The organism is Paraburkholderia sediminicola, assembly GCF_902859805.1.
Classification (GTDB): domain Bacteria; phylum Pseudomonadota; class Gammaproteobacteria; order Burkholderiales; family Burkholderiaceae; genus Paraburkholderia; species Paraburkholderia sediminicola.
Genome location: NZ_CADIKC010000015.1, coordinates 1 through 57,671, shown reverse-complemented (window position 1 = coordinate 57,671; position 57,671 = coordinate 1). Strand labels below are relative to the sequence as shown.

The 57,671-nt window shown below is 60.2% G+C and carries 47 protein-coding genes (1 of these 47 running past the window's edge); 32 read left to right on the top strand and 15 right to left on the bottom strand.

Annotation, left to right across the window (positions count from 1 at the left end; all coding sequences use genetic code 11):
- Positions 1-47, top strand: partial view of a hypothetical protein gene (locus tag R8871_RS34070; protein WP_175054336.1) — the final stretch only. The gene continues 487 nt to the left of window position 1, outside the view; only the last 47 of its 534 coding nucleotides appear in the window; its start codon lies off the left edge, out of view; the stop codon is at positions 45-47.
- Positions 48-99: 52 nt separating this feature from the next.
- Positions 100-1,665, top strand: coding sequence for a hypothetical protein (locus R8871_RS34065; protein ID WP_175054335.1), 1,566 nt, complete (start codon positions 100-102; stop codon positions 1,663-1,665).
- 177 nt (positions 1,666-1,842) lie between these two features.
- On the opposite strand, the gene R8871_RS34060 is transcribed toward R8871_RS34065, so the two are convergent.
- Positions 1,843-2,298 (bottom strand): hypothetical protein, encoded by a 456-nt coding sequence (locus R8871_RS34060; protein WP_175054334.1) that lies wholly within the window; start codon positions 2,296-2,298, stop codon positions 1,843-1,845.
- Positions 2,299-2,564: 266 nt separating this feature from the next.
- Complete coding sequence (locus tag R8871_RS34055; RefSeq protein WP_175054333.1) at positions 2,565-2,876, bottom strand: helix-turn-helix domain-containing protein; 312 nt, start codon at positions 2,874-2,876, stop codon at positions 2,565-2,567.
- A 239-nt stretch (positions 2,877-3,115) separates the two neighbouring features.
- On the opposite strand from R8871_RS34055, the gene R8871_RS34050 reads away from it, so the two are divergent.
- From R8871_RS34050 to R8871_RS34020, 7 genes are read left to right on the top strand one after another with little or no spacing between them, the layout of a single operon-like run.
- A complete protein-coding gene (locus R8871_RS34050) occupies positions 3,116-3,511 on the top strand; it encodes a hypothetical protein (protein WP_175054332.1) in 396 nt (131 codons plus the stop codon).
- Positions 3,495-4,073 carry a hypothetical protein gene (locus tag R8871_RS34045; RefSeq protein WP_175054331.1) on the top strand — a complete coding sequence of 193 codons (579 nt, stop codon included), beginning with the start codon at positions 3,495-3,497 and terminating at the stop codon, positions 4,071-4,073. The genes R8871_RS34050 and R8871_RS34045 overlap by 17 nt, the downstream gene beginning before the upstream one ends.
- A 54-nt stretch (positions 4,074-4,127) precedes the next feature.
- Positions 4,128-4,697 carry a glycoside hydrolase family 19 protein gene (locus R8871_RS34040; protein ID WP_175054330.1) on the top strand — a complete coding sequence of 190 codons (570 nt, stop codon included), beginning with the start codon at positions 4,128-4,130 and terminating at the stop codon, positions 4,695-4,697.
- 37 nt (positions 4,698-4,734) lie between these two features.
- Positions 4,735-5,106, top strand: a complete 372-nt coding sequence (locus R8871_RS34035; protein WP_175054329.1) for a hypothetical protein — start codon at positions 4,735-4,737, stop codon at positions 5,104-5,106.
- Positions 5,103-5,435 carry a hypothetical protein gene (locus tag R8871_RS34030; protein WP_175054328.1) on the top strand — a complete coding sequence of 111 codons (333 nt, stop codon included), beginning with the start codon at positions 5,103-5,105 and terminating at the stop codon, positions 5,433-5,435. The genes R8871_RS34035 and R8871_RS34030 overlap by 4 nt, the downstream gene beginning before the upstream one ends.
- A gap of 8 nt (positions 5,436-5,443) precedes the next feature.
- Complete coding sequence (locus tag R8871_RS34025) at positions 5,444-5,899, top strand: hypothetical protein (RefSeq protein ID WP_175054327.1); 456 nt, start codon at positions 5,444-5,446, stop codon at positions 5,897-5,899.
- On the top strand, positions 5,896-6,720 hold the full coding sequence (locus tag R8871_RS34020) for a patatin-like phospholipase family protein (protein ID WP_175054326.1): 825 nt from the start codon (positions 5,896-5,898) through the stop codon (positions 6,718-6,720). Before R8871_RS34025 ends, R8871_RS34020 begins: the two co-directional genes overlap by 4 nt.
- Here the strand turns inward: R8871_RS34020 and R8871_RS34015 are convergent.
- The gene (locus tag R8871_RS34015) at positions 6,717-7,187 is read right to left on the bottom strand and encodes a hypothetical protein (protein WP_175054325.1); all 471 of its coding nucleotides are present in this window, start codon (positions 7,185-7,187) and stop codon (positions 6,717-6,719) included. The two genes, R8871_RS34020 and R8871_RS34015, sit on opposite strands and share 4 nt — an antisense overlap.
- A 536-nt stretch (positions 7,188-7,723) precedes the next feature.
- Here R8871_RS34015 and R8871_RS34010 point away from each other — a divergent pair.
- Positions 7,724-8,560 carry a c-type cytochrome gene (locus tag R8871_RS34010; RefSeq protein ID WP_175054324.1) on the top strand — a complete coding sequence of 279 codons (837 nt, stop codon included), beginning with the start codon at positions 7,724-7,726 and terminating at the stop codon, positions 8,558-8,560.
- A gap of 50 nt (positions 8,561-8,610) precedes the next feature.
- Here the strand turns inward: R8871_RS34010 and R8871_RS34005 are convergent, their stop codons facing one another.
- From R8871_RS34005 to R8871_RS33990, 4 genes are all read right to left on the bottom strand, one after another.
- Positions 8,611-10,818 (bottom strand): xanthine dehydrogenase family protein molybdopterin-binding subunit, encoded by a 2,208-nt coding sequence (locus R8871_RS34005; RefSeq protein WP_175054323.1) that lies wholly within the window; start codon positions 10,816-10,818, stop codon positions 8,611-8,613.
- The gene (locus tag R8871_RS34000; protein ID WP_175054322.1) at positions 10,815-11,810 is read right to left on the bottom strand and encodes an FAD binding domain-containing protein; all 996 of its coding nucleotides are present in this window, start codon (positions 11,808-11,810) and stop codon (positions 10,815-10,817) included. The genes R8871_RS34005 and R8871_RS34000 overlap by 4 nt, the downstream gene beginning before the upstream one ends.
- On the bottom strand, positions 11,803-12,486 hold the full coding sequence (locus R8871_RS33995; RefSeq protein WP_175054321.1) for a (2Fe-2S)-binding protein: 684 nt from the start codon (positions 12,484-12,486) through the stop codon (positions 11,803-11,805). The genes R8871_RS34000 and R8871_RS33995 overlap by 8 nt, the downstream gene beginning before the upstream one ends.
- A gap of 74 nt (positions 12,487-12,560) precedes the next feature.
- The gene (locus tag R8871_RS33990; RefSeq protein WP_175054320.1) at positions 12,561-13,307 is read right to left on the bottom strand and encodes an SDR family oxidoreductase; all 747 of its coding nucleotides are present in this window, start codon (positions 13,305-13,307) and stop codon (positions 12,561-12,563) included.
- Positions 13,308-13,502: 195 nt separating this feature from the next.
- Between R8871_RS33990 and R8871_RS33985 the strand changes: the two genes are divergently transcribed.
- The 6 genes from R8871_RS33985 to R8871_RS33960 all read left to right on the top strand — a co-directional run bounded on the left by R8871_RS33985 (position 13,503) and on the right by R8871_RS33960 (position 29,976).
- Positions 13,503-14,411, top strand: a complete 909-nt coding sequence (locus R8871_RS33985) for a LysR family transcriptional regulator (RefSeq protein ID WP_175054319.1) — start codon at positions 13,503-13,505, stop codon at positions 14,409-14,411.
- 508 nt (positions 14,412-14,919) lie between these two features.
- Complete coding sequence (locus R8871_RS33980) at positions 14,920-23,484, top strand: beta strand repeat-containing protein (protein WP_246287955.1); 8,565 nt, start codon at positions 14,920-14,922, stop codon at positions 23,482-23,484.
- 2 nt (positions 23,485-23,486) lie between these two features.
- Positions 23,487-23,855 (top strand): hypothetical protein, encoded by a 369-nt coding sequence (locus R8871_RS33975; RefSeq protein ID WP_175054317.1) that lies wholly within the window; start codon positions 23,487-23,489, stop codon positions 23,853-23,855.
- A 592-nt stretch (positions 23,856-24,447) separates the two neighbouring features.
- The gene (locus R8871_RS33970) at positions 24,448-26,517 is read left to right on the top strand and encodes a filamentous hemagglutinin N-terminal domain-containing protein (protein ID WP_322789532.1); all 2,070 of its coding nucleotides are present in this window, start codon (positions 24,448-24,450) and stop codon (positions 26,515-26,517) included.
- Positions 26,517-28,328 carry a ShlB/FhaC/HecB family hemolysin secretion/activation protein gene (locus tag R8871_RS33965; protein WP_246287953.1) on the top strand — a complete coding sequence of 604 codons (1,812 nt, stop codon included), beginning with the start codon at positions 26,517-26,519 and terminating at the stop codon, positions 28,326-28,328. The genes R8871_RS33970 and R8871_RS33965 overlap by 1 nt, the downstream gene beginning before the upstream one ends.
- A 259-nt stretch (positions 28,329-28,587) precedes the next feature.
- The gene (locus tag R8871_RS33960; protein ID WP_175054316.1) at positions 28,588-29,976 is read left to right on the top strand and encodes a hypothetical protein; all 1,389 of its coding nucleotides are present in this window, start codon (positions 28,588-28,590) and stop codon (positions 29,974-29,976) included.
- Positions 29,977-30,618: 642 nt separating this feature from the next.
- On the opposite strand, the gene R8871_RS38570 is transcribed toward R8871_RS33960, so the two are convergent.
- Complete coding sequence (locus R8871_RS38570; RefSeq protein ID WP_246287951.1) at positions 30,619-31,059, bottom strand: hypothetical protein; 441 nt, start codon at positions 31,057-31,059, stop codon at positions 30,619-30,621.
- Between the two features lie 3 nt (positions 31,060-31,062).
- Here R8871_RS38570 and R8871_RS33955 point away from each other — a divergent pair, with 3 nt between their 5' ends.
- The 4 genes from R8871_RS33955 to R8871_RS33940 all read left to right on the top strand — a co-directional run bounded on the left by R8871_RS33955 (position 31,063) and on the right by R8871_RS33940 (position 35,808).
- The gene (locus R8871_RS33955; RefSeq protein WP_246287949.1) at positions 31,063-32,568 is read left to right on the top strand and encodes an SPFH domain-containing protein; all 1,506 of its coding nucleotides are present in this window, start codon (positions 31,063-31,065) and stop codon (positions 32,566-32,568) included.
- 24 nt (positions 32,569-32,592) lie between these two features.
- Positions 32,593-33,213, top strand: a complete 621-nt coding sequence (locus tag R8871_RS33950) for a hypothetical protein (RefSeq protein WP_246287947.1) — start codon at positions 32,593-32,595, stop codon at positions 33,211-33,213.
- 269 nt (positions 33,214-33,482) lie between these two features.
- Entirely contained in the window at positions 33,483-34,256 is a 774-nt protein-coding gene (locus tag R8871_RS33945) for a hypothetical protein (protein ID WP_175054314.1), read from the top strand.
- 4 nt (positions 34,257-34,260) lie between these two features.
- Positions 34,261-35,808: a tetratricopeptide repeat protein gene (locus R8871_RS33940; RefSeq protein ID WP_246287945.1), complete on the top strand. Its 1,548-nt coding sequence runs from the start codon at positions 34,261-34,263 to the stop codon at positions 35,806-35,808.
- 456 nt (positions 35,809-36,264) lie between these two features.
- Here R8871_RS33940 and R8871_RS33935 read toward each other — a convergent pair whose 3' ends face one another.
- On the bottom strand, positions 36,265-36,930 hold the full coding sequence (locus R8871_RS33935) for a hypothetical protein (protein ID WP_175054313.1): 666 nt from the start codon (positions 36,928-36,930) through the stop codon (positions 36,265-36,267).
- A gap of 137 nt (positions 36,931-37,067) precedes the next feature.
- On the opposite strand from R8871_RS33935, the gene R8871_RS33930 reads away from it, so the two are divergent.
- From R8871_RS33930 to R8871_RS33910, 5 genes are all read left to right on the top strand, one after another.
- Positions 37,068-37,418, top strand: coding sequence for an immunity protein Imm33 domain-containing protein (locus tag R8871_RS33930; protein WP_246287943.1), 351 nt, complete (start codon positions 37,068-37,070; stop codon positions 37,416-37,418).
- 211 nt (positions 37,419-37,629) lie between these two features.
- Positions 37,630-38,892, top strand: a complete 1,263-nt coding sequence (locus R8871_RS33925) for an MFS transporter (protein ID WP_175054312.1) — start codon at positions 37,630-37,632, stop codon at positions 38,890-38,892.
- Positions 38,893-39,003: 111 nt separating this feature from the next.
- Complete coding sequence (locus tag R8871_RS33920) at positions 39,004-39,960, top strand: LysR substrate-binding domain-containing protein (RefSeq protein ID WP_175054311.1); 957 nt, start codon at positions 39,004-39,006, stop codon at positions 39,958-39,960.
- A gap of 204 nt (positions 39,961-40,164) precedes the next feature.
- Positions 40,165-41,472 (top strand): MFS transporter, encoded by a 1,308-nt coding sequence (locus R8871_RS33915; RefSeq protein ID WP_175054310.1) that lies wholly within the window; start codon positions 40,165-40,167, stop codon positions 41,470-41,472.
- A 62-nt stretch (positions 41,473-41,534) separates the two neighbouring features.
- On the top strand, positions 41,535-42,782 hold the full coding sequence (locus R8871_RS33910) for a metal-dependent hydrolase family protein (protein ID WP_175054309.1): 1,248 nt from the start codon (positions 41,535-41,537) through the stop codon (positions 42,780-42,782).
- A gap of 45 nt (positions 42,783-42,827) precedes the next feature.
- Here R8871_RS33910 and R8871_RS33905 read toward each other — a convergent pair whose 3' ends face one another.
- Positions 42,828-43,739, bottom strand: coding sequence for a DMT family transporter (locus R8871_RS33905; RefSeq protein WP_175054308.1), 912 nt, complete (start codon positions 43,737-43,739; stop codon positions 42,828-42,830).
- A gap of 124 nt (positions 43,740-43,863) precedes the next feature.
- Between R8871_RS33905 and R8871_RS33900 the strand changes: the two genes are divergently transcribed.
- Entirely contained in the window at positions 43,864-44,784 is a 921-nt protein-coding gene (locus tag R8871_RS33900; RefSeq protein ID WP_175054307.1) for a LysR family transcriptional regulator, read from the top strand.
- Positions 44,785-44,932: 148 nt separating this feature from the next.
- Positions 44,933-46,042, top strand: coding sequence for an asparaginase (locus R8871_RS33895; RefSeq protein ID WP_175054306.1), 1,110 nt, complete (start codon positions 44,933-44,935; stop codon positions 46,040-46,042).
- A gap of 23 nt (positions 46,043-46,065) precedes the next feature.
- Here R8871_RS33895 and R8871_RS33890 read toward each other — a convergent pair whose 3' ends face one another.
- Together R8871_RS33890 and R8871_RS33885 are read right to left on the bottom strand one after the other, a co-directional pair.
- Positions 46,066-46,845 (bottom strand): hypothetical protein, encoded by a 780-nt coding sequence (locus tag R8871_RS33890; protein WP_175054429.1) that lies wholly within the window; start codon positions 46,843-46,845, stop codon positions 46,066-46,068.
- A gap of 1,009 nt (positions 46,846-47,854) precedes the next feature.
- A complete protein-coding gene (locus tag R8871_RS33885) occupies positions 47,855-48,835 on the bottom strand; it encodes a chemotaxis protein (RefSeq protein ID WP_175054305.1) in 981 nt (326 codons plus the stop codon).
- Positions 48,836-49,238: 403 nt separating this feature from the next.
- Between R8871_RS33885 and R8871_RS33880 the strand changes: the two genes are divergently transcribed.
- The 3 genes from R8871_RS33880 (at position 49,239) to R8871_RS33870 (ending at position 52,845) form a co-directional block, all read left to right on the top strand.
- Positions 49,239-49,787, top strand: coding sequence for a DUF4142 domain-containing protein (locus tag R8871_RS33880; protein WP_175054304.1), 549 nt, complete (start codon positions 49,239-49,241; stop codon positions 49,785-49,787).
- A gap of 262 nt (positions 49,788-50,049) precedes the next feature.
- Positions 50,050-51,780, top strand: coding sequence for a tetratricopeptide repeat protein (locus tag R8871_RS33875; protein ID WP_175054303.1), 1,731 nt, complete (start codon positions 50,050-50,052; stop codon positions 51,778-51,780).
- Between the two features lie 39 nt (positions 51,781-51,819).
- A complete protein-coding gene (locus R8871_RS33870) occupies positions 51,820-52,845 on the top strand; it encodes an aldo/keto reductase (protein ID WP_054043530.1) in 1,026 nt (341 codons plus the stop codon).
- A gap of 51 nt (positions 52,846-52,896) precedes the next feature.
- On the opposite strand, the gene R8871_RS33865 is transcribed toward R8871_RS33870, so the two are convergent.
- The 3 genes from R8871_RS33865 to R8871_RS33855 all read right to left on the bottom strand — a co-directional run bounded on the left by R8871_RS33865 (position 52,897) and on the right by R8871_RS33855 (position 55,266).
- Positions 52,897-53,343: a cyclic nucleotide-binding domain-containing protein gene (locus R8871_RS33865; protein ID WP_246287941.1), complete on the bottom strand. Its 447-nt coding sequence runs from the start codon at positions 53,341-53,343 to the stop codon at positions 52,897-52,899.
- A gap of 203 nt (positions 53,344-53,546) precedes the next feature.
- Positions 53,547-54,443: an SDR family oxidoreductase gene (locus R8871_RS33860; RefSeq protein ID WP_175054301.1), complete on the bottom strand. Its 897-nt coding sequence runs from the start codon at positions 54,441-54,443 to the stop codon at positions 53,547-53,549.
- Between the two features lie 79 nt (positions 54,444-54,522).
- Entirely contained in the window at positions 54,523-55,266 is a 744-nt protein-coding gene (locus R8871_RS33855) for an SDR family oxidoreductase (RefSeq protein WP_175054300.1), read from the bottom strand.
- 154 nt (positions 55,267-55,420) lie between these two features.
- Here R8871_RS33855 and R8871_RS33850 point away from each other — a divergent pair, with 154 nt between their 5' ends.
- Complete coding sequence (locus tag R8871_RS33850; protein WP_175054299.1) at positions 55,421-56,329, top strand: LysR family transcriptional regulator; 909 nt, start codon at positions 55,421-55,423, stop codon at positions 56,327-56,329.
- A gap of 155 nt (positions 56,330-56,484) precedes the next feature.
- Positions 56,485-56,790 (top strand): single-stranded DNA-binding protein, encoded by a 306-nt coding sequence (locus tag R8871_RS33845; protein WP_054043526.1) that lies wholly within the window; start codon positions 56,485-56,487, stop codon positions 56,788-56,790.
- The last annotated feature ends 881 nt before the right edge of the window (positions 56,791-57,671 follow it).

Sequence of the window (57,671 nt, the reverse complement as noted above, 5' to 3'; positions counted from 1 at the left end):
CAGGCCAGTCGTCATCATTGCCTTCGGCGGCCGTTACGATTGCCTGATGATAGATAGCTTTGTGGTATCTTCGCCCCGAATTAATTATGCGGAGATATTGTGAGAACGGCCTCGATCTGGGCGGCATTGGTTGCCGTTGTCATTCTTGTAACGTCGATTTACGGCGGCGCACATTTCTACTCGCCGATCCCATGGATGGATCAGTGGGACGGCTTCGTAGGCTTCTACAACAGCGTCCATGGTGCGCCATTCGAAACGCTCTTTCAGCAGCATAACGAGCACCGGATCGTTTTCTCCAGACTGCTTTTCCTGACTGATATCTGGGCATTTGGCGGCATGAACGCCTTTACAGTTGTGGCGAACTATGTTCTCGCCGCGCTTATCGCGTTTCTTGTGTGGACTCAGGCGCGGCGCAATTCGGCATCTGACAGTCTGCTGGCAGGCGCTCTGTCCGCTGCGATGTTGATGAGCTGGATGCAACGCGAAAATCTTGCGTGGGGTTTCCAATCGCAGGGCTTCGCAGTCTATCTGTTTGCGCTGCTGGCGTTTGCCCAGTATTCCCGCGGCCGTCTACTGTTTGCGCTGGTGCTATGCCTGTGCGCTACCTATTCGATGGGGAACGGTGTCGCGGCATTCTTCGTGCTGGCTATTCAGGCATTGTTGCTGCGGCGGCCAGCGAAAGATGTGGTGATCGCGATAGTTGCGGGCGCAGCCACCGCGACCGCTTATTTCTGGAAGTTTGTTCCGTCGCCGATCCCGAAGCCGCCCGGGCATGGCATTGTGGCTCAGATCAAGTTCGCTCTGGTGTTCCTCGGAAATCCCCTCTATTACATGCATGCCGGCCTGATCGCGAGTGCCATTCTCGGACTGGTCTCATTGGCGTTCGCGGCATACCTTGTTGTGCGCCTATATCGCGCGCGCAGTATTACGCCGTACCAGTCCTTCCTGATCGCCGGTTACGGATTGGTTGTCGCCTCGATCCTCGGCGCCGCTCACGCTCGCTGGCCTTTCGGATTGCCAGAGGCTGCATCGTCACGCTATACAACGCCGGCACTGATCGGCCTATTGCTACTGGCATTGCTTGCGCTCAACGTGGCACCGCGGGCTCGAAAGGCGATCGCGATCATTTCGGCGGCTTTTGTGACGCTGCTGCTGCCATATCAAGCAACGGCATTCGGTGACAACAGCTATCTTTACACCCGCAAGCTGGCGGTGCTGGCGACAAAGATTGGGCAGGACAATGAGGCTCTGGACCTGAGCGTCTACCCAGGCCATCTTAACTACCTCACGACGTCCGGATGGGCCGATGCGTGGGGCATTGGTCCGTACGGTAAGGGATGGCTGCATGACGCTGGGATCGTGAAATATGATCCGGCGTTACGCGACGACGGTCGATGCATCGGAACGCTCGACGAGGCTAAGGACGGCAGCGCACGTGGTTGGCTGGTGGCGAAGATGTACCGCAATGGCCCGACGCTCGTAGTGCTGGTGCACAACGGCCAGACGGTCGGTTATGGTGTTTCGGGAGAAGGGCGTCCAGACGTGAAGCGCAGCATCAGTATTGCGCCAGCGGATGCAGGCTGGCGCGGTTTCACGCCTAGCGACGATGTGCAGGCGTATGCGTGGCTTGGCGGCCGTTTTTGCGCTTTGCCCGCCTCACGATAGCATCGATGCCGAAGAGTGCGGCGACGACGATTGCCGCCACTACCCAGCCTCCCGCATCCAGGACGACGAGTATCGTTTTAATGGTATCCATGCCCAATTCCTTTATGGCAACGCCGATAAGCGTCGGATGGTAGCAGATTGCGGCGCTGGCGCTCCCAAGCGGGGTTGCGAGCGTTCTCAGAATGCGTAGTTCAGTGAAAGCATCCATTCACCTTTGATCCCGGCCGGCACGTTCTTCGCCGCCCATGACCCGATCGGCGCGTACAGGTAGTTGACGCGAACCGAGAAGGGGCCTTTCGCGACGGCTGCGCCGACCAGCGCGCCGACCTGGATCTTCGGCGGGTGTGTGAGCGTTTCCTGCGTGCCGGCTGGCCCGAAGCGGCCATCCGATTCTGCCGTTGCCACAGCGGTCCATGTGCTGCGGTAGAGCGCCGGGCCAGCCTCGAGGCCGATCTGCCAGCCGCTGCCGAGATCCCAATATGGCTCGACGGTTAGTGCAAGCGCCTGAATGCCGCCGGTGCTGTCGAATTTGCGGAAAGTGCCACAGTCACCATTGACGCATGACTGTGTCGCCACGTTATAGCCGCCCTGTTGGCCAACCGTTGTGAAATCGGCCTCGTCCTGCGGATTCATGCTCGACCACTTCACCTTGCCGAAGTTGGCGTAGGTCAGGTGAAAGCGCAGACCCGGCGTCCAGGAGCGTGGTGCTGCCTCGATCGCATTGAATATGATGCCGACGCGGCCACCGTATGAGCCGTTCGGAGTGTCGTGACTGAATCCCTTGGAATAGAAAATTCCATCGCCGACCTTGGTCGCGGATGTCAGACCGACGCCTGCTTCAAATTGAAACCAGCTTTCTTCGGCGTTCGCGCCGGCGGCCGCACAACCGAGAGATATGGCTACGGCTGCTGCTCTCCATCGTGCGCCGGGGAGACGGATGGCGCGTTCAGGTCGATTTCTGCTCCTGCTTCGCGCATCTTGGCGAGAACCGATTCGATGTCCTTTGGTTTTAGCACCAGCCGCGCCATGGCGAAGAAGAGCATGTACGCGCCGAGCTCGCGCTTGTTTTTGGTGCTGTCTGATTTGGACGTATATCGGCGAAATGCCCGGTCCCCAGCGACGCCAAATAATTCCGCCATCTGCGTGCCGGTCAAGCCGAGCTCCGTTTTCAGGCGCTCGATGTCCTCTGGTTGAGGCGGCTTGTAATGCATGTCGGGAGATTCCAAGTGCGCGAAAAGGCGCACGAAAGCAGGCTTTCATGATCGTTCCTATCGGGATGTCGGACCGCGCGGGAAGCGAGGTGCCAGTACGATCAGAATAGGACCAAAGGTCCTAGTAGTCAAGCAACAAAAACGATTCGGCCAACATGCCGCCCTCGAGGCGGCTTTTTTACGCCCGCAGCGCCGGAGGACAGGAGATTTAGCCGATGTCGGATTTTTGGAACGAGGGTGTGAAATCGATCGTGACGGCTCTCGGTGGCATGGGCACGTTCTGGGTCGGCGGCCGCATGTGGCGGCAGATCGACCGGCGCCGTCAGGCGGAAAGCGAGGGCGGCGCCGAGATCGTTAAGGCCGACGCCGCGGGGCAGGTCGAGTCGATCGCCCGGTTCGAGCGACTGGCCACCCTTGCTGAAGAGCGCGCCGGGCGTGCCGAGCAGCGCGAGCTGCTCGCGGTTCAACGCGCCGACCGCGCCGAAGAGCTGATGCGCGCCGCGGATCGCCGCGCGGAAGAGTCAGAGCGACGCGCGAGACAGGCGGAGGCGGAAGTGGGGGAACTGAAACGCCGTATCGAACAACTCGAACTGGCGATCGGTAACCGGAGAGCGACTGATGACGCAAATTCGTGACTGGCGCTGGTGGGTCTTTATCGGCTGCCTGATGGGCGGGTTCGGCGGGATGCTGGCGGCTGGCTATTTCCTCGGGCAATGGGGCATGTCTGTGGAGCGATCGCAATGGAATGAAGAGCGTGCGACGCTGATGAAAGGGTTTCCCGTTGCTCGAGCTGAAGAGCGAGCCGCATGCATGCGCGAATATTCCTCCCAGATTGACGGCCTTAAGGCCATCGCAGAGGCGCGTGATAAGCAGGCCACGCAAACGGCGGCCGACGTCGCGGATATGAAGTCGCTGATGAAGACGACGAGCGATCTCGCTGCCTACACTTTGCGATTCCTCGGCGATCGCGCCCGGGTGAATGATCAGCAAAGCGCCGTCATGTTGAAACAGACACGCGAGGCAGCCGTGGCCGCTACGGCCGCACAGAAGACGACTGCCCAGGTCGAGCAGAAGGTCAACGTGGCCGCCGTGAAGGCGGATGAGGCGGCGAGTACTGCCAAGGCCGTCGACAAGAAGCTCGACACGGCCACGCACCCGCAACTTCCCTCGAAACCCTGGGCTGGCTCTTACCGTTAGTCCGTCCGGTCGCCTTATCTAACTAGCGCGCTGTTCTGCGCGCCGGAGATCCCTATGTCACCCGATACGCTCGCCTCGGCGCTGCAGATTCCGCTCGCCCGTGCCTCCCTGTGGGCCGATCCGCTCTCCGCTGCCATGGCCCTATGCGCGATCGATTCGCCGGCGCGCCAGGCCGCTTTTCTTGCCCAGTGTGGTCACGAATGCATGCGCTTCCAGTTCCTGCGTGAGCTGTGGGGCCCGACGGCCGAACAGAAGCTCTATGAGCCGTTCACGCCGAAGTCGAAGGCATTGGGCAATACGACGGTCGGCGACGGCTTCCGGTACCGCGGCGGCGGCCTGATCCAGATCACCGGTCGATACAACTACCGGACGATGGGGCAGAAGATCGGCGTCGACCTCGAGGGCGAACCGGATCTGATCTCGCATCCGGACACCGCTTCGCTTGCCTCGGCGCAGTTCTGGGCAGACCGCAATTTCAATGCATATGCCGACGCCGGCGCGTTTCTGACGTTGAGCCGGGCCATCAATATCGGCAACCCGAACAGCGATCTGACGCCGAACGGCATGGATGACCGCGAGCAGCTTTGGACGAGCTGCAAAGCCGCGCTCGGCGTCACCGGCTGAACTCTTTCCCTGTCGTACCAATTCCCATGGAGTTTCTATGCGTATCGATTTGCAGTCTCTCATCAAGCCTTTGTCAGTCGCGTTCCTGCTTCTTCTCTGGTTCGCCCTGGATCTGCTGAAGATCAACGACCCGAAGCTTCAATACACGTGCGTTTCGCTGATCGGGCTCGTGGTGGGTTGGCATGGCATCACGAACTGGCCACTCAGCCTGACAGGCGCACCGCCGGCGGCGGCTACCCTTGTCGAAGGATTGACCGCGCAATTTGCACCCTCGCCGTCGACCATCGTGAACGTCCACGCTGCGGCCCAACCTGATGCGCCGGCGACCACTTCCGTGGCCGTGACCGCTTCGGCGCCCCCGGCGCAGGCCCCGATTGCGGCTCAGCCTTCGGCGGGGACGCTGCAGTGATTCGCGCAACTCTCGTCGCGCTGCTGTGCGCGAGCACGTCTGGGTGCGCCTCGCTTTGGTATGCCGGCATGGCGCGTTACGACATCGAGCCAATCACGAACGCTAACGGAGTGGCCACGAGCTGCTGCGTGCTGAAGGTGTGGAACGGCAAGCAGATGGCCACCGTCGATGCGACCTTCACGCGCTCGGCCGCCGGCGATTACAGCATCTCGCTCCGGGAGACCGACGTGCAGGCCTTCCAGGGGCAAGCAACCGCCGCAGCCGCGGCATCCGACGTCGCAGCTGCGGCCGCTTCGGCTGCAGTTACGGCAATCAAAACCTTCAAGTAGGAAATCCCATGAAACGTTTCTCCAAGCTGCTCGCGGCAGGCCTTGTCGCGTCTCTCACGCTGCTCGCGGGTTGCAACGGCGCGATGCCCACGCTTTCCTTCCAGCAGGCGACCGCGCTCGTCTGCGCTGATGCCAATACGGCCGTCCAAATCATGACGGATGACGGTGTGTTCACCGGTGGCGCGCTGAACACACTCAATAACGACTTCAAACCAGCTCTCGATAAGGTCTGCGCGGCGGGCGTCACGGTTACCAAGCCCAATCTTCAGGCGCTCGTCGACGTCGGATTGCCCTTGCTGAAGTCGCTCGTGAATGCATCGAATCTGCAACAGCAGGCGAAGAACTCTGCGAATGCAGCGGTCGATGTGGTGACGCTTGCAGTCAATACGGCGATTGCATTGCAGCCGGCGACGTCGACCACGACGCCGGCGCCGGTCGCGGCGAGCGGGGTAATCGCATCATGAGCAAACCGATCCGCGTTGCATTCAGCGGATCGGGCTTCAAGGTGCCGGCTCACGTCGGTGCCTTGCAGGCGATCGCCGACGCCGGCTATCAGCCCATCGAGCTGGCCGGCACGTCCGGCGGCAGCATCTGCGCGGCGCTGTACGCGTCCGGCATGTCGCTGTCGGATATGAAGACGCTCGCGCTCACGCACGACTGGTCGAACATGATGTCGTTCAGCCCACTCGCGGCGCTGCGCATGAGGGGGTTCTGCGACGGCAAGACACTGCTCGCGTGGATGCTCGAGCACACCGGCGGCAAGACCTTCGTGGATCTGGCGATCGATTTCACGGCCGTGGCGTCGAACGTGGCCAACGAGGGCGCATTCGATTTCTCGCGCGCTGCAACTCCGGATGTGCCGATCGCCCTCGCGGTGCGCTCGTCGACGTCGATCCCGTTCGTATTCGAGCCGGTGGCGATCGCAGACGCGCTGCTATCGGACGGGGGGATGGTGAACAACATTCCGGTCGACCGACTGAAGGTCGACGCCGTGCCGCGGCTCGGCGTGCAGTTGGTAAGCATGGAGTTGCCGCTCAAGCCGAAGGCGGGGTTGCTGCCGCATCAGTTCGCGATGCGGCTGATCGATCTGATGCTTTCGGCGTGCGAGTCGACGCACGTGAGCGCGGCGCAGGCCGCCGGCGCGAGCATGGCATTCGTTGAGACCGGCTATGCGTCGACGCTCGATCGCAATATGCCGCTCGAGATCCGTCAGCAGCTATATAACGACGGTTATGCCGCGACGAAGGCGTCGCTCGATGCCATGGTCCCCCACGGATCTACCTAACGCCGCTTCTGATGCCGGCGCGCGATCAGGTATGCCGCCTGGTCCGCCGGGTCGTCCGGATCAAAGTCGAAGGCGCCCGCTCCGATAATCGATCGTTCCGGTTGCTTCCACGGTTTTCCCTTTCCTCCGATTGGGCCGACGCGAAACATTTCCGAATCGATGACCGCGCACGCTTCGCGCAACGGCGCGTCTTCGCCAGTCAGTCTCCCGAACTCGGAGCGTTCCGCTGCCCGCGTTGCTTTCGCGAGCAACGTCTTCAGGTGCGCCAACGTCTCCCTCGAATGCTGAACCTCGAGTACGAGACGCCAGACATCCCCATTTTCTTTGTACAGCCGATACCACTCGCGCAGCTCGGCGAGCGTCGGAGGGGCGAAGGGCGGCAGTGGCACGACGACCTCAAAAAAAGCTGTATGGATGTACAGTATAGCGCAGGCCGCCAGACGTCCTTTTTCTGTGCCATAGGCCATCACAAAAACCAATGTAATCAATGGTGTAAGTCGCGCACCTTGGCGATTCTATGGCACATTTGCCGTTTCATAACCCGATGATCTGAAACGGATTTTTAATAAGCAGTTTGGTAGGTTAATAACCTATCCGGGGTTCGAATCCCCGTCTCTCCGCCACGAATTGAATGAGAAGCCGTTGAATCTGAAGAGATTCAACGGCTTTTTGTTTTATCGACTCACAAATCGACGATCAGACGATTTTCATTATTCGTTGAGTACACAGCAGACCCCCTTACGACTGAACGCGGGCATCGTCTGGATCGGTCGGCACGAGAAAACGTTGGCCCGGCTGAGGCGCGGAGTTTTTCCGTGTACCTGTTCTTGCCGACGTTTTTTTTCGCTACGTTTATGTCCGACATATACCGCCCACGCGAATACAATTCACTGGTACTTGGGCGGATACTGGGCGTTTTAAAACGAAGCGCGGCTTGCCTTTCCCGGCGACTTTGGCGATGTTGCCTCCAGCGCCGTCGGCAACAACAATGCACGGAGGACAAATGTCGAAGCGCGTGTTGTTTGCGGTTTTGCTCCTGACGCTCGGCGTGATCGGGCGGTGTGCGGCCGCGGAGTCCATGATCGAACTCAGGATCGGCGGCAAGACTCAGTCGTTTAGCCAAGGGGCGTTGCTGGCGCGTCCGGATGTTGCTGAGATTCACGTTCCGGCAGATGTCGCCTACGGTACGTCGACGACCTATCGCGCAGTGCCGCTGGCCGACCTGCTCGGCAGCGCGACGTTGCCCGCGGACAGCGTGCTCGAGGCACGTGCGACCGACGGCTTCGCCGCGCAACTGCCGATGGACCTCGTACGCAATCGTGATCCCGCGCGAGCCGTCGCATGGCTCGCGGTCGAGGACCCGGCCCAGCCGTGGCCGAAGCTGCCGGGCAAGCCGGTCAGCGCCGGGCCGTTCTACCTGGTATGGATTGGCAAGGAAGCGACGTCCGTGCGCAGCGAACAGTGGCCTTACCAGATCGCGCAACTTGCTACGCAACCCTCCCCATCCGCGCGTTGGCCGGTGCTCGGCGTCGATCCGAAGCTGGCCGCAACCGATCCGGTTCGCGCGGGCCAAAGCCTGTTCATCACGCAGTGTCTTGCCTGCCATCGGCTCAACCATGCGGGTAGTGCGGACACCGGCCCTGACCTCAACGTGCCGATGAATCCAGTCGAATACTTCCAGCCCGCAGCATTGCGCCGTTACATTCGCAATCCGGCATCGGTTCGAGACTGGCCCGGCCGGACGATGCCCGCTTTCTCGCAGGACCAGCTGAGCGATCGCGAGATCGATCTGATCATCGCTTATCTTGCGTACATGGCGCAGCGCAAGGTTGGACGGTAGCGCACTACGCAAAGCGCTACGGCCAGACTTGTATGTGTGAGCTGAACTCCTTAAATCAGCTTGTCCAAGGTGATCGGGAGGCTGCGGACCCGCTTGCCGGTCGCGTGATAGACCGCATTCGCCACCGCTGCGGCTAGCCCCGTCACACCAATTTCTCCGATGCCACGGGCGCCAAACTCACTGAGGTGATAGTCAGGGTAGTCCAGCAGAATGACGTCGATTTCCGGCTGATCTGCATGCACGGGCACCACATACTCGGCGTAGTTGTTATTCGCCGGCAGCCCGCTGCGCGGATCGAACTCGGCCGCTTCGAACATCGCCATGCCGATCCCCATCATGATGCCGCCTTCCACCTGATTGCGCGCCGCGAGCGGATTGACTACCTTACCGACGTCGATTGCACTGACAACCCGCGCCACACGCAGGCGTGAAATGCCGGGATCCCAGCGGACTTCCACAAAATGCACGCCGAATGAACGGAAGGAGAACTTCGACATATCGGCGCCGTCGCTATGGAAGAAACCTTCCGCGCGAGCAAGCCGCTGGCTGGCGAGAATGTCGGCGAACGATACGTGCTTATCGCCGGATGCAAGCGCGCCGTTTTGAACAAGAAGCGAATCAGGCGTTGCCCCCTCGAACGGTGCCGCATCCGCCACTGCGTATTGCCGCAAGCGTTTGAGCGCTTCGCGCGTGGCGCCGGCGATCGCCGACATTGCGCTTGCTGTCGCCCACGAACCGCCCGAGACGGGCCCCGCGGGAAATGACGAACTGCCGAGTTCGACTTCAATTTTCTCTATGGGCAATCCTGTCAATTGACTCACTGTCTGCGCGACGATGGTGTAGGTTCCGGTGCCAATATCTTGCAGGCCGCACTGGGCCAACGCCGTGCCGTCGGCTCGCAACGTCACGCGCGCTTGCGTCGCTACGCGGAACGCCTCCCAGTTGCAGGCGCCTATGCCGTAACCGATGATTTCATCACCCTCGCGCATGGAGCCGACGGCAGGGCTGCGCTGGTGCCAGCCAAAGCGTTCCGCGGCGGTTGTCATTGCTTCGGGAAGGTGATTGCTGGACCACGGCAGATTGCTGCTTTCATCGCGCGTCGACAGGTTCAGCTGACGGAACGTGTGTGGGTCCATGCCGATCGCGAACGCCATTTCGTCGATGGCCGACTCCAGCGCAAACAGTCCTGGCGCTGCGCCTGGCGCCCGCATCGACGTAGGCGTGCCCCGGTTCACCGCGGAGAAGTGATGCGTGACCCGTACGTTCGCACACGAGTACAGGCTTTTCGTCATCCCGCCGCACGCTTCGGTGTAGTTGTCGATGGGCGAGGTGCTGTTGTATGAGTCGTGGCTGATCGAAAGCAGTTTGCCTGCGGCATCGGTTGCCAGGCGCACGTGCTGGATCGTTTCGGGCCGGTGGCCGACCGTCGTGAACATCTGCGCGCGCGGCACGACGAGTTGCACAGGCCGACCTGTCATGCGAGCGGCTGCGCAGGCTGCAACCGAATGGGGCCACGGCCACAGTTTGCTACCGAACCCGGAGCCGATGAACGGTGCGCGTACCTCGACCTGGTCCGCAGTCAGATCGAACACGTTCGCGAGCACGTTGCGATGGTTCAGCACCCCTTGGCTGGATTCATAGACGATGAGCCGGCCGCTTTGCCAGAATGCGGTCGTCGCATGCATTTCCATCGGATTGTGCGTTTCAACCGGCGTTGTATAGGTTTGCTCCAGCCGATGCAGGCCCGCATCGAAACCTGCGTCTGCGTCACCCCGCGAGTGTCCGCGCGGGCCATTTCGGGCTCCATGCTCACTGAGCGCTTCGGCGAGATTGCGAACCGGTTCACGCTCGACATAATCCACCTTGACGCTGTACGCCGCCGCACGGGCCCGTTCGAACGTATCCGCAACCACGAGCGCGACAAACTGGCCAGGATAATAGACCTGGTCGTCCTCGAACGGCAGGCGATGTTCGTCCACCATGGCCGACGACAGGATCTCCGCGAAATTCATCGGCGTAGCCGGGCTTCGATGCAGTTTCAGGAAGTTGCCGTGGTGCAGAACATTGACGACGCCCGGCATGCGGCGCGCCTTATCGTCGTCGATTGCCCGGATTTTGCCGCTTGCAATTGTGCTGTAGACGCCGTACGCGTACAGCATGCCGCCAACTGGATGATCCGCGGCGTATTGCGCGCGGCCGCTCACCTTGAGGCGTCCGTCCACGCGCTTATGCGGAGTGCCGATGATCTGTTCACTCATGCGTGCTCCTGAGCGGTGAGGTCACGAAGATTGCGCACAATCGCCTGCTGTCCGAGTGGCACCTTGTATGCGTTGAGCGTGTACGGACGTGCGTCGCGCATCGCAATGGCAGCGGCGCGGGCGAAAATTTCCATCGAGGCGGTCTGCCCGGCGAGCGATGCCTCGGCTTCGCGGGCGCGCCACGGTTTGGTCCCGACGCCGCCCATCGCGAGACGCGCTTCACGGATGCGCGTGCCTTCCATCACGACAATCGCTGCGCTCGAGACCAGCGCAAACTGATACGACGCGCGATCGCGCAGCTTGAGATAGCCCGACCGGCTGTCGGAAAGTGGCGCATCCAGCGTCACGTGCGTGATCAGTTCGTGGGGTTGCAGCGCGTGCTCTTTCCACGGCGTGTCACCGGGCAGCAGATGAAAGTCTGCAAAATCGATCTCGCGCGAACCTTGCGGGCCCAGAACGGTGATGCGTGCGCCGATGGCAGCCATGGCCACGCACATGTCCGACGGATGACTCGCGATGCAGTGGTCGCTCGTGCCGAGAACGGCATGCACGCTCCGATGCAGACCGCCAATGGCAGCGCAGCCCGAACCCGGTTCGCGCTTGTTGCACGCTGAAATGCCATCGCGAAAGTAATTGCAGCGCACGCGTTGCATGACATTGCCGGCAGTGGTTGCCTTGTTGCGCAACTGCGTCGAGGCACCGGCAAGGATTGCCTGCGATAGCACCGGGTAACGTTGATGTACCAGCGGATGTCGCGCGAGGTCAGTATTCGTCACCAGCGCGCCAATGCGCAGGCGACCGTCGGGAAGCGGTTCGACCTGTTTGAGCGGTAGCCGGTTTATATCGACAATCTGTGCGGGGCGCACAACGTCAAGTTTGACAAGGTCCAACAACGACGTGCCGCCCGCGAGATACGAAGGCTGTTCGCCGCGAGCGTGACGGCTGATAGCCTGCGCGACGGAATCCGCGCGTTCATAGTTGAAGTTACGCATCGGGCAACGCCTTCATGCTGACGCGGGCCGACTGAATTGCCGCCAGGATGTTTTTGTACGCCGCGCAGCGGCAGATGTTTCCGCTCATTGCTTCGCGTACGCTGGCGTCGTCGGACGGGATATTGGGGTCGCGCAGAAGGGCGACGGCGCTCATCATCTGGCCGGAGGTGCAATATCCGCACTGGTAAGCATCGTGCTCCCAGAACGCCTGTTGCACTGGATGCAACTCTCCGCTGCGCTCCAGTCCTTCGATGGTGGTAATACGGTCGCCTTCGTGCTGGATCGCCACTGAAAGGCAGGAATTGATGGCGCGGCCGTTGACATGCACAGTGCAGGCGCCGCACTGACCGTGGTCGCAGCCCTTCTTGGTGCCTGTCAACTGCAACCGGTCGCGGATTACGTCGAGCAGGATCGCGTTGGCCGGAACGTTCAGGGTATGGGTTTGGCCATTCACGTTCAGGTGAATGCGGTGTTCGCCTGTGCGAGGTATGTCGGCGTCGGATAGAGACGTTGCTTCGGTGTCCGACGTACTCGCGCCGGCCGGGCGCAGCCATGGCGTCGTCGTTGCACTTACGACGCCGATCTTGAGAAAGTTTCGCCTCGAAGGGCGGTGCGCAGCCTCGTCCGATCCATCCGCCTCGTGGCTTTTGTCTGTGTCCGGAATCCTGTCTGACATACGCGACTCCTTGTCTTTCCTATCGCGATCCTGAATGGGAACAACCAGGGACGAGCGCTCGAACTCCGAAGCCCTTAACCTTCCTGGCGCGTGGGTCGGAAGAGGATTTCATTGATGTCGACTTCCGGCGGCTGGCTGATGGCAAAAGCAACCGCGCGTGCGAACGATTCGGCAGGGATCGCGATTTCTTCGTAGAACTTGCTTACGAAGCCAGCAACATCCGGTTCCGTGATGCTGCCTGGAAGATCCGTCGCCACGGCGCCCGGCGAGATAACCGTTGTGCGAAGACCATAGGGCTTGACCTCCTGACGCAATCCTTCGGAGATCATCAGCACGGCGCTCTTGGTGGCGGCGTAGACGGCGCTGCCAGGCCGAACCGTGCGGCCTGCGACTGACGACACGTTGATGATGTGGCCGCTCTTCTGATCCTTCATGTGCGGCAAAGCGGCAGCGATGCCGTACAGGACACCCTTGATATTGACGTCGATAGTCCGGTCCCAGTCGTCGATCTTCAGGCGCTCGAGCGGCGAGTGCGGCATCAGTCCGGCATTGTTGATCAGCACGTCCACGCGCCCGAACGTCTGCACCGCCGTGTCGACGAGTGCCTTGACGTCTTCGTGCCGGGTGACGTCTGTCACGACTGCGACTGCCTGGCCACCTTTGCTGACCAGATCAGCCGCGAGCGATTGAATACGTTCGGCGCGGCGGGCGCCCAGTACCACCTTGGCGCCACGTTCGCTGAGATATCGGGCGGTCGCTTCGCCCAAACCGCTGCTTGCGCCCGTGATGACGACCACTTTGCCTTCGATATTCGCTTCCATCTGGTTTCCTTTGGCCCCTCGCGAATTCTGCGTCTGCCTGGCAGTTGACGCTCTGAGTGTGGGGAGGGGCGTTGATGTGACAGCCACTCGTGATAGGTGAAATCCACGCAGTGACGAATGCGTCAAATGGTAGGTTGTTGTTGTTTATTTAACAATGAGCGTAAAATTTCACAGGGTGTTAAGGAAAATTCATCTATGCAATTGCGCGCCGGCCTATCCGAGTTGACTGCTTTTATCGCCATTGCTGAGCATCGAAGCTTCCGCGCGGCAGCGCGCACGTTAGGCGTGTCCCCTCCAGCGCTTAGCCACGCAGTGCGAAGTCTCGAAGAAAGTTTGAATGTGCGGCTGTTTAACCGGACCACCCGTTCGGTGGCTTTGACCGAGGCTGGCGAGCAGCTTCTGAGGCGCGTTGGCCCGGCGCTCGCTGATCTGGAAGACGGCCTCAATGAGGTCGCCTCGGTAGGCGACCGGCCTTCTGGATCAATCAGGATCAGCGCGGCCGAGGCTGGAGCACGGCCGCTAATCCTTCACGTTCTTCCAGATTTTCTGGCTGCTTACCCGGACATCCATGTCGAGTTTGTTGTGGATACGCGGCTCGTCGATATCGTTGCAGACGGATTCGACGCCGGTATCCGGGTCCTTGATGACGTGCCGCGCGACATGATCGCCGTGAGGTTTGGGCCAGACTTACGGTTCGCTGCGGTAGCGTCCCCGGAGTACCTGTCTCGCCACGACGCGCCCACCACACCGCAGGATCTGGCCCAGCATCGCTGCATCAGATTCCGCTTTGCCAGCGGCACGCTGTACCGCTGGGAACTCGAACACCGCGGCAGCAGCGCTCATGTTGACGTTGCTGGACCGATGACGCTTGGCAACACAAACCTGATGGTCGATGCTGCGTTGACCGGGATCGGCATTGCCTGGGTTCCGGAATATCACGTTCGCGATCACCTGGATTCCGGACGGCTGGTCCGTTTGCTTTCGGAGTGGTGCCCTTTCATGCCCGGCCTGTGTCTTTACTATCCGGCGAATCGGCATCCGCCTACAGCGCTTCGGCTGTTTTCGCAGGCAGTGCGGGAGTGGGCTAGTGGGGATTCAGTCTGAAGGCGCCAGATACCCGGTGATAATGAATCCACTTGGGATCAACGAGGTAGTGCCCGATATAGCGCTCTTCACGCTTACGTCTGTGCAGCGCTTACGCCAACATTCCGTTCTTCAGTTCACGATTGGCCAGCAGCGTTGATTCGAGCGCGACGCCGGGTCCGTCGAACGCCGCCGCCATAGCCATCTCTGGCGGCGCGTTTGCTCGCGACATTCGATCGCACACATATTCAGATTTCAATCCGATATTGAAATGAAAATGTAATGTTATGCATCTGGAATTAATGCATCGTAAATCTGTGTCTTGAAAAAGACAGGTATGAATATATGACATTCATTCGTCGGAAGATTCGGTAATATTCGATCCGAAAAAATAAAATTCGGATAAAAAATAATGCTACGGGGTGCTCGTGAGAGCAGGCAGCGACTCGCCCAAAGAGAGGCGGCGCGGCAGGCAAAAATTTTCGGTGTAACGTCAATCGGCGTGGCGGCGCAGTCGCGACCGCTATGGATGAAGGCGACTGCATGCGTCATGGCGGTGGTGACTTATCTGCTTCCCGGCGTGCTCTCGCTCGACGAGGTCGCACATGCTGCGCCGATCGTCGACCCGCGCGCGCCTATTCCGTTTCAACCGACTATCACGCAGACGAGCACGGGTGTGCCGGCGGTCAATATCGCCGCGCCGAACGCCAACGGTATTAGCGTCAATAGTTATCAGTCGTTCAATATCGACAGCAACGGGCTGGTGCTGAACAACAGCCTCACGTCGGGCACACCTTTGCTGGGCGGCACGCTTGGCGCCAACCCGAATCTCGCCGGCCGCGCTGCGAGCGTGATCGTCAATCAGGTCACCACAACAGGGCCTGCTTCCACACTGGTCGGTCCGCTGGAAGTATTCGGCAGTCCGGCTTCGATCATCATCAGTAATCCAAACGGCGTATCCGTCAACGGGCTTTCGTTGACGAACGCGACGGGCCTTGTGTTAACCACTGGCACGCCGCAATTCCTGACCGGTGTCGGAGGGACATCGACGGACTTCGCTCACGCGGGCTCGCTTGCCTATAACGTGACGTCGGGCAATGTGTCGATCAGCGGTCCTGCCGGTGTCAATGGTCCGGGGGCCGGCATCGAAGGCACGGTCGGCAATATCGATGTGATCGCGCAGACGATCAGCCTGAACGCGCCGTTGCGGGCAGATCAACGTATTAACCTGGTCACGGGTAATCAGCTCGTGAGTCCGACTACGTCAGACGCGTCGGGCACGAACTATGGCACCGCGTCCAATGGCACGGCCAATACGGCAGCCGCAATTGGAAACAACGCGGTAGCCATTGACGCAAACCAGTACGGATCGGTGACGAGCGGACAGATCTATATCGTCTCGACGGCCGCTGGCATGGGCGTGAACACACAGGGCGCATTGACGGCGACGGCAGGTAATCTCACCGTCACGTCGAACGGCGACATCGCCGTGAACTCGACTTACGCGCAACAGGCGGCAAGTCTGAACGGCGCCGGCAAAGTGTCCATGTCCGGCAGCAATCTTGCGAATCAATACACCGTTAGCGCGACCGGGGATATTGCTGCGGCAACAGCGTCCGTGCAATCGGTCCAGGACCTGAACATGACTGCGGGTGGCAGCCTGAACGTCGGCACCGCGCAGTCCAATGGCAGCGTCAATCTTCGGGCCGGTGCCGACATGTCGGTCGGATCGGTGCAGACAGGCAATAACCTGTCGATGACGACAACGGGCAGCACAGGCAATGGCGACATAACGATCGGCGGCGCTGTGTCAGCGCCAGGTGTGATCGCGTTGAATGCGGCGCGTGATGCGACAGTGAATGGCGCGGTTACCGGCGGCAGCACCGTGCAGGTTCTCGCACAACGCAGCGCCACGGTTAATGGTCGGGTGGCGTCGTCGGGTGATCTCACGCTGGTCGGTCAAACGGGCAACGTAACGACCGCAGGAGACGTGCAGACGACTGGAAATCTCACCGCCGCTGCAGGTCAGACGATGGCGCTGGGCGGCAACGTCGCGGCAAACGGCAACACGACGCTGCACGCGGGCGCTGATCTTGGTGTGTCCGGCACCCTGGCAGGCAACGGCACGGGCGTGTTGGGTGCGGGTGGAAATCTCACTGCAAACGGCGCCGTGACCTTCGGCCAGAACGCGACGCTTACTGCGGGCCAGAACGTTAACCTGCCAGGCGCGGTGACGGCAGGCGGAAACCTGAACGTGACCGCCGGCAATAACTTGACCGTGGGTTCCGCAACTGCGGCAGGCGACACAACCCTGGCGGCCAGCGGTGGCGCCGCAACGATCAACGGCGCAATTCTCAGCGGTGGAAACACGGCTGTTAGTGCTGCCACGGACGTGGCCGTTGCCGGCAGCATTTCGGGTAACAAGACGGGAACGCTGAGCGGTGGTCGCGATGTGTCATCGAGCGGGACGGTGACGTTTGGGCAGGACGCGATCATTACTGCGGGACGCAACGCTGATCTCGCCGCAGCGGTAAAAGCCGGCGGCAACTTCTCCGTGACCGCTGGCAATAATGCGACAGTGGGCGGCGCGGGCGTGGTGGGCAACACGACGCTGATTGCGACAAGCGGTGGTGTGACGGTTGACGGAGCGCTTGCCACCGGTGGCAACACGATAGTGAGCGCTGCCACAGACGCAATCGTCTCCGGCGCGATTACCGGCAACGGCACAGGAAATCTGAGCGCGGGACGCAATCTGTCGGGTGGCGGCACGGCCGGCTTCGGGTTGGATGCAACCTTGAGCGCAGGGCAGGCGATCAGCCTGTCCGGGTCGTTGCAAACGGGCGGCAATCTGAGTGCAACTGCTGGTACCAGCCTGACAGTGGGTGCCGCAACCGCAGTGGGCAACGCGACGCTCAAAGCCAACGGCGGGGATGCCGCGATCAACGGCGCGGTCCTGAGTGGTGGTGATCTCAATGCGCAGGCCACGGGCAACCTCACCGTGACGGGGAGTGTGACCAGTCTCGGGAAGACCGCTTTGACGGCCCAAGGCGGCAATCTCGCCGCACAGGGTGGGTTGAATGCAGCGGGCGACGCGACATTAGCGGCGGCCCACAATCTCGCGGTGACAGGCACGACGCAGGTTGGCGGCGACGCGACCCTGACCGGTGCAAACATCAGCACGGGCGGAACGACCACCGTTTCGGGCAATCTCGTGGCGACCGCGCAGAACGGTCTCGACCTGTCCGCCGGGCAATTGAACGTCGTGAAAAACGCTACGTTATCCGGTGTCAACGTGACGACGGGCAACGCGCTGATCGGCGGGAATCTGAGCGCGAACGCGTCGAATCAATTGACGACAGCTGGCGCCCAGACGCTCGTTCAAGGCTCGGCCACATTGTCCGGTATGAACGCAGTCGTGAACACGGGCAGCGTGCTTGCGGGCGGCGCACTGACGGTTGCCGGCGCGAACGTAACGAATACGGCCAACGCTAGCCTGATTTCTACTGCAGCGACGACTGTCAATTCGACGAACCTGAACAACCAGGGGTCGATTGCTGGCTTGACGACAGCCGTTACGGCGAATGGCTCGCTCACGAACAACGGTGGCGCGATCATCGGCACCAATTCGCTGAACGTCACGACCGGCAATCTGGCAGGCAACAATAACGGCGTGATCTTTGCAGGCAGCACCAGTGCTGCGAGCCCTGGCACGCCGGGAGACGCGACGGTCACCGTGACGGGCGGCAACGGCACATTTAACAATGCCGGTGGCCAGATTCTCGCTCAGCACAATCTGACGCTGAACCTGCTGAACCAGGCGTTCGATCCTTCGGCGGCATCGAGCGGTACGTTCAATCTCGGCAACGTGCTGACGATCAACACGCTGCAACTCAACAATTCCGGCACGTGGGCCATGCCCGGCAATAGCGTGTCGATTAGCGCGACGCAGGGTTTCAATAACAGCGGCACGATCAGCAAGTCAGGCGACATCACGCTGTCGACCAACGGCACGTTGATCAATAGCGGCACGATTAGCGCAGGCAACGACGTCAATCTGTCCGGCACGATCGTCAATCAGGCGGGCGCGACGATCCATGCCAATGAGGACGTCAATCTCAACGGCGCGACGACCAATCAGGGAACGGTCAGCGCCGTGCGCGACGTCAACCTCAACGGCAGCAGTTACGACAACAGCGGCGCGACGACGGCGGCAGGGCGCAATCTGAATGCGAACCTGGCGGGCGATCTGACGAATGTCGGCGGCAAGATCACCGCGCAGAACGACATTACGATCACGGCCGCGGATGTGAACAACAGCAGGGCCGGTGCGAATACCACGACTACGACGACGTCGAGTACGACCATTGCGGCGGCGGGGATGGGGGCGGCGTTCCTGTCCACGCCGGTGGGATCACTCACTTTCGACCTTTCGGTTACCAACCCCAACGACGGTTCGACTAACAACTACTCCGGGTCGCTCACCGGCCGGGTCGGCGATTTTCAGCTGGCGTCCGCGACGGATGTCGCGGCTGCCGATTTGAGCGGCGGGACATTCAACGGTATTGCGCTGCCCGCGGTCACGCGAACAACTACGACGACCCAGCCCACCGGCCAGGCCAGCGTAATTGCCGCTGGACATGACCTGTCGATCACCACCGGTGCATTGAACAATCACGGCAGCACGATCTCCGCCGGGAACAACGTCACGTTGCACGTTGCGTCGCTCGATAACGGCGGCGACGCGGCCACCACCGTGATCACCGACAGTATCGATAGCGCTGCGTACGCAAGTTTCCTGACGCAGCTTAAGGCGGCCTATACAGCGGGGACGCTGGCCCCGATGCTTCAACCCATCGACGATCAGGGCAATCCGGCTGCCGGCGCGTACATCCCGACCTCCGCGAACATAGTCACGACTAGCGGGCCGCCGGCTGCACAAACGTCCACGATTACCGTTTATACGAACCAGAACGCTGGGCAGATCGTCGCCGGCAACGACCTGTCGCTGACCGGAACGGCGGGCGGGCTGACGAACGCTGGAAGCCTCTACGCAGCGGAGGACATGCGCGTCACCGCGAACAGCTTCACGAATCAGGGCTACCACACTGATTCCGTGACGTCGAAGACGGGCTGTGCGGGCGGCGTCTCCGTAGCGCAATGCGGCTACCTGGGGACGGTGATCTCGAACCCGGGCAATATCATTAGCTATCAGCGCCCAGGGCAGGATTTCACCGACGCAATGACGAACGCCGAATTTTTCGTGGCGCTCCTGAACTTCAGCACGACGTATGGTCCGGGCAACGACGCTGCGAACATCTACGGCGACCAGACCGTCACGCAAAGCTACAGCTACACGCAGACGAACAACACGGTGTTCGCCGGCCGGGACCTGATCATTGCGGCGCCGACCGTGAACAACACATACGGCAATCTGCTCGCCGGCCGCGATGTTGTGATGGGCGGCGCCGGTACCACGCGCAGCAACACCGATCCGAATAACCCGCAGACCAATCTCACGCAGTCCGCGAGCGTGACAAATACATCAGGCAATATCCAGGCGGGCCGCGATATCGAGATCAGTACCGCTGCGTTGAGCAACACGTTGTCCGCGGCCGCGCAGGTGTATCAGAACTACGGAAAGACGGCAGTAGCTGGTTGTAGCGGTGCTTCCCTCCACTACTGCGACGCCTTCACCGACCAGCAGTCGGGCGACGCCTCGACGATCACGGCGAATCGCAACCTGTCGTTTAGCGTCGGCACGCTGGTCAACACGGGCAGTCTGATTACGGCGGGCAGCCAGGCGTCGATCTCTGCTGCATCGACTGTGACCAACCAGGACCAGACGCTGAATGCGTACTGGCACGATGCCTTCTATGGCGGCGTGATTGGTGGCTCGAAACCGCCCGACAACTTCGGTTGCGGAACTGCGGCAAACTGCTCGGCGCTGTTCGGCAGCGCGTATCACGGTGGCGACAGCGTTCAGCCGCCGACGCCGTACAAGAGCCTGTCGGGCACGATCCAGGCACCGTCGTTATCAGTGACTGCTGGCGGCCAGTTGCAGAACTCCGGCAATGTGTTGGGGCAGCAGGTTGCATTGACGGGTGCAACGCTGGTCAACGGCCTGACGTCGCCGGCTGTCTATACGCCGCAGCCGACCGGCTCGAATCAGGTCATCTCGCTGGGCCCCGTGGGCACGCCAGTCGTTGCGTCAAACGCAGCGATTCAGGCCGGCAGTATCGTGACCATCGGCAGCGGTCTGGCAGGCGCCTCAGGTGTCGCAGGTGGCATCGCAGCTGGCTCCAGCGGCTCGCTTGGCACGGCGGGCAGCACGTCAGCAGGCGTCACCGCTCCGGGCAATGCGGCGGGGACGATTTCCGCCCCGGCCTTGCGTTTGATTTCTCCATCGATGCCGGTATCGCCGGGCGTTACGGTAGCGACCGGCGCGTCTGCCACGAGCGGCGCGTCCAACGTCAGCTATCTGGTCAACAGTCCGGCATCGCTGGTGATTGGCAACATCGGGCCGAGCCAGTTGCTGGCCAATCTGCCGGCGAGCCTGCAGCCGAACACCACGCAGTTTTACTACGACCCGTTCACGGAAAATCAACTGCTGCAGCAGGCTGCATTGGCGCAGACAGGGCAGGCGAGTTTCGTGAGTGGGCTGTCTTACGACAACACGAAGCAGTCGTCTGTCACGGACCAGGAAAAGCAAGCGCTGTACGGCAACGCGATCCAGTACGCGGAGGCGAACAACGTTGCGCTTGGCACGGCGCTAACGCAGGACCAGATCGCTGCACTCGACAAGCCCATGCTCTGGTATGTCGAAGAGACCGTGCCCGAGCCGGGATGTACCGCAACCGGAACGGCGACCTGTCCGACGGTTGATGCGCTGATGCCGCAGGTGTATCTGCCGCAGAACTATGCAGTGGTTCAGCACGACGGCACGATCAGCGGGCAGAACGTCACGCTTACCGCGTCGAACGGTGGATCGATCACGAATACCGGTTCGATTACGGCGACGGATACGTTGACGGTCAACGCGGGTTCGCTGACGAACCAGCAGCGGTCGACGGACATTGGGACGCAGAGCACCTACATCCCCGATCTCTACGAGTTGATTACGACTACGGGCACCGTCGCGCAACAGGGCGGGTTCATGTCGGCTGGCAATTACCAGTTGAACGTCGATGCGGTGAATCAGATCGGCGGCGCGCTGCAGAAGCTCAATGCGGATGGCACGGTCGACACGGCGGGGACGCAGCAGCAACTGGCGGCGCTGAAGGCGCAGTTGGGCAGCAGCTTTACACAGTCGACGGTGCAGGACAATTTGCATACGAGTGTGACGTCGCTGGCGGAGAGCGAGGGGGCGTTCCAGACGATTGGGATGGCGCTTGTGGTTATCGCCGTGTCGTTCATGACCGCGGGTGCGGCTTCCGCGATGATGGGGCCAGGGCTGGCCGGGACTGTCGGCGGTTCGATGATCTCGGCAGGCGCAGGTGGCTTCGTAGGGAGCGCTGTATCTCAGGCAAGCACAGGGCAGTTCAGCTTCAATAGCGCGTTCGAGGGAGGTCTGATCGCGGCCGCCACGGCCGGATTGACGAATGGCATCACCTATACGTCTGGCAATGGATTCGATTGGCAGGGCTTGGGCGGTAGCGTGAACAACCCGAACAGCATCGCGTCGCTGGCGGGCGTAAAGAGCGTTGGTGGAGTACTCGTGCCGCAGGCCGGTGCGGCAACTGCGACTAACCTGGGACAAGTTGCCCTCGCGATGGGGGCGGAAGCGACGATCCAGGCTGGCGTGCAGACGGCGATTGGGGGCGGCAGCTTTTTGACCAACTTCCGCAACAGCGCGGTGAGCGATGTTGCGGCGGCGGGGGCGTACGCGATTGGTAATGCGTTCAATGGCCAGAGCGGTTTCTGGACCACGAGCAACCCGCTGTATGCGGCTGAGCACGCGGCACTGGGGTGTGCGGCGAGTGCGGCTGTCGGCACCGGTTGTACGTCAGGTGCCATTGGCGGGGCCGCTGGCGCGCTGATCAATCCGATTATCGATGCCAATGGCAACATACCGGCACCGATGCTAACCGCGATTACAACGCTGGTCGGCGGCAGTATTGCTGGGGCGCTTGGTTACAACGTTCAGGGCGCGGTGACGGCCGCGCAGAATGAGACGCTGAACAATTGGCTCAGTCACGTGTATCTGCTGCCGGGCCAGCAGTCGGAGGCGGAGCAGGAGGCAGCAGCGGCATCGGGATGTGATAGCAGAAACGCGGCTGATTGTGCAAGCGCGGCGACGTTGATGCAGACGTCAAGCGCTCGCGATCAGGCACTCGCTACCGCATGCCAGTCTCCGGGTTCACTGGCATGCGCGTACCAGAAATCGCTCGCGTATTTAGCGGGCAACACCATTCAAAATTCGGGCGGCACGACGGTTGCTGTTGAAACCCCGCAACCGACAACGTCTGCGCCAAGCCAAGCGGCTGCGACACTCGACAATATGCTCAGCAGTCCGCTGGCCGCGATTCTGGGTGGAGCGTCGTATGCGCTGGGAGGATCGACGGCAACAGCATACTACCTGTCTTCGCTGGGAGTAGCGACGGAAGGCATTGCGGCGGGTGCGGCCGGATTCGGCACTTCCAGAACGGTCGGTGTCGTTTCCGAAGCCACAAACAATCCGTCTGCCCTCACTGCAGCTGAACTGGCGGACGGTGGCACAATTATCAATGTAGATCCGGCAGATCTACGGTGGACGCAGACCACCGCCGGTGGTAACGGCCGGGCAGACGCACTCAGGCAGAGCATGGCTCAAAATGGGTATTCCGGGCCGCCAATTGATGTTGTGCAAACCGCGGATGGAATTGTGACCGTCGACCACACGCGCGCCGCTGTCGCGCTTGAGCAGGGGATTACGAGCATTCCGGCCACAGTGCACTTGCCGAGCGACCCGTTGCCGGCAGATATGGCAGGTCGATTTGGTAGCGCTACAACGTGGGGTGACGCTGCAGCGTACCGAGCGGCCAACCAACGGCCATCGTTACCACCTACAGGCACCACAACGCCGCCGAAGTTACCTTTGCCAAAGATTGGAGGCTGATTTTGAACGATCTTTTGGGATTGACCGTTCCTACTGGATACCATTGGTTGCTCGATCGAGCTCTCATTGGTTATGAACCTTTTACCCAGCTTCAGCCGTGGCACTACTTGCCGCAAGAGCAATGCTTTTGGGCGTCAGACCGATGGCCCGGCGTTACAGACAAAAGACTGCTTGCGTATGCAAAGAGGCAGGATTGCGATGATCTCGCCTGTTTCATTGTGACCGAGAAAGATGAGGTTGACGGCGTCGCGTTGATTCACGGATGGACGGGGAATGGCTTCGAGCTCGGCGAGGAGTTTCCGGACATTTGGGCTTGGTTGAAACATGTTGTGGACGACATAGCCGACTGGGTGAATGCGGGCGAGTTATAACCTCATGGACAGATGACGGGGAGCAACTAGAAATCTCTACCGTGAAGATGCTCTCGGAAGTGCTGTCGGGGTCTCTGCGGAACGTCCAATTTTGGAGAAGCGCGAGTGAAGACGTTTTTGTTGCATGGGAGAATGCTGAAGGACGATGCACTTTCTCAATTTACCTCGATGGCTTGGATTCAGCTTTCGCGGTGGCGCTGACTGCGAAGTTCGCGGAGGCGGTATTGGCGAAGTTTCGATCGGACTACGGTGATGGCCAGGCGCTCGCTGTCGAGTTTGAATAGCGGGCGGCTATCGAGGCCGGATAGTTTCCGCTGAAATTTGGAGTTGCCACAAACACGACGGACTGGCGGCTGCGGCTAAGATGCCCGGTCGAACGTGTAGTGTCGCGGCCAACCTCATCGAAAGTTGTTTCGACGAATCTGCCATCGGCGAGCGCCGTTAACTGACAACGCAAACCGTTCAGCGACAAACTGGCCCGTGTGGAATGCTTTGCTTGCGACCACAAGCTCTGTGATGTCTCTTGCATAGCGCCACAGAGTGAGGAAAAGACCTGCTCGGCGGACAAAAAAATCAAAAATCGGGGAAGTACTTGAACACCAGCATCCGGGGAATTAAGCGTTTACCACGCCTACTGTTCGTCATCGTCTTTGACGCAACATTCTCAGTAGCAACGTCCGCAGCTCACGCCGCCGGCATCGTCCCAGACGGCGGCACCGCCACGACCGTCGCCACCTCACCTGCCGGCCGCCAAACCATCAACCTCGCCCCCACAATCGGCGGCGTCTCGAACAACACCTACACCTCATTCAACGTATCGAAAGCCGGCGCCGATCTGAACAACGTCGGCATCAACGCACGCACGATCGTCAATCAGGTAACCAGCACGAACCCCTCGCTGATCCAGGGCGACATCAACGTGCTGGGCCCGCGCGCCAACGTGATCCTTGCGAATCCGAACGGCATCACGATCGACGGCGGCAGCTTCGTCAACGCCGGCCATGTCGTACTCTCGACTGGTCAGGTGAGTTTCGACGATCTCGTGCCGGCACCCGGCGTGACCCAACGCAACGTTGTCCTGACCACTAACCGTGGCGCAATTACCATCGGTCCCGGCGGCCTGAGCGGCACACTCGTCAATCTCGACCTGATCGCAAAACAGCTCTCAGTAAATGGTCCTGTGAAGAACGACTTCACGACCTCCACAGGCGGCGTGCGAGCGATCGTCGGCGATAGCACGAATACCTACGACACGAGCCTATCCCCCAGCGACAACAACCACGACTGGCTAGTCAGTACGACGTCACCCGGCACGACGAACTCAGCATTGGCCGTCGATATCACCGCACTCGGCGGACTGACCGGTGGCCGTGTCCAAATCATTGTGACGGACAAAGGCGCGGGCGTTCGCAATCTCGGCGCGATCTACGCAAGCGCGGGTGACGTCATCGTGTCGTCGCTCGGCGACATCGGCGTAATCGACGGATCGATCAAGGCCGAAAACAATATTCAGATCACCACGCCCGGTGCGCTCTCGTTGCAGGGCGCGCAGATGTCCGCCGCAAACGGCGCGACGCTCAGCGCGAGCGGCATCACGTTAGTTGACGATGCGACTGGCGGCTCAACGCTTAGCGCGCAAAACGGCGCGATCAAGCTGACCAGTACCGGCGACATCTCCAGCACAGGCAGCCTGATCCAGGCCGGCGCGATCAGCGCGAGCGGCGCAGCAATCGGTGGCGATGTGACCTTGAGCGCCACAGGCAACATCCTGAATCGTTCGAGCGCAGCGAATCTGGGCGTCGTCTTCGCGGCGAATGGGCAAACCTCGCTAAGCGCGCAAGGCAACATCACCAACGAGAACGCCCGCATCCTGGCGAACGACAAAACAAGCGTGACTGCTCAAGGCGACGTTTCGAACATCATCGATCACACCGACGGCACGAACGGCGGTCAACCGGTTGCGTACTCGCGTACGGGCGGCAGTTTCGTGTTCTTCACGCACAACACCAGCGGCTTCGACGTCGATTACGGCACCGTCGCGCAACCGGGCCAACTGGCCTATATCGCGTCGACCGGTGGTTCGGTGACGGTCTCGGGAAGGAACGTCACCAACTCCGGCGGCTTGATCCAATCGAATAAGGGGAACATATCGATTACCGCGCAGCAGGCCTTTACCAACGCCGCGGTGTTTTCGGGGCAGGCCAGTTATTCGCGCAGTTGCTGGATATTCTGTCATGCGAGCGCATCGAGCAATGTGATGCCTAATGGCGGCACGATCCAGTCCGGGGCGGACATTGCAATTTCCGCGGGGACCGTCGCGCGCAACATCGGGGGTAATGTTTTTGCAGGCGGCAATCTCAACGTGAAGGCGCCGGTGACATACGCCCAAGGCGTAACAGGATACTCGGCGATCAATCAGGGCCGTGGTTTCAAGGCGTTTTTCGGCAGCACGTGGGCGCAGATTATCGCGAGCGATGTTGGTGGAGGCTTCACGGCCAACGGTTCGGTTTCGTTAGTCGGTAGCGCTGTTATCGATGGCGGCTACATCACCGGCAGCAACGGTGTCTCGGCAAGTGGCGGCATAACGACAGTCCGCGCGCCAGCGACAACCCCTGTTCAGATCGGCCAGCATCTCGGCATGACGACATGGTGGTGGCATTGATGCAGTCCGTATCGACCAGACCGCGCCTGAAGTGCGCGGGGATAGTGCGCGCAGTTGCACTCGTCTTCGTGCATAGCATCGCCGTCCACGCGCAGACGCCACCACCGCCCGCTCAACCTCTGCCGTTAGCACGTCCGATTCAGGACCCCGCGCAGCTGATCATCGACCAGCAGCGCGAGCAGGCGACGCAGCGGCAACTGAATCAGCCGCCCGCATCAATCGCGCTGCCTGAACCGACTCCGCAGGGTTCACTTGACGTCCCTCCGGACACACCGGTCGATCAGATCGTAGAGACGGGACCCGCTTTTGCGATCAACCGCATCACGGTGGACGGCAATACGGTGCTCGCGCAAAAGCATATTGACGCAATCGTGACACCGTTCGTCGGTCACGCGCTTGGTTCGCATCGTTTGAATGTACTGCTTAAACGATTGACTGATGCGTTCGTATCGTCCGGCTATATCACGACGCGTGCGTTCCTCGGTCCGCAGAATCTCGAGTCGGGCGTATTGAACATTAGAGTTCAAGTGGGCCGCATCGCGGGCTATACGTTGAACGGCAAGCCGTTAGGCCAGCGGCTCAAAAAGGACGAACAGTCGGCCGGCGGCGGACTCCTAACGGACGCAGGATCGGAGTGGGCATTTCCTGCGGCGCCTGGTGACGCACTCAACCTTGGCGACATCGATCAGGGGGTGTCCCAGATCAACCGGTTACGGCGCAATCAGGCCGAAATCCAGATTCTGCCGGGTCAATCGCCGGGGGATTCCATTGTCGCGATTAACAACCGGCCTGGCGACCGCCTTTACTACACCTTGGGTGTCGACAATTACGGCAGCGCTGCGACTGGAATAACCCGCTACCGAGCGGGTGTCGAAGCGGACAACCTGATCGGCTTGCAGGAGTCGATCAGTTTGAATTTCCTCGACAGCGAGGACAGCAATGCGTTCGTCGGTTCGTTCGCGATGCCGTATGGCCGCCACACATTCAGCTATACGTTCTCGGATTCCGAATATCAGCAGCTTGTCGGCACGAGCGCACTAATGTACGGCCGCACGCTGAGCCATATTCTTGGCTGGAACTACACGCTGGATCGCACGCAGGCGGGCATTGCGAATCTCGACGCCACGTTGTCATGGCGACGTACCGACCGCGAAATCAACGACATCGAATTGAATCCGCAGCACATTGCGGTACTTCGTATTGGTGGCAACTGGTTGCGCAAATTCGTGCTGAATGATGCCCCCGGCAATGTCACGCTCGATGCTGGTGTCTCCGAAGGGTTGCCGTGGCTAGAGGCGGATCACGACGCACATGGGATAGGCCGTGACGACGCACATAGCCAGTTCACCAAGCTGGATGCGACTGCATCGTTCACTGTTCCTCTTCCCAGGTTAGGCCGTGCAGCACTGGTCTATCGCGGCACCTTGAGCGGTCAGTTTACGAATGTCGCGCTCTATGGTTCCGAGCAGTTGTATCTCGGTGGCATGGATACGGTTCGCGGTTTCCGCTCGGGTGAGATCTCGGGCGACCGAGGCCTGTACTCGCGCAACGAAGTCGCGTGGGTGAATACGCCTGCATGGCACGACGGTCGAATCGAACCGTACATTTTTATCGATGCCGGAAAAGCGAGCCTCATTGCGCTGCCGGGATTCCCGACGCTGGCCGGTGCGGGGGCAGGGTTGCGCGGACAGTGGTTGTGGCATCGACAGATGCTGTCGGCTGAGGCACTGGTCGGGCGGGCACTCACGCAGCCGGCTGCACTTGGCCCCAAGGCGACGCTTGTTCTTGCGACACTCAACTGGAATTACTAGGTATGAGACGGACAATTCGCAGGCAAAGGCTCAGCACGATCAAATTATTGCCGCCAGCATTTGTAGTTGGCGTGGCATCCATAAAACATGGGCGCCCGCTGCTCGGGGTGAGCGATCCATGATTTGAGATTGGTGTCAGCCACGCCCCACTCCTGTTGTGAGTAGATGGTGGCCGGACACAGCAACCAACATGAAGTAACAAGACCAAATGTCAAATAAAACACTAACCACACTGACCATCGCAACCACTCTCGCGTCAATGCTCGCACTGACCGGCTGCGCCCATCATCGTGCTCCGGCAGACCAGGCCGCCGCGCGACAACAAGAGACACGCGCCCGGCAACTTCAAGCGGAAAAAGCCGCCGACCCGAATGCAGCGAAGCTGACGTTCACCTCGAGTGGAATGCCGATGGCCGTCGGGTACTGGACAAGCACGTCGACGCAGGCGTGCAGCGGCTTCGAGCCGGTCGGCCGCGTTTTCCATAGCGGCAGGGAGGTCCTGCTGCCGGGGATTGCGAACTTTACGGAGAAGCTTAACAAGGCGCTGCTTCGTAACGAAACCTCGCGGGAGCAATATGTACAGCCGGGCGTACCCGTCCAGGTGAAGGGTCTTTCCGGGGCTGAAGTGCCGGACCGCTATTCCGGTTCATGCGGACCGCTTGTCACATCGTTCACGCCAGAACAGGGACGAAAATATCACGTTGACTTCGCTTTCCAGGGTACGAGTAGTTGCTCGCAAAGCGTGATGGATATTACGGACGCGGATCATCCTTCTCCCGTGGGCCGCCCTGTTGCATGTCCGAAGGGACAAGACTATCTCGCGCTCGACAAGGTGAAGAAGAACTTTCTGGAAGCCGATCATGAACGGCAACTCGAGGATGCGCGGCAACAGGAGGCGGCGGCAACATCCGACGCGGACAAGGCGTCGGCGATGAAAAAAGAGGCCGCCGCGCTGGATTCTCTCGGTCGATCGAAGGAAGCGCTCGAGGTTATCGATCGCGCGATGGCACTTGCGAAAGGGGAGAACAACGGTGATCTGATCGCGACGAAGGCGGGCATCCTGTTCGCACTGAACGATCCGCAGGCCGCATTGACGCTCCTCGCGCCCGAGATCGACAACACGCGAAAGCGGGCTGGGAGTCAACCCACTGTGCAGAGGGCCGTGATATTAGGCACCTACACAGAGGGATTCGTCACGGCCACATTCGCGCGCATGCAACTGGAGCAATGGCGAGAAGCCATCGACACGCTTGTGGATGCGCAGTCTCCCCTTGAAGGCCCGAGCTTCCTCGCGTACAGGGCGGTGTTGTATCGGTACATCATGGCGAGAGCGCAGAACCCGTCGCTAGCCAATGCCACCCTTGAGCACGATGCAGCGTATTACGCCGACCATGACAGCAGTCACTACGGCGCCTTGCTGCGTATGTGGCGCGGGGACGGGACGGCCTTGGAGGTGACCGCAATTCTTGCTCGCATGTCTGGCGTCGACCAGCAGGAGGCGCGAGCCGAGGTGCTCTTCTATCAGGGCGCGTACCGGAAGTTCGTCAAAGGAACTTCGACGGGGGCTAGCTCTGCGCTCGTCGAACTTAACCAGCTTGCTCCTTACGGAAGTATCGAATGGATCTACGGTCAACGCGTGCTGCAGTGAGCGAGTCGGCGATGGGCTGATGCTTGATGCCGACGCGCCTGGCATCCTGGCGGGCAGGCGGCTGCTTATGCAGTCGAGCGACTCCGGAGCGGCGGAGTCTTTGTTGAAACGCTGCCGATTCGGGGCGCGACTTTCGGCGATCCGAAGCTTGTCAACGTTTGACCGACAGGACAGCAGGCTGGCGGTACGTTACGCGCGTTCGCGGGAGCTACGCGAACTTGCGCGGTGCCGGCGTGCCACGCGCTGCGGTTCGATGCAAATGTGGATCGTGATCTGAACAAATGCATTGGCAATGCATATCCGTTTCAGTTTTGAACGAAGCTTGCCGTAAATGTATGTATGCCCAATCGGCGTTGACACTAGCAGTCTGTTCGCCCGCACATCGATCGACGGCGAAGACCAGAAAATTCTTGCAGCGGAAAGAAAATTTCATGAAATCCGGAACTCCAGATCCCGGGCGCTGCAGTCTATCCACTAACGCTGAATTAACGTAATGACACAACGGAATCGCGACTGATCCAGAACAACGAAAATAGCTACGCATGCGTACCGGCATATTTCGCAGTGACTTCTTGCGAAACTGCTGGTGCACCGGAAGCGGCCAGATGAAAACACAAAATCACGGGAAAAAAAATGAATGGGCTAGTGCAAGCGGGTTGGCTTGGGATTGTTCTTATCGGGGTTGTGATGCTGCTGATGGTCGCTCTTGCCATTTGGGTGGCTGGCGTCATTCGGTACATCCCCAATGATCGTATTGGCGTAGTTGAAAAGCTGTGGAGTACAAGCGGATCGGTCCAGGCTGGTCTCCTGGCGTTGCACGGTGAAGCCGGCTTCCAGCCAGAATTGCGGCGCGGAGGTTTTCACTTCTTCACACCCTTCCAGTACCGGGTTCACATTCATCTTATGGTGTCGGTGACCCAGGGCAAGATCGGCTATGTCTTCGCGCGTGACGGTATCGACCTGCCAGCAGGGCAGACGCTCGCGGATAATTCCCGCGTTGCCGATTTTCGCGACGTGCGAGCCTTTCTCGCGGGAGACGGCCAGAAAGGACCGCAACGCAAGGTGCTGCGTGAAGGCACTCATATCGTGAACCCCGCGCTTTTCGTCGTCATGACTGAGGAAGCGACGTACTCATTGTCGCTCGATGCACAGGAGAAGGCGTACTACGGGAAGATGCGCGATCTGCTCGACGAACGACAGGCATTCACACCCGTCGTCATCAAGGAGATCGCGGGCACGCATGACTCGGATCAACTTGCAATTGTCACCGTGCAGGATGGCCCGGGGTTGCCCAAAGACGAACTGCTCGCCCCGGACGTGGGCGACATTCACAATTCGTTTCAGGAGCCGGAGAAGTTTCTGGCGGCAGGTGGTCGACGCGGGCGGCAGGAGCGCGTGCTGGTGGAAGGCACTTATTACATCAACCGCCTGTTCGCGACTGTCGAATTCATCCGGAAGACTGTCATTCCGGTGGGATACGTGGGGGTTGTTGTTTCCTACACAGGGCGCCGAGGTGATGACCTGTCCGGCAGCGAGTACAGTCATGGCGAACTGGTTGAAAGCGGCTGTCGGGGTGTATGGCGCGATCCGCTGATGCCGGGCAAATACGCATTCAATACCTACGCAGGAAAGATCGAACTGGTTCCCACGACCAATTTTGTTCTGATGTGGAAGTCTGGCGAAAGCGGTTCCAGCTTTGATTCGAACCTGCGCGAAATTACGCTGATCACGAAGGATGCATTCGAACCGCAATTGCCGCTGTCTGTCGTCGTCCACATCGACTATCGCAAGGCTCCGATGGTCGTTCAACGGTTTGGTAACGTCGAACAGCTGGTCGAGCAGACATTGGACCCCATGGTGTCTTCCTACTTCAAGAATGTTTCCCAGACCAAGACGTTTATCGAGCTGATCCAGTCGCGTAGTGAACTGCAGGGCAACGCGTCGACTGACATGCGTGAACGCTTCCAGGCATACTCGCTCGAGTTCGAGGAAGTGCTCATCGGCACGCCCAAACCGCAGGCTGGCGACACCCAGATCGAGAACATCATGGCTCAGTTGCGCGATCGCCAGATTGCGCGCGAGCAGGTCGAAACGTTCGCGCAGAAGCAGATCGCAGCCGACAAGCAGCGTGAGCTGAACGAGGCCGAGCAGCGTGCGGCCAAGCAGAAGGAACTGACTGGCTCGCTTGTGGACATCAGCATCAAGGAAAACCAGGGTTCGGCGAGCGTGAAGGCAGCGGAGAAGCGGCGTCAGGAAATCGAGGCGCTGGCACACGCCGAAAAATTCAAACAGGAAATGGAAGGGACCGGTCGCGCATCGGCGATCAAGTCGGTCGGTGAAGCCGAGGCGGCTGCGATCAAGGCGAAGTCGGAAGCGTTGCAGGGAGAGGGCGCTGACAAGCAGCTGATGCAGACTGTGATGCTGCGGCTTGCCGAGGCGTTCGAGACGTCGAAGGTGCCGCTAGTGCCGCAGATCCAGCTGGGCGGCGGCAGCGAAGGTAACGCATTTTCCACGTTGCTGGCGCTGATGAGTTCTCTGAAAGCCGGGGAGCTTTCCGAGTCGATTTCGGGCGTCTCGAAGATCAGCAACTAAGCAAACGGGAACTGAAATAAGCCGATGGCGTTTGCCATGACGAATCAAGCAAAATTCCTCTTATCGACTTCAACCCCTTACGCTATGAAACGCCTATTCCTTATCGGTCTGTGCCTGGCAACCACTTCCGCCTTCGCCGCGCCACTCGTTCTGCTGGAAACCCCAGTCACCTACGCACCGGACGCCAGCGTCGTCGACCAGATCAAGAATGAATGCCACATCGAAGACATGCTCACGAACCACGTCGGCGAGGTGCTCCGCAAGCTCAACAGAGGTGGCGACGGCACCATCGCATCGCAAACCGACGCGGGCGATGCAAAAATTCTCAGATTGCAGATCACCCACGTACTGGGCGTCGGCGGTGGTGCATGGAGCGGCCCTAAGGCTACGACCGTGAGCGCAGACCTGATCGAAGACGGCAAGGTCATCCGTCACACCAAGATTAACCGCTGGTCGGTCGGTGGCGTGTGGGGTGCGTTTAAAGGAAGTTGTTCGATTCTGGATCGCACGACCATTGTGATCAGCAAGGACCTGAGCCGTTGGGTGCGCGACCCGTCGTATGAGATCAAGGAAGAGGCGCCGCCGAAAGAGGCTTCCGCGCCGACGGCACAAACCGATACGGCGAGTTCCGCGAAGGCTGAATAAACGGTCGTCCTTCAGAGGGTGTAAGCGGCGTCGGACGCAGGTACGAACTTGCGGAAGTCTGCGCTTTTCGGTGCGACCTGGTGCCAGAACTGCGCGATTCTAGGTCGGACGAAGAAACCGCATTTACGCCGACGTCACGATCATGAGAGGAACAAGTGAATAGTGAGCAACCGAAATCTGGAATTGCTGCAGATCATCAGCCGGTAACAAAGCGGTATACGGCTGTCTGGATTGTGGTCTGCTTGATATGTTTGCAGTCGAGCTTCGCAATGGTCCATTTTCTGATGTGGTTGTTACGTGGCGACCGACAATGGCACGCGATGTTGATGGTGTATTCCTGGTCGCATGTTGCACTGTGGTTGACGACGGTTGCGTGGTCGATGATCTCGCTCGTATCGATTGTCCTGCTTTGGCTCGGCCGTTCTGGCGGACGTGTCGTATATATGTGGGGAGCGATTCTCTGGGGCATGACAACGTTCATGCTGGCGCCATGGCAGCTTGCGTTGAGCGGCGTCATTTTGCCGTTGTCGGTGCTGTCGATACTGTATGGTCGCGACACCCGACAGTATCTGAAGGATGGCTTGGCGCTGTCGCACAGCATAGATACGACGACGCGTGGCGTCATTGCCGCCGCGCTATGGGTCTCTGCAACCGCCTTTTACTACGCGGTGTTCCTGATGGAGTTGACCAACAAAGGATGGTTGGCCGAAGTCACGAACGACCCGCAACGCAAATGGATAATTCTTGCGATGCCGCTGGTTCCGGTCATGACAGTCCTGTGCGCGCGCAAGGGTGAGCGGTGCTGGCGTCTTGGCATGTTCCTGCTTGTGTCCGGTCTGTCCGGCTTCTTTGTGTTGCTTGGCTACGTTCCGTATAGCCACACACTGGTGGGTGCGCTCGGTCCCGGTTACGTAGCGTATGCGGTGCCGTGGGCCGGAGCGCCGATGTGGGTGGGGTGCCTGCTTCTGTTCGGCGGCACGCTGACTTTAGGGTTTCGACCTCGACACCTCAGCAAGAGTGACGATCGCTGGGCAATTGATTGACGACATGATCCTGAGCAGAAAAATTGTTGAGGCCGTGCGGTTGACGGTCCTTGCGGGCACCGTCAGTTGCGCCGCGCTCGCCCATGCGTCTGTCGAGGACGCCAGATCGGCAATAAAAACCGGCCGTTATCAGGATGCCGTCGCGGAGCTGCGCACGCTGACGGCTGCAGGAGATGCGCGTGCCGAAGCGGAACTGGGCTGGCTGTATCTGCTTGGGCTTGGAGTACCGCGTGATCTCACGAAAGGACGGCAACTCATTGAACAGGCTGCAGCAACGGGAAACAGCGAAGCGCAGGTGACGCAGGCAAGCGCGTCGCTATTTGTCGATCCTCGTCCGGAAAACTATGCAAACGCCGTACGCATTCTGCGCAAGTATGCGGAACAGGGTAACGCCCAGGCGCAGGCGCAGCTCGGCCAGCTCCTGACGACCGGTATCGGTGTGCCGCGCGATCCCGTGCAGGCTGCGCACTGGATCCGGTTGTCTGCCGATCAGCACGACGACTTCGGCATCTACTTGCTCGGCACGTTGTACGACAATGGTGTCGGCGTTCCGCAGGATGCGTCGCGCGCACTGGCGCTGTATCGTGAAGCCGCCAGGGCTACGCTGTCGGTCGCCGAGTTTGCGATCGGCAATGCATACGAGAAGGGACGCGGCGTATCAGTCGATTACGCCGAAGCGATGGCATGGTACCAGCGGGCTGCGAACGTGAAACTGTCGCTGGCGATGTCGGCCATCGGTCGTTTATATGCCAACGGACTTGGAGTGCCCGTCAATGCGACGCTTGCTGAAGACTGGCTGAGTAGAGGCGTGGACGCAGGCGATACGACTGCGTTGATTGATCTGGGCACGCTGTACGCACTCGGGACCGGCGGTCGCAAGCCCGACGGTAAACGCGCTGCGCTCGTCTACCGAAAGGCTGTGGACGCCGGACTGCCCGCAGGCTGGAACGCTCTCGGCTGGATGTATCTCAACGGTAACGGTGTCGCAAAGGACGAGACTGCCGCGTTCGACTGGTACATCAAGGCGGCCAGGGCCGGATTCGCGCCGGCGCAGGTCATGGTGGCACGCCTGTATCTTGTCGGGCGGGGTGTCGCGAAGGACGGCCCGGCCGGACGAGACTGGATGCTGCGTGCCGCGGATGCCGGCGATACCGACGCCCAGACCTGGTTGGGGCGACTCTATTTGTGGGGCACGCCGCCATTCGCACGCAATGAAGCGGAAGGGCTGCGATGGCTCACGATGGCCGCGCGGGCCGGAAATTCTGTCGGTCAGTATTGGTTAGCCGACGCGTACGTGTATGGCAGAAAGGTGGCAGCAGATCAGGTGCGCGGCTATGCGTGGATGAGCATCGCGGCGCGGCAAGGGAGTACGAGCGCGAAAGCGAATGTGGATGGCATTAATTTCATACTGTCGCGCGACCAGATCGAACGCGGGACTGCGGCCGCGACCCGGTGGCAAATCGGTCAGGACGTTGTTGTTCCGCCGGAACAGCCCGGTGGCATGGCGACAATGCAGTTCAATCTCAATGCGCCATTTGCACCGGGCGATTGACGATGCGAGATTTCGGTACGGGAAAAACGAAGGGCAAGAAATGCGTTGCGGCGTGGAAACCGGGCGCGACTTACGAAGGAGATGCTTCTCGTGAGTGATCTGCTCGGCGTCCACGCGATACTGGCCGAGTGCCCGGGCTGTGAATGCGGATCACTGTGCCTATACTCGCTGAGCTGCGAATGGTTGGCGCCACCGCCGAGTCCACCATAAGATTTCGCCGTTTTTGTCGGGAGGCGTTGTGCGGAAATTCATGTCATTCGTCCTGCTTGTTGCTTCGGCGGTAGTGCTTGCGCCTGCTGAGGCCGAGGCGCACCCGCGTGTTATCTGCAAGCATGTCTGGCATCGTGGACACCTCGTTCGCCGTTGTCGACAAGTGCCGCCATCACGCCATCGTCATGGACCTCAACCGCCTCGGCGCAACCCAAGTTACGTCTAACCTCGTTTGTCGAAATTCATTCAGCCGTCCATCTCGTGTACGACTTCGCGCCAGTCGGACACGCTGCTTAACTCGTTCACGATTGCGGCGATTTCGGGTTCGAACCTTGCACGATGCAAAAGGGGGCCTACTGCGTATCGCTTTGCTTCATCGGAAACACGTGCGAATTCACGATGAATATCTGCAATCGTGCGTTCTCGCCCGATTCTCTTAGCTGCCAGGCGAACCAGTATCTCGATCGCGTTACCTTGCGTCCAGTCATACTCTCCCCATGCGATTTCACGAAGAACGCCGAGAGCAGACTCGCGGCACTGGAACAGGATTTCGAAGATGGCGAATTGCCAGGCAGCGAGCCATCCCCCCAGGCCTCGCTCGCGAGACTCGAACCCTGCCGGTACTGGCGAAGCAGGCGTATGGAGTCGGGATATCAGCACGGTAATAGCGTCCGGGCCTACTTGTCCAGCAACCTCAGCTGCAAGCGCGCCAAACGCTACTTGATCATCGATAAGCATTGCAACAGAACGGATCTCCGCGTCCAGAACATCGTTCTTCAGCCCGTCTGTCGCGTGATCATATTTGCGCCGAGCAAAAAGAAATCGAAGAATTTGTCGCATAAGAGGGTCGGCTAAAAGAATAGCAGTCGTACCGCTTGAACCACATGGAGACTCGTCGGTATGCGGTTCCATTGTCGACGATTCCAATATCTAATGCGAGTGATCGCTTCGGGCCGCGAGTGGAATTTGCTCGATGTTTGGGGCCGTTGCTCAGATGCCGGCTTCTTGGCAGGATGGCGTATCTTAACGATCTGGCGTTCTGTATTTGAATGGACCTGAAATTGCACGAACAACAACGGGCTGTTTGCGAGCGATTCCATACTCAATTCTTTGCCTGCGACATGCATCTGAAATTGGGTGTGTCCTTGAACGTAAAGAGTGGAGCCCGCCCGCTAAATGGCATGAGAATCAACGCGGATCGTGGCACCAACGGCTGGTTCATCTGGGCGGGCGAGACATTTTCACAGAATCCCGACTTCTTCGTCCCGTTGCACGGCGAACATCTCAAGGAGTGGGCACCACTCGCGCTGCCATATCTGGCGCTGCCGCCGGGCTGGAGATTTCTCCTTGCCGAAGGATACGAAGATGTCTGGGAAGATCTCACTCTGCTTGGACAATAAGTCCTCGACTGTATCGATCGGTCGCGAAACCAGTCCCATGAAGTGAGCGTTGTAGCGCATCCCCTGATCTATGGATGAGCTTCGACGAAGCGCGCGCCCGAAAACCGAACGCCGGACCTAAAAATCCCCCACATACCCATAAAAACAAAATAAACAAACTTGCTCTAAACTACCTGCCGCCCCAGCCAGCCCAGTAGAGAGCAAGAACCCAATGCCCATACCCCCAGCCGACCCCGCCGGCGACCCTAACTTCAGTTTGCCAAAACACCCCGCATTCCAGCGTTTCTGGTGTACCCGTATCCTCTCATCGCTGTCGTTCCAGATGCTCGCCGTGGCGATGGGCTGGCACATCTACGCACTCACGCATAGCGCCTTCGCACTGGGCCTTGTCGGCCTCGCCCAATTTCTGCCGATGTTCGTGCTGACGCTCGTGGTCGGTCACGTCGCTGACCGTTACGACCGTCGCCGTATCGCGGCCATCTGTCAAAGCCTCGAAAGCGTCGCTGCATTGTTGTTCGCCTTCGGCACCTTCGGTGGCTGGATCAGCGCGCCGGTCATCTATGTGCTGGCCGCATGCGTGGGCGCGGCCCGCGCCTTCGAATCGCCTGCGGTCGCATCGCTGTTGCCGGGCGTCGTGCCACGCGGGCAATTGCCCAAAGCGACGGCATGGGCCACTTCCGCGAATCAAACCGCGCAGATCGCGGGTCCCGCGTTGGGCGGCCTGCTGTACGGTGTCGGTCCGGGCGTGGCCTACCTCGCGTGCACGCTCTCGTTCGCGGCTGCTGCTGCCACTGTGTGGGCCATTCCGTTGCAGGCCAAGCTGGCGAGCCGCGCGCCAGTGACGCTCGAGTCCGTGTTCTCGGGCATCGCTTTTATCCGTAAAGAGCCCGTGATACTCGGTGCACTATCGCTCGACCTTTTCGCCGTATTGTTTGGCGGCGCGACAGCGCTGCTGCCGGTTTTTGCGCGCGACATCCTGCATACCGGGCCGCTCGGTCTCGGACTGTTGCGCTCAGGTACCGCTATCGGCGCGCTTGCAGGCACCATCTGGCTCGCGCATTTCCCGCTGCGTAACCGTCCCGGCGCTGCGATGTTCGGTGGCGTGATCGCGTTCGGCGCGGCGACTGTGGTGTTCGGTTTGTCGCATCAATTCTTCCTGTCGCTCTTCGCGCTGATGGTGCTAGGCGCATCGGACACCATCAGCGTGGTGGTGCGCCTGTCGCTCGTACAACTGCGTACGCCGGACGAAATGCTCGGTCGCGTCAGTGCGGTCAATTCGCTTTTCATCGGGACGTCGAATCAACTGGGTGAATTCGAATCCGGTGTGACGGCGGGGTGGTGGGGCGCGCAACCGGCCGTACTGGTGGGCGGCATCGCAACGATTGCCGTCGCCCTGCTGTGGATGAGATTTTTTCCGGAACTCAAGCACACGCGCTCGCTGGAGCGGGAAGAGGCGTTGGCGCCAAGTCATTGATCGCACCACTGACGGCTGAAATCCGGCAGTCACACTGCGACGTCGCAGGCATGATTTGACGTGCTCTTCGACCCGCTATGATGGTGGCAACCTCACTCGGTCACCTTCATCATGCGGATCGCTCCTTTACCCCCGCTTCAATGCCTGATCGCGTTCGAATCGGCTGTGCGCCATGCCAGCTTCACCAAAGCGGCCGTAGAACTGCATCTGACGCAAAGTGCGGTCAGCCGCCAGATCGCGCAACTCGAAGACTTCCTCGGCCGCTCGCTCTTCGTGCGCGAGCATCGCGCCCTACGATTGACGATCGCCGGCGAACGCTACGCCAAGCATGTGCAGTGGCTGCTCGCCAATTGCTCGGAAGCCACGCTCGACGTGATGAAGCGCTACGGCGATCTGGAGTTGACGATCGCGTGTTCGTCGGGCGTGGCGGTGTTGTGGCTTACGCCGCGCCTCGGTGCGTTTCGCGCCGCCCATCCGAACGTGAAGATCCGGATGATCGTGCGCGACGGGCTCGCATCGCTATCGCCCGCGGAATTCGACGTGGGCCTGTACTACATCCGCCAGCACGCCGAGCCGCATTTCACTGCACGCCGCATTTTCGACGAAGACGTGTACCCGGTATGTTCACCCGGATATCTCGCCGGCCGTGTGCTGGAACCAGCCGATCTCGCGCATGAAACATTGCTGATGCAGGAAGACGGTCAGCGTCAATGGATGTCGTGGCCCGAATGGTTCCGTCTCAACAATGTGCAGATGCCTGACTCGCCGCCGTCGGTTGTTATCAATCATTATCCGCAACTCGTGCAGATGGCGATTCTCGGCCAGGGCGTCGCGCTCGGTTGGCGTCACATGATCGACGCGTGTCTGAACGAAGGGCTGCTGGTGCGCGCCACGCGAGCATCGGCGAGCCACGGCGGCGGCTACTACGTCGTATCGCCGAACGACCGCGCGGAGAACCAGGCGGCACGCCTGTTTACGCGCTGGCTTTTCGAGCAGGCAGAGGCGCAGGCAAGCGGGCAAACGGGCGGGCAAACACTCACTGAGACGAGCAACACGCCCGCAACCTGACTGCCTTTCGCATGCGCCACGCGCATGCGTGCATGCGAATCTTTCGTTTCGAAAACAAATCAGGTCTCTCTACGATCGGCTTTATGCATGCAAAGGCGCCGCTGGATTCCGCCACGCTGCCTTGCTTGCAGACGCTCGCCGGACTCGTAGCCACGTAGCGGCCGCATCCATAGCGGCACAAGCAGCCTGATAAGGAAAGAGACCATGCAAGGAACGCTTTCATCCAACGTCGCAATTTCCGTGGATTCACTTGCGCAGCAGCGGCGCCGCGCGATTATTGCCACTGTGCTTGGCAATGGGCTCGAGTGGTTCGACTTCACCGTCTATAGTTTCTTCGCGGTGATCATCGCCAAGCTGTTCTTTCCGACTGGCAATGAACTGACCTCGCTGCTGCTTGCCGTTGCGACGTTTGGTGTGGGCTTTTTCATGCGACCGGTGGGCGGCATCGTGCTCGGCGTGTACGCGGATAAAGTCGGACGAAAAGCGGCGCTCTCGTTGACCATTCTGCTGATGGCGGCCGGCACTGCACTCATCGGCCTCGCGCCTACCTACGACCAGATCGGTCTGTGGGCACCGGTGCTGATCGTAGTCGCCCGCTTGCTGCAAGGTTTTTCGGCCGGCGGCGAAATGGGTACCGCCACTGCGTTTCTTACCGAATATGCGCCGGCGGGCAAGCGCGCATTTTATTCGAGCTGGATTCAATCGAGCATCGGCTTTGCCGTGCTGCTGGGCGCCGGGGTCGGCACCTTTGTAACGTCGAGTCTGAGCGCAGATTCGCTGCATTCGTGGGGCTGGAGAATGCCGTTCCTGATCGGCATTCTGATCGGACCGGTCGGCTATTTCATTCGTAGCCGTATGGACGAAACACCGGCGTTCAGCGCGGTAACGGAAGAGGCCAAAAGCGATTCGCCACTCGCGGAAGTGTTCCGCCGCTTTCCGCGCGAGACGTTTGCGAGCTTTTCGATGGTGATCTTGTGGACGGTGTGCACCTACGTGCTGCTGTTCTATATGCCGACGTATTCGGTGCGCACGCTGCATCTGCCGCAATCGATGGGCTTTCGTGCCGGCATGTTCGGTGGCTTGATGATCATGTGTTTCTCTCCGGTGGTCGGCAAGCTTGCTGACCGCTTCGGCCGCCGCCGCTTCCTCTCCGGCGCCGCGGCGTTGATCCTGGTGCTTGCATGGCCGATGTTCGCTTACATCAACAGCGCGCCCGGCCTGGTTTCGCTGATGGTGTTTCAGGGCGTGTTCGGCCTGCTGATCGCCACCTACACCGGTCCGATTCTGGCAGCGTTCTCCGAGCTGTTCCCGACCAAAGTGTTATCGACCGGCCTCTCCGTTGCGTACAACTTCGCGGTGACGATTTTCGGCGGCTTCGCACCGTTCTTCATCACGTGGCTGATTGCGTCGACGGGCAGCAATATGGCGCCCGCGATCTACGTGATGATTGCCGCGACCATCAGCCTCGTCGGCACGTTCTATGTGCGCGATCCGCGCCGTAGCCACGCCTGAGCGGCAACGCGTCCGGCGAATAAAAGGCGGACGGAATTCTTCATCCAGTCAGGAAGATATCAATGAGCATTACGGTAATCAGCGGCGGCAACGTACTCGATCTGGTCCAGGGTGTGTTGCTCGAACATCATCACGTCGTGATTGAAAACGGTCATATCGTCGAAGTCACCGATCGTCCTGTCGATGTGCCGAATGCGCGCGTGATCGATGCACGCGGCAAGACGGTGATGCCCGGTCTGATCGATTGTCACGTGCACGTATTGGCTTCGCGCGCCAACCTCGGTGTGAATGCGACGCAGCCGAACATCCTCACCGCGATTCGCGCACTGCCGATTCTGAAGGCGATGCTCGGCCGCGGCTTTACGACGGTGCGTGATGCGGGCGGCGCGGATTGGGGTTTGACGCAGGCGCTGGAGAGCGGATTGATTCCGGGGCCGCGTATTTTCCCGTCGGGCAAGGCGTTGTCGCAAACCGGCGGTCACGGCGATTTCCGTCCGCGTGGCGACGTGCTCGAACCCTGTTCGTGCGCCTTTCGTGCCGGGGCGATTGCGCGAGTGGTCGACGGTGTCGATGCAGTGCGGCTTGCTGTGCGTGAAGAGATTCAGAAGGGCGCTACGCAGATCAAGATCATGGCCTCCGGCGGCGTCGCTTCGCCGACCGATCCGATCAGCAATACGCAATACTCCGAGGACGAAATCCGCGCGATCGTGGCCGAAGCGGAAGCAGCCAACACGTACGTGATGGCGCACGCCTACACAGGTCGCGCGATTTCGCGTGCGATTCGCTGTGGCGTGCGCACGATCGAGCACGGCAATCTGGTCGACGAGGCCGCCGCAAAACTGATGCACGAGCACGGCGCATTCGTCGTGCCCACGCTGGTCACCTACGACGCGTTGGCCAAACACGGCGCCGACTACGGCTTGCCAGCCGATTCGATTGCCAAGGTCGAAACCGTGCGGCAAGCGGGACGCGACTCGCTGCAGATCTATGCAAACGCCGGTGTGCCGATGGGCTTCGGTTCGGACCTGCTCGGCGAAATGCATACATTCCAGAGCGACGAATTGCGCATTCGCGCCGAGGTGCTCGGCAATCTGGAGGCATTGCGTTCGGCCACCACGATTGCGGCCGATATCGTCGAGCGCAGCGGCAAGCTCGGCGTCATCAAGGCAGGAGCAATCGCCGACGTGCTGGTGGTCGACGGCAATCCGCTCAAGGATATCGGCGTGTTGACGGGGCAGGGCGAGCGCCTCGAGTATGTCTTGCAGCATGGCGAGGTGGTGAGCGAACGGGGCACGGTCGCGTCGCGCTAATCGTTGGATGCGTGTGCTGCGATCGGCGCGGGCTTCGGAAATTCTCTAAGCCTCCGCCGCGCTCACACGCAACGCACTCCATCGCACCGTCGCGAGAATCGATGCCGCCACGATCAACGCACCGCCGATCCATGCCGCCGTCGAAATCCGTTCACCTAACCAGATGCAGGCGAACAGCGCACCGAAGGCGGGCTCGCTGCCCATCAGCAACGACACGCGCGTCGGGCTGCTGCGTTTGATCGCGAAGTTCTGTGCAAAGAAGGCGAACAACGTACACGCGATCACCAGATAGACGATATATCCCCAGAACGCGGCATGCCCCGCGAGCGACGGCACCGGCTGCCATTGTTGCGGCACAAACAGCACCGCCACCGCCGCGCTGCCGAATGCCACTACGCCCGACTGAACTGCTGTCACTGACAAAGGCGGCAATGCGGAGTCGCGCATCACACATTTAGTCACGCACACGTTCAGCGCGCGCAGGAACGCGGCAAGCAGAATCAGCGCGTCTCCGGGATTGAAACTCAGCGCGCCATCCCCCGCCAGCAGCCAGGCGCCGAATAGCGAAAGCGCGACCGCCGCCCATTCGATGCGAGTCGGTTTGCGTTTGAGCAGCCACCATTCGACGAGCGGCGTCAGCACCACGCACAGGCTGATCAGAAACGCCGCATTGGCCGCGCGCGTCAGCAGAATGCCGAAGGTTTCGCAGAGAAAGATGCCGAGCAGCAAGGCCCCCGCGATCAGCACGCCGCGCAGCGCGCGCGCATCGGCGGCGCGCAAATGACGCAAGCTGGGTGACAGGATCAAGAAGGTGAGGCCGAAGCGGATCGCGAGCAAACCCAGAACCGGATAGAACACCAGGGCGCTTTTGACGACGCCGTAACTGGTGCCCCACACCACGGCGACCGCGAGCAGCATCAGATCGGAGAGCAGAAGCAGACGTTCTTGTTTCGACATGGCGGACCTCGTACAGATGAGTGCGTATTGTCGAACTTTGCTTGTAGGGCGATAATCGGGTCGCTGCGCATAGCATTTATGTTCCAGATGCATTAATTGACTCAAACTCCACGAGCGCCCGACGATGAACCCAACGGATCTTTTTGCGTTGCTGCCGGACATGGCGGTTTTCGCGCGCGTCGTCGATGCCGGCAATTTTTCGGTCGCTGCACGTCAGCTCGGCAGTACGCCATCTACGGTCAGCCGTCAGATCAAACGCCTCGAGGACGCGTTGGCGACACGCCTGCTTGAACGGTCCACGCGCACGGTGCGAGTCACGGAATCCGGTGCACAGGTGGCGCGTTTCTGCCGCGACATGGTGAGCGCCGCATCGGGCGCGGTGGATGCGGCCGGGCAACTGGCGGCGCGGCCGCAAGGCAAAGTCCGCGTGAGCGCGCCCACCGCGTTCGCGAAGACCGTGATTCATCCACTGATTCCCGGTTTTCTGCGCGCCTATGACGAAGTCGACCTGCAACTGCTGTTCACCGATCACGACGTCGACCCGCTTGCCGACGATGTCGATCTGGTAATCCGCCTGACCGAGCATCCTCCGCAAGGGCTCGCGGGGCGCAGGCTGGGGGCCGTGCGCTGGCTGCTGGGTGCATCGCCGGCTTATTTGCGTGAGCACGGCACGCCGACGCAACCGCGCGATCTCCTCAAGCACGATTGCATCTACCTCGGTGAAACCGCCGACGACAACCGCTGGCGTTTTCGCCGTGGCACGGAGACGCAAACTGTCGACGTGAAAGGGCGTTACATCGCCAACCATGCGGGCGCGCGGCTCGAAGCCGCGCAGCAGGATTTCGGCATCGCGAACTTGCCCGAGTTTGCCGCCACGGATGCATTGCTCAGCGGCGAACTCGTGCAAGTGCTGCCCGACTGGAATCTCGAAGCGCGCGCTTACGTGGGGTCGGTATGGCTGCTGTATCCGCCGAACCGGTTCTTGCCGCCGAAGGTTAGGGCATTGATCGACTATCTTGTCGAGCATATTCACGAAGCGGCTTAAGTACGGGTCCTCCGGGTCGTGCAAATTGCTTGCATGCCGTAGCCGACCGGTGAAGATTTGGATTGCGCGAAAGACGAACGTAGAATCGCTTGCGTCACCATGATTGATAACGATCGCGACGACCGATGCGATCAGGAGGAGAACGAATATGACCTTGCGTGAAACTGGGCGGATTGCAGCGACTGTTTATCGTGGTGAGGCAATCGAGAACACACATATCGCTCATGTCGCGGTAGTTCAGGCCGACGGCCGGCTGCTGTATTCATTCGGCGATCCATCGCGTATCACGCTGGCACGCTCCGCGGCAAAACCGGCACAAGCTTTGGCGGTAGTCGAGACGGGGGCGCTCGAGCGATTCGGTTTCGACGAAACGGATCTCGCGCTCATGTGCGCCTCGCATAGCAGCGAGCCGCGTCACATCGAACGCACGAGGCAGATGCTGGCCAAGGCGCAGGTCAGCGAAGCCGATCTGCGTTGCGGCGGCCATCCCCCGTTGTCCGACGCTGTGTATGTCGACTGGCTGAAGCGCGATTTCAAACCGGATGCGGTGTGCAGCAACTGCTCGGGCAAGCACGCTGGCATGCTGGCCGGGGCGCGTTCGATCGGCGCGGCGATACGGGGTTATGAACTGCCGGAGCATCCGTTGCAGGTGCGCGTGAAGCATACCGTCGCCGAGGTATGCGACTTGCCGGACGACGCGGTGCAATGGTCGATCGACGGTTGCAACTTGCCGACGCCGGCGTTCCCCCTCGACCGACTCGCCCGACTGTTCGCGAAGCTCGCCGCCGCGGAGGACGAGGTTTCGGCTTCTTCTGCGGCTTCTTCGTCCGGTACTTCTTCCATTTCGCCACGCACGGTTGCGCTCGCACGCATCTATCGTGCGATGGCCGGGCATCCGGAGTGGGTGGCAGGCGAGGGACGTTTCTGTACCGCCTTGATGCGCGCGTTCGATGGAGCGTTGATCGGCAAGGTCGGCGCGGACGGCAGCTACGCGATCGGCGTGCGTGCGTCGCGGCAGACTGAGCGGCTCGGCGCCAACGGTGCACTCGGCATTGCGGTGAAGGTGGAGGACGGCAACATCGGCGTGCTGTATGCCACCGTTGCTGAACTGCTCGCGCGGCTCGATATCGGCAGCCCTGAGCAACGTGCGCAGTTAGGCACGTTTCATTCGCCGCGGATGATCAACACCATGGGCATCGAAATCGGCCATCTGGCCTTTTCGCTCGCGCTTGAAGCGCATTCACACCGTGAGGCGTGAAGATATGCGGGGCGCGTGGCCGCTTATGTGTCGTCTTTCTTGAAGCGATCTTGTATGGCGATCAGTTGATCGTCGCTGGTGGCCACGATCCACAGACGGGCGCGCTCGGCCATCAGGCGATTGTGATCTTTTAGCACGCCCATCGACACGGCCGTTTTCCACGCGACGGGTGCGGCGCGACTGGTTCTTCCCGAAGGCGTGCCGACGAGCAATGCGTAGGGTCCGAGGGGCAGCGAGACGAACGGCATGGCCGGCTTGACGCGCACGCGCCAGTCGATGAAGGGTGAATCGCTGAAGAGAAGCGGCGTGGGCAGACCGTGCAGCACGGTGAAGTCGTAGAGCGCCAATTGTTCACGCATGGGCGTGTAGACCCGTCGAATATCGTCGACGAGCGCTGCACGGATTTCGTCGTCGAACATTGCTTCTTGCGTGTAGTGGTCGACTGCTTGCAGCGCGTCGTGCTGATAGGCGCTGAAGATTGCCAGATCGAGGCAATCGTGAACGGCGCGTTGGACTTCCGCGGCGGAGCCGGCTTCTTCGGGTTTGCCAAGTTGCGCGGCGCGGAGGAAGCGGGCGAGGGCGGCGTCCTGGGTTGCGGGGCCGGTGACTAGCGGGTCGTCGGTGGCGTCTTTGTCGAGCGGGACGTAGAGGTATTTTTCTGCTGCGAAGCGGGATTTTTTGCCGTCATCGAAGCTGATTTCGCCGGTGACGCAGTTGATGTAGCGAGTGCCGATGTGGCCGTGTTCCCACACGAAGTTTTTCAGGAAGGGGCGCAGGGGATGGAGTGGGTCAGGGGGTAGCATTTTTTTGTTGCACTCCGTGCGGGTTGGGGTTTGGGTATGGTCACATAGAAATTTGGGGTTTATTGGTCTTTTTTTCCCTGCGGGGTGGTTTGGTTGTTTGCCTGTTCGGCGCTTGTTTGTTTGTGTTCTTACGGTGGTGGCCTTTCCTTGTTCTGGGTTTGGTGCCTTTCCTTGCATTGTTAGTGGTCTATTAGCGTTCCCCCTGTGCGGGGGGGCACCTACTTTTCTTTGCCGGCTGCAAAGAAAAGTAGGCAAAAGAAAGCAGCTCAAACCGCTAATGCTAAGTGGGCACCGTGGTCTGCTGCGGGTAGTGGTGCGACTGGAATCCGTGCTCTCGCACATTCAGCGTTAGTGACAAAGGACTCATCAGCTCCCACTCCGCACTGGGTGCGTCGCGGACGGGTCTGCATGGGAAACCACGGGCTTCGGGTGAGGTTTGTGGGGGCCGTCGGCTTCGCCTCGGCGACGCGTCCCTACACTTCGGCGGGAACCCCTACCTCAAATGATTTGTTGATGTGCTGCCGCCTCATTCCCGGTTGCAATCACAGCCACAGCCACAGCCGCGGCGGCAATTGCAACTGCCGTTCCACTCGCACTAGGACTCGCAAAGATGACGGTAATGAGAGTCCAATCGAGAGCCACAATTCGATGGCGAGGCGTGAGCGCCAAAACGTAGCAGGTGGTTTTAAGAAGTACTCGTCGGCGCGCGCAGCGCCGCCGGAAGAATGATGCCCTTGTCACAAGCGTGTGTAGGTGCACGAACCCAGATTCCAGATGCACCACTACCCGCAGCGGACCACGGTGCCCACTTAGCATTAGCGGTTTGAGCCGCTTTCTTTTGCCTACTTTTCTTTGCGGCAAGCAAAGAAAAGTAGGTGCCGCCCCGCACAGGGGCAACGCTAATAGACCACTACCAATGCAAGGAAAGGCACCAAACCCAGAACAAGGAAACCCCAAAGCCCCAGGACCACTGACAATAAGCGCCGCGAAGGCAAAAAACCTAAAACTTTCAAACAACAACCCCCTCCGCCGCAGGCGCCCCCAACGCATTACGAATAGCATTAGCCAGCTCAGCGGCTGCAAACTTAGCCACATACCCATTCGCCCCGGCATTCTTCACATGCGCCTCGTTGGCCGCACCAGTCAAAGACGAATGAATAATCACCGGAATATCCCGAGTCCGCTCATCAGCCTTGATCTGACGGGTCAACATGAACCCGTCCATCTCCGGCATCTCGAGATCGGTCAACACCAGCGCAATACTGTCCTTCACCCGCGTGCCGTTAGCCTGCGCTTCTCGCGCGACCTGCTGCAACGTATTCCATGCCTCTTCGCCAGTCTTGGTCATCACGTAGTCCGCGCCAATCGCACTCAACGCCTGCTCGATCAGCTTGCGCGCAAAACCGGAATCGTCAGCGGCGAGAATCTTCGCGCCAGGGCGGATGCCCAGCGCTTCACCCACAGACGTCGGGTCGACGCTCGGATGCTGTGACGGAAACACGTCGCGCAACACCTGCTCTACGTCGATCACCTGGGCGAGCCGCGAATCGCCCGTGTTACCGTCGATACGCGCAATGCTCGTCACCAGATTGCCGCCAGCCGCGCCTTCAGCGGAGAGCACCTGATTCCATTCAAGCCGCACGATGTCGTCCACTTCCTCGACCGCAAAAGCCTGCGTCGAACGCGCGAATTCCGTCACGAGCAAAATGTTCAGGCCGCGCGTCGGCTCACAGCCCATCAGGCGCGGTAAGTCGATCACGGGAATAATCTGGCCGCGAATGTCCACCGCGCCCATCACGAACGGCGAAGAACCCGCAATTGGCGTCACCGGCGGCATCGTCGATATTTCGCGCACCTTGAAGACGTTGATGCCGTAAAGCTCATGCGCGTCGCTGCCAGGGACCGAACCCAGCCGATACAGCAACAACTCGAATTTATTGGAACTCGTCAGATTGCTGCGTTCGTCGTTCGCGCGGTGATCTACTGCCATCGAATCTCTCCAGGGATTGCGGTGCGAGTGGTGCGCCATGCATACCGTCCGTTCGGCCCTGGCGCGTGCCCTACCTTTCTGTTATCGGCGCAGCAGCAGGAAAGTTCAGTGAATTCAGGCGGTTTGCCGGTACTTTCTGGTTAACACCAAGCCGTTATTCGGGGCAGGAAGAGGGCGGCGGCCGTACAGCAAAAACAGGTAATTTGTATGAAGGTTACCTAACGTTACAGAAGCGACAGCATGGTTTCACATGCTGGGGAATGCGCCTCCTAGAATGCACAGCGATAAGAGCGCGGCGCCGTTAGCCAGTCGCAAGCGACTTGCAAGGTATCAATGCAATCGCACGCGATGGCCCAGGCGCACTCGCATCGCCGTCGTTTCGCTTCCACTCCAAGGAGAACGTATGATCCGCTTGCCTCTCGCCGCTATCACCAGTGCCTGCATGGCCAGCCTTATGGTTGTCGCTACCGCGGCTAGTGCTCAGACCGCGGCCGCACCGGATGCCGCTCGCATTCATGCCGCCGACCAGACCTTCATCACCGACGCCACCAAGGCTGTCGCCACGCAACGCGATGCCGCACGCATCGCAACCTCGCGCTCTACCGACCGGGACGTGAAGGCATTCGCAGAACGCGTGTCGAACGACAACGCGAAAATCTCCGACGCGCTGCGCGCCGCGAGCCCGCGTGGCGTCGACGTGCCGAAGAACGATCCGGACGCAGCGGTGCTCGCGAGCATCAATAACCTGCGCGGCGCCGACTTCGACAAGACCTACATCGAGCAGGTCGCGCTCGCCGGCGAACAGAAAGCGCTGTCGGCCTTCCAGGCGGAAATCGCTTCGGGCCGCGACGAACAGTTGAAGGACGCGGCAAAAAAGGCACTGCCGACCATCCAGGAGCACTACGCAATGGCTCAGGATCTCGCCAAGCGTAAGCATCTGACTGCCCAGTAAGCCGGACATCAGACACACCAGGCATAGAAAAGCGCTTAAAAACACGTCTAAAAGAGACGCCTGCAAAAAGCGCCTCCAAACCAGCAGCCGTCCCTCCCGCTCGCGCATATTCAAAGCCGCTTGCACACAGCAGACCAAATGCGTTCTTTTCGGCGATAATCGGCTTCGTTCTTTCAGGCCTGACCCGCGTGGCTTTTACCGCGACTCAGGAAGCTTGAAAGCGGTTTCCCGATTCCACACGCATTCAATCCAAGCTCACCTCATGAGCAAGCCTGCCAATCTCCCGCAACAGTTGGACCATATGCTTCGGCAAGCCGTCGCGCTTCAGCAGAACGGCGCATTCGCCGAGGCCGAAGAACTCTATCGCGAGATTCTCGAACTCAAGCCACGTCATTTCGAGGCGCTGCAGTTGCTGGGCTCGCTCGCGCTGCAGACAGGCCGTGTCCAGGAGGGCACCGAGTTCCTCAAGAAGGCGCTCGCCATCAATGCGAAACAGGCGCCCATCCATTCGAATCTCGCCTATGCGCTCAATGCCTCGCAACGTTTCGACGAAGCACTCGCGAGCGCCAATCGCGCACTTGCATTGCAATCGAAATTCCCGGACGCACTGAACAATCGCGGCAACGCGCAAGCCGGCCTTAACTTGCCGCTCGAAGCGCTCAGCAGCTTTGATCGCGCAATCGCTTTAATGCCGGATTTCGCGCAAGCCTGGAACAATCGCGCCTGCGTGCTGCGCGATCTGGGCCGTCCCGCCGATGCGCTCGCAAGCTGCGATCACGCGCTCGCATTGCAGCCGGCCTATCCCGACGCGTGGAGCAATCGCGGCAATGCGCTCAGCGATATGAATCAGGCAGACGAGGCGCGGCAAAGCTATCAGCGCGCGCTCGAACTCGCCCCTGCGTTTGCCGATGCCTGGAACAACCTTGGCCTGACCCAGGTCGATCTTGGTGAGCACGCGCAAGCGTTGCAGAGCTATGAACGCGCATTGGCCGTCAATCCTGCCGCTGCCGAGACGCATTGGAACCAGTCGTTGTGTCTGCTGCAACTGGGGGAGCTAGATGCGGGATGGAAAGAGTACGAATGGCGCTGGGAGCGTAGCCGGATCAAAGCAGGCAGGCGCACCTTTGCGCAACCGCTTTGGCTGGGCGATTTTTCGATCGACGGCAAAACGATTCTGCTGCATGCGGAGCAGGGTCTCGGCGATACGCTGCAGTTTTGCCGGTATGCCGGCATGGTGTCGAAGCTCGGCGCGAAAGTCGTGCTGGAAGTACCGGGTGAGTTGATGCGGCTCATGTCCACGCTCGACGGTGTGGATCAATTGATCGAAGCGGGCCAGGCACTGCCGCCGTTCGATTGCCACTGCCCATTGCTGAGTCTGCCGCTCGCATTCAAGACCGATCTCGCGAGCATTCCGTCAAAGACGCCTTATCTGTTCGCCGACCCGCAAGCAACGCGTGAATGGCACGAACGTATCGCTGCACAAGCAGAAGGGTGTTTGAAGGTCGGACTCGTGTGGGCCGGCGGAAACCGGCCGCATGTCGCCGAGCTCCGCAAGAACGACGCACGCCGTTCGATTACGTTCGAGCGGCTCGCACCGATTCTCGATGTGCCGAACGTGCAGTTCTTTAGTCTGCAAAAGGGTCCGTCTGCGCTTCAGTCACCGCGCAACGATTCGCACCCGAACGTCATTGACTACACAGAAGAACTCGACGACTTTGCCGACACTGCCGCGCTGGTGGCAAACCTCGACCTGGTGATATCCGTCGACACATCCACCGCGCATCTGGCAGGCGCGTTAGACAAGCCGGTATGGATTTTGAACCGCTTCGACACCTGCTGGCGCTGGATGCTGGAACGCACCGATACGCCCTGGTATGCGCAAGCGAAATTGTTCCGGCAGCCGGCGTTAGGCGATTGGGACAGCGTGATTCGAAACGCGCGTGACGCGTTGGCCGCGCTCGCCGGCACGTTTGCCGGGACACGCGTAGACTGAACGTCCGTTTATCGACGGCTAGGTCACGGAGAATCATCAATGGAATACAGACATCTGGGTGCATCTGGTCTCAAGGTGCCGGTACTAAGTTTCGGCACGGGCACATTCGGCGGCAAGGGCGAGTTTTTTCAGGCGTGGGGCGCCACAGACGTCGCCGAAGCGCGTCGCCTCATTGACATCTGTTTCGATGCGGGCGTCACGATGTTTGACAGCGCCGACATCTATTCGAGCGGCGCTTCCGAGTCGGTGCTCGGCGAAGCGCTCAAGGGCAAGCGCGACAAAGCGATCATTTCAACCAAAGCGACCTTCCGTTTCGACGATGGTCCGAACAATGTCGGCTCGTCGCGTTTTCATCTGATTCAGGCGGTGGACGCAGCGCTCAAACGTTTGCAAACCGATTACATCGACCTGTTCCAGTTACACGGTTTCGACGCGAAGACGCCTGTCGCCGAAGTCATGTCGACGCTCGACGATCTCGTGCGCGCCGGCAAGATCCGCTACACCGGCGTGTCGAATTTCTCCGGCTGGCATCTGATGAAATCGCAGGACACAGCGGATCGTTACGGCTATCCGCGCTACGTTGCGAATCAGACTTACTACTCGCTGATTGGTCGCGACTACGAGTGGGAATTGATGCCGCTCGGCGTCGATCAGGGCGTGGGTGCGGTCGTATGGAGTCCGCTCGGCTGGGGACGTCTCACCGGCAAGATCAAACGCGGCCAACCGTTGCCGGAAACGAGCCGTCTGCACAAAACCTCTGACATGGGGCCGCCGGTGCCGGATGAGTACCTGTTCCGCGTGCTCGATGCCATCGACGAGGTCGCGGCCGAAACCGGCAAGACCGTGCCGCAAATTGCGCTGAACTGGCTGCTGCAACGGCCTACTGTATCGACAGTGCTAATCGGTGCGCGCAACGAAGAGCAGTTGCGGCAGAACCTTGGCGCGGTGGGTTGGAATCTGACGCCCGAACAGGTAGCGAAACTCGACGCTGCCAGCGCTGTACGTCCCGCGTATCCGTACTGGCATCAGGAAGGATTTACGGAGCGCAATCCGAAGGCGGTTTAAGCGCGCTTCCTTGGCGTTTGCACGGCGTAATCACCTGCTCCGGATCGACGGCTATTTAATGAGCTCGACCGGAGCGGCGAACAGTTCGCTGTAATAGCGGCGACCCGCATTGAGATGTTGGTCGAATGCGAAACCTTGTTCGAGCATCGCGTCGAAGTCGGGGCGTTCGATCTTCATCACATAGCTGTGTTCGGTCGTGACGAGGCTGCACGGCCGATCGGTCACCGTCGCGCTAAACCATTTCCCCGCACTCGCATGGCCTGCCGGATACAACTGTTGGCCGTATTCGACCTGCCAGCCGCCGTCCAGAAGAATCCACATGCCTTGATCGTTCGCAGTGCCGCCGTGAGCGCTGCCGTTGCATTGCGCGACCACGGTGCCGGGATGCGCTTCCCATTCATGCGAATGGCCGATCACCCAGCGCAATTGTTCGGTTGTGAGGCTCGTGAAAAACGGCGTGTGCTTCAACAGATGAAGGTAAGTCACTGAGGGTTTCATGGCAGTACTCCGCGTGGCAACGGACGCGTCCGGCGACTGAGCTTGTAGTCGCGCATCGCAAGCGGCGATCAGAAACGGCAGCAGCACGGCGCAGGCGACCAGGATTGAGGGTTTCATGAGCGTGTGGGTTCAAAGCGGAAAAGGAACGGCGGGACGCAAGGGTCTATCAATCACCCTCGGCGTCCCTCACGGTCATGCGTTGATTACCGCTTGATCTTCGCTTCGAGCAGATCGCCCATACCGATGCGTTTGGCGAATTCGATGCGCACGCGCTCCGAGACTTCGAGCACTTCACGCGCGCCGTCGCCGACGAAGTCGATCACCGAGCGCATCGGCCGCTCGCCTGACGGCAACGCGACGATCCGCACGATTTCATCGGCGACGGCTTGCGGATCGGCGTCGTCCGGTGTGAGTTCGGACAGGCGCTCGCCGATCTGATCCATCACGCCGTCATAGCGTGCATACGCAGCGGAGCGTTCGGCATCGGCTGGTTTGCCGGCACTCGGGAAATGTGCGGTGCCGCGCGTGAACGCGCCCGGCACCACGATCGAGGTTTCGATACCGAAGCGCGCGATTTCGTAGGCGAGGGTGACCGCCAAAGAATCCATCGCGGCCTTTGCAGCGCCGTATGGCCCGAGGAACGGAGGAAAACCGCCCTTGGTCGTCGTGCTGCTGATCCACAACATCAAGCCCGCTTCCTGCTGGCGCAGATACGGCAGCACCGCACGGTTCACACGCTGCGTGCCGAACAGGTTGGTGTCGAACACCTTCACCATTTCTTCAGGCGTGAACGCTTCGGTCGGGCCGACCACCAGATGGCCCGCGTTCTGCATCACCACGTCGAGCCGTCCTTGCTCGCGGATGATCGTCGCGGCGGCGGCATCGGCGGATTCTTGCGACAACACGTCGAGTTCGAGCGGATGTAACTGGATGTCCTTCGCTTTGGCGAGCGCGCGCATTTCGTCGGCGCGCGGCTTGTTGCGTCCTTCGACATTGCGCATCGTCGCGTAGACGATATGGCCGGCTTCGGCCAGCGATTGTGCGGTGAGCTTGCCGATGCCCGTACCCGCGCCTGTAACGAGGATGACGTTCTTCTGCATTTTTCTTCTCCGATTCGTGAATGTGATACGGCGTTTCAAGGTGCCGTGAGAGAGGTTCTTTGCGTGTTTTCTGGCTGGGTTAAGCCACACCGCCGTTGGCGCGCAGGATCTGGCCATTGACCCAGCCTGCATCCGGGCCCGCGAGGAACGACACGACTGAGGCAATGTCGTCCGGCTGGCCGAGGCGTTGCAGCGGCGGCATCTTGGCGAAGGTCTGGATCTGTTCGTCGGTCTTTCCGTCGAGGAACAGCGAAGTCGCGATCGGGCCCGGCGCTACCGCGTTGACGGTGATGTTGCGGCCGCGCAATTCCTTGGCGAACACATGCGTGAAGGCTTCGACGGCGGCCTTGGTGCCGTTGTAGATTGCGTAGCCCGGCATGTTCAGCGCGAGCGTCGTGCTCGAGAAGTTGACGATGCGTCCGCCGTCGTTCATCCGTGCGGCCGCTTCGCGCAGGGTGTTGAAGGTGCCGCGCACGTTGATGTCGAAGGTCTGGTCGTACAGCGCGTCGCTGGTGTCGGCGAGCGGCAGTGTCTTCAGCACGCCGGCGTTGTTGACCAGCACGTCCACCTTGCCGAGTTGCTGTTCGGTGGTTTCGAACATGCGACGCACGTCGTCGGCGTTCGCGACATCGGCCTTCACTGCGATCGCCCTGGTGCCTGCCGCGGTGAGTTCCGCGACCAGCGCATCGGCTTCCGTCGAGCTCGATGCGTAGTTCACGGCAACCGCGAAGCCGTCCTTGGCGAGACGTTGCGCAACTGCTGCGCCGATGCCACGGGATGCGCCGGTAACGATGGCGACTTGAGCGTTTTTGATCGTGTTCATGATTCGTTTCCTTCTGTGTGGTGAGTTGATGAAACGAATCATGGTCGCTTTTGCTGTCGAGATAATCGGGTTAGACTTGCCATAATCATTCCATTTGCTTTAACAATTGGTCGACCGGCGGCCGCATCGCCGGCCCGGCACAAAGGCATCAACCATGGATCGTTTCGAGGAAATGCGGGTGTTCATCCGGATCGCCGAGCGGCAGAGCTTCACGCGCGCCTCGGACGACCTGCAGATTCCGCGCGCCACCGTCACTAACCTGATGAAGCGCATGGAGCAGCGGCTCGGCGCGCGGCTTCTTGAGCGCACCACGCGCTCGGTACGCCTCACGCACGACGGCGAGGCGTATTACCGCCGCTGCGTGCGGCTGATCGCCGACATGGAGGAGGCGGAGGGCTCGTTTTCCAACATTGCGCCGAAGGGCCTGTTGCGTGTGAATTTGCAGGGCACCCTGGCCCGGCACTTCGTGGTGCCGGCGCTGCCGGCGTTTCTCGCGCGGTTTCCCGACATCGAATTGACGATAGGCGAGGACGACCGGCTGGTCGATCTGGTGCGGGAGGGGATCGATTGCGTGTTGCGGGCGGGCAATCTGCAGGATTCGTCGATGGTGGGGCGGCGCGTGGCGCAACTGCCGCAAGTGACGGTGGCAAGTCCGGCTTATCTTGAAGTGTATGGCGAGCCGGTCGATCCGGCGGCTTTGTCCACGCATCGCGCGGTGAATTATCTGTCGAGCGCGACCGGCAAGCCGGTGCCGCTCGAATTCAGAATCGACGGCCGCGATACGGCGACCTATCTGCCGTCGACCGTATCAGTGACCGGCGCAGATCTTTACACAGGCTCGGCGGTGGCCGGGCTCGGCATCGTGCAGGTGCCGCAATACCGGGTGGCGAGCGAACTGGCGTCGGGTCGGCTGAAGATCATTCTCGCGAACTTCCCGCCGCCGCCGATGCCGGTTTCGGTGCTGTATCCGCAGAATCGCCAGTTGTCGTCGCGGGTGCGGGTGTTTGCGCAATGGCTGCGGGATATTTTCGAGGCGGCGGGCGCGCAGACGGGGTCACGGTAAACGTGCTAGTTCAGCGCGGGCGCGGCGATTGACGTATTGCGTATGGCGCGAGCAGTCCATGCTTTTGCGTAAGTTGCGCTGTGTATCGTGGGATCATACGGGCCGTGCTGAGCGATATTGCCTTTTGCACGGGATGGAACAACAGGAGTAGGGCGATGATCGATGGACTGGTGGGCGGGCGCTTATATGGCGAGGCGCAGATCCGCACGGGGCAGAATGGTAAGCGCTTTGTGACCTGCAAGGTCCGGGCGACCACCAATGATGGCGATACGATTTTCGTCAACGTGATTGCGTTTGATGATGAGGTGCAGACGGCGTTGCTCGCGCTGGGTGATGCGGATAGTGTTGCGTTGAGTGGGGCTTTGACGCCTAAGGTTTGGACTGACAAGAATGGGTTGATTAAGCCTGCTGTGGATATGGTTGCGCATAAGGTGCTTGTGGGGTATTTGCGGGAAGGGTAATGGTTAGGGTTTTTGCCTTTGGCGGCGGCGTTTTGTCCTTGTTCTGGCTTTGGTGCCTTTCCTTGATTTGTTAGTGGTCTATTAGCGTTGCCCCTGTGCGGGGCGGCACCTACTTTTCTTTGCTTGCCGCAAAGAAAAGTAGGCAAAAGAAAGCGGCTCAAACCGCTAATGCTAAGTGGGGCCCGTGGTCTGCTGCGGGTAGTGGTGCATCTGGAATCTGGGTTCGTGCACCTGCATACGCCAGTGACAAGGGCGTCATACTTCCGGCGGCGCTGCGCGCGCCGAAGAGCAGTTCATAAAACCGATCTCTGCGTTTGGGCGCTTACGCCTCGCCATCGAATCGTGGCTCTCTATTGCGCTCTCATCACAGCCATCATTGTGAGTGCTAGTGCTAGTGCTAGTGCTAGTGCTAGTGCGAGTGCGAGTGCGAGTGGAACGGCAATTGTGATTGCAATTGACGCTGCCGCTGCCGCTGCCGCTGCGGCTGTGATTGCAACCGGGAATGAGGCGGCAGCACATCAACAAATCATTTGAGGTAGGGGTTCCCGCCGAAGTGTAGGGACACGTCGCCGAGGCGAAGCCGATGGCCCCACAAACCAAAACCGAAGCCGGTGGTTTCCCATGCAAACCTGTCCGCGACGCACGCAGTGCGGAGTGGGAGCTGATGAGTCCTTTGTCACTAGCGCGGAATGTGCGAGAGCACGGATTCCAGTCGCACCACTACCCGCAGCAAACTGCGGTGCCCACTTAGCATTAGCGGTTTGAGCTGTTTTCTTTTGCCTACTTTTCTTTGCAGCCGGCAAAGAAAAGTAGGTGTGTAGTGGCCTAATAATCCTGGACACCTCAAAAGGTAGACTTATACCCGGACAGAGAGGTGTCAG

Coding starts and splice junctions, on each gene's coding strand:
- R8871_RS34060 (WP_175054334.1), bottom strand. CDS start 2,298: ATGAATCCGCAGGACGAGGCCGATTTCACAACGGTTGGCCAACAGGGC.
- R8871_RS34055 (WP_175054333.1), bottom strand. CDS start 2,876: ATGCATTACAAGCCGCCTCAACCAGAGGACATCGAGCGCCTGAAAACG.
- R8871_RS34045 (WP_175054331.1), top strand. CDS start 3,495: ATGACGCAAATTCGTGACTGGCGCTGGTGGGTCTTTATCGGCTGCCTG.
- R8871_RS34040 (WP_175054330.1), top strand. CDS start 4,128: ATGTCACCCGATACGCTCGCCTCGGCGCTGCAGATTCCGCTCGCCCGT.
- R8871_RS34035 (WP_175054329.1), top strand. CDS start 4,735: ATGCGTATCGATTTGCAGTCTCTCATCAAGCCTTTGTCAGTCGCGTTC.
- R8871_RS34025 (WP_175054327.1), top strand. CDS start 5,444: ATGAAACGTTTCTCCAAGCTGCTCGCGGCAGGCCTTGTCGCGTCTCTC.
- R8871_RS34020 (WP_175054326.1), top strand. CDS start 5,896: ATGAGCAAACCGATCCGCGTTGCATTCAGCGGATCGGGCTTCAAGGTG.
- R8871_RS34015 (WP_175054325.1), bottom strand. CDS start 7,187: ATGGCCTATGGCACAGAAAAAGGACGTCTGGCGGCCTGCGCTATACTG.
- R8871_RS34010 (WP_175054324.1), top strand. CDS start 7,724: ATGTCGAAGCGCGTGTTGTTTGCGGTTTTGCTCCTGACGCTCGGCGTG.
- R8871_RS34005 (WP_175054323.1), bottom strand. CDS start 10,818: ATGAGTGAACAGATCATCGGCACTCCGCATAAGCGCGTGGACGGACGC.
- R8871_RS34000 (WP_175054322.1), bottom strand. CDS start 11,810: ATGCGTAACTTCAACTATGAACGCGCGGATTCCGTCGCGCAGGCTATC.
- R8871_RS33995 (WP_175054321.1), bottom strand. CDS start 12,486: ATGTCAGACAGGATTCCGGACACAGACAAAAGCCACGAGGCGGATGGA.
- R8871_RS33990 (WP_175054320.1), bottom strand. CDS start 13,307: ATGGAAGCGAATATCGAAGGCAAAGTGGTCGTCATCACGGGCGCAAGC.
- R8871_RS33985 (WP_175054319.1), top strand. CDS start 13,503: ATGCAATTGCGCGCCGGCCTATCCGAGTTGACTGCTTTTATCGCCATT.
- R8871_RS33980 (WP_246287955.1), top strand. CDS start 14,920: ATGAAGGCGACTGCATGCGTCATGGCGGTGGTGACTTATCTGCTTCCC.
- R8871_RS33965 (WP_246287953.1), top strand. CDS start 26,517: ATGCAGTCCGTATCGACCAGACCGCGCCTGAAGTGCGCGGGGATAGTG.
- R8871_RS33960 (WP_175054316.1), top strand. CDS start 28,588: ATGCTCGCACTGACCGGCTGCGCCCATCATCGTGCTCCGGCAGACCAG.
- R8871_RS38570 (WP_246287951.1), bottom strand. CDS start 31,059: ATGAGTGCCTTCACGCAGCACCTTGCGTTGCGGTCCTTTCTGGCCGTC.
- R8871_RS33950 (WP_246287947.1), top strand. CDS start 32,593: ATGGCGTTTGCCATGACGAATCAAGCAAAATTCCTCTTATCGACTTCA.
- R8871_RS33945 (WP_175054314.1), top strand. CDS start 33,483: ATGGTCCATTTTCTGATGTGGTTGTTACGTGGCGACCGACAATGGCAC.
- R8871_RS33940 (WP_246287945.1), top strand. CDS start 34,261: ATGATCCTGAGCAGAAAAATTGTTGAGGCCGTGCGGTTGACGGTCCTT.
- R8871_RS33935 (WP_175054313.1), bottom strand. CDS start 36,930: ATGGAACCGCATACCGACGAGTCTCCATGTGGTTCAAGCGGTACGACT.
- R8871_RS33930 (WP_246287943.1), top strand. CDS start 37,068: ATGGACCTGAAATTGCACGAACAACAACGGGCTGTTTGCGAGCGATTC.
- R8871_RS33925 (WP_175054312.1), top strand. CDS start 37,630: ATGCCCATACCCCCAGCCGACCCCGCCGGCGACCCTAACTTCAGTTTG.
- R8871_RS33920 (WP_175054311.1), top strand. CDS start 39,004: ATGCGGATCGCTCCTTTACCCCCGCTTCAATGCCTGATCGCGTTCGAA.
- R8871_RS33915 (WP_175054310.1), top strand. CDS start 40,165: ATGCAAGGAACGCTTTCATCCAACGTCGCAATTTCCGTGGATTCACTT.
- R8871_RS33910 (WP_175054309.1), top strand. CDS start 41,535: ATGAGCATTACGGTAATCAGCGGCGGCAACGTACTCGATCTGGTCCAG.
- R8871_RS33905 (WP_175054308.1), bottom strand. CDS start 43,739: ATGTCGAAACAAGAACGTCTGCTTCTGCTCTCCGATCTGATGCTGCTC.
- R8871_RS33900 (WP_175054307.1), top strand. CDS start 43,864: ATGAACCCAACGGATCTTTTTGCGTTGCTGCCGGACATGGCGGTTTTC.
- R8871_RS33895 (WP_175054306.1), top strand. CDS start 44,933: ATGACCTTGCGTGAAACTGGGCGGATTGCAGCGACTGTTTATCGTGGT.
- R8871_RS33890 (WP_175054429.1), bottom strand. CDS start 46,845: ATGCTACCCCCTGACCCACTCCATCCCCTGCGCCCCTTCCTGAAAAAC.
- R8871_RS33885 (WP_175054305.1), bottom strand. CDS start 48,835: ATGGCAGTAGATCACCGCGCGAACGACGAACGCAGCAATCTGACGAGT.
- R8871_RS33880 (WP_175054304.1), top strand. CDS start 49,239: ATGATCCGCTTGCCTCTCGCCGCTATCACCAGTGCCTGCATGGCCAGC.
- R8871_RS33875 (WP_175054303.1), top strand. CDS start 50,050: ATGAGCAAGCCTGCCAATCTCCCGCAACAGTTGGACCATATGCTTCGG.
- R8871_RS33870 (WP_054043530.1), top strand. CDS start 51,820: ATGGAATACAGACATCTGGGTGCATCTGGTCTCAAGGTGCCGGTACTA.
- R8871_RS33865 (WP_246287941.1), bottom strand. CDS start 53,343: ATGAAACCCTCAGTGACTTACCTTCATCTGTTGAAGCACACGCCGTTT.
- R8871_RS33860 (WP_175054301.1), bottom strand. CDS start 54,443: ATGCAGAAGAACGTCATCCTCGTTACAGGCGCGGGTACGGGCATCGGC.
- R8871_RS33855 (WP_175054300.1), bottom strand. CDS start 55,266: ATGAACACGATCAAAAACGCTCAAGTCGCCATCGTTACCGGCGCATCC.
- R8871_RS33850 (WP_175054299.1), top strand. CDS start 55,421: ATGGATCGTTTCGAGGAAATGCGGGTGTTCATCCGGATCGCCGAGCGG.
- R8871_RS33845 (WP_054043526.1), top strand. CDS start 56,485: ATGATCGATGGACTGGTGGGCGGGCGCTTATATGGCGAGGCGCAGATC.